The 56,382-nt window shown below is 57.8% G+C and carries 52 protein-coding genes and 1 tRNA gene (2 of these 53 only partly in view); 30 read left to right on the top strand and 23 right to left on the bottom strand.

From position 1 onward, the window contains the following. The 8 genes from ACYZUC_RS11410 to ACYZUC_RS11375 all read right to left on the bottom strand — a co-directional run. Window positions 1–799, bottom strand: partial view of a heparinase II/III family protein gene (locus tag ACYZUC_RS11410; RefSeq protein WP_461995770.1) — the beginning only. 848 nt of this gene lie to the left of the window's left edge; the window shows 799 of its 1,647 coding nt (coding positions 1–799); the start codon lies at window positions 797–799; its stop codon lies beyond the left edge, outside the window. A gap of 55 nt (window positions 800–854) precedes the next feature. Next, entirely contained in the window at window positions 855–2,693 is a 1,839-nt protein-coding gene (asnB, locus tag ACYZUC_RS11405) for an asparagine synthase (glutamine-hydrolyzing) (protein WP_461995768.1), read from the bottom strand. Next, complete coding sequence (locus tag ACYZUC_RS11400) at window positions 2,693–4,240, bottom strand: O-antigen ligase family protein (RefSeq protein ID WP_461995767.1); 1,548 nt, start codon at window positions 4,238–4,240, stop codon at window positions 2,693–2,695. Before ACYZUC_RS11400 ends, asnB begins: the two co-directional genes overlap by 1 nt. Window positions 4,241–4,261: 21 nt before the next feature. After that, window positions 4,262–4,723: a serine O-acetyltransferase gene (locus ACYZUC_RS11395; RefSeq protein WP_461995765.1), complete on the bottom strand. Its 462-nt coding sequence runs from the start codon at window positions 4,721–4,723 to the stop codon at window positions 4,262–4,264. Window positions 4,724–4,725: 2 nt separating this feature from the next. After that, a complete protein-coding gene (locus ACYZUC_RS11390) occupies window positions 4,726–5,970 on the bottom strand; it encodes a hypothetical protein (protein WP_461995763.1) in 1,245 nt (414 codons plus the stop codon). 144 nt (window positions 5,971–6,114) lie between these two features. Next, entirely contained in the window at window positions 6,115–7,380 is a 1,266-nt protein-coding gene (wecC, locus tag ACYZUC_RS11385) for a UDP-N-acetyl-D-mannosamine dehydrogenase (RefSeq protein WP_461995762.1), read from the bottom strand. 3 nt (window positions 7,381–7,383) lie between these two features. Beyond that, a complete protein-coding gene (wecB, locus tag ACYZUC_RS11380; RefSeq protein ID WP_461995760.1) occupies window positions 7,384–8,517 on the bottom strand; it encodes a non-hydrolyzing UDP-N-acetylglucosamine 2-epimerase in 1,134 nt (377 codons plus the stop codon). Window positions 8,518–8,566: 49 nt separating this feature from the next. Further along, window positions 8,567–8,800, bottom strand: coding sequence for a hypothetical protein (locus tag ACYZUC_RS11375; RefSeq protein WP_461995759.1), 234 nt, complete (start codon window positions 8,798–8,800; stop codon window positions 8,567–8,569). A gap of 897 nt (window positions 8,801–9,697) precedes the next feature. On the opposite strand from ACYZUC_RS11375, the gene ACYZUC_RS11370 reads away from it, so the two are divergent. The 4 genes from ACYZUC_RS11370 to fabF all read left to right on the top strand — a co-directional run bounded on the left by ACYZUC_RS11370 (window position 9,698) and on the right by fabF (window position 14,446). Beyond that, entirely contained in the window at window positions 9,698–11,692 is a 1,995-nt protein-coding gene (locus ACYZUC_RS11370) for a polysaccharide biosynthesis protein (RefSeq protein WP_461996703.1), read from the top strand. Window positions 11,693–11,804: 112 nt separating this feature from the next. After that, on the top strand, window positions 11,805–12,140 hold the full coding sequence (locus ACYZUC_RS11365) for a ComEA family DNA-binding protein (protein WP_461995757.1): 336 nt from the start codon (window positions 11,805–11,807) through the stop codon (window positions 12,138–12,140). Window positions 12,141–12,344: 204 nt separating this feature from the next. Next, window positions 12,345–13,139: an SDR family NAD(P)-dependent oxidoreductase gene (locus ACYZUC_RS11360; protein WP_461995755.1), complete on the top strand. Its 795-nt coding sequence runs from the start codon at window positions 12,345–12,347 to the stop codon at window positions 13,137–13,139. A gap of 32 nt (window positions 13,140–13,171) precedes the next feature. Beyond that, window positions 13,172–14,446, top strand: a complete 1,275-nt coding sequence (fabF, locus tag ACYZUC_RS11355; protein ID WP_461995753.1) for a beta-ketoacyl-ACP synthase II — start codon at window positions 13,172–13,174, stop codon at window positions 14,444–14,446. Here fabF and ACYZUC_RS11350 read toward each other — a convergent pair. After that, on the bottom strand, window positions 14,443–15,000 hold the full coding sequence (locus tag ACYZUC_RS11350; RefSeq protein WP_461995751.1) for a TetR/AcrR family transcriptional regulator: 558 nt from the start codon (window positions 14,998–15,000) through the stop codon (window positions 14,443–14,445). The two genes, fabF and ACYZUC_RS11350, sit on opposite strands and share 4 nt — an antisense overlap. Before the next feature lie 176 nt (window positions 15,001–15,176). Here ACYZUC_RS11350 and ACYZUC_RS11345 point away from each other — a divergent pair, with 176 nt between their 5' ends. Together ACYZUC_RS11345 and ACYZUC_RS11340 are read left to right on the top strand one after the other, a co-directional pair. Next, on the top strand, window positions 15,177–15,830 hold the full coding sequence (locus ACYZUC_RS11345) for a GntR family transcriptional regulator (protein ID WP_008042177.1): 654 nt from the start codon (window positions 15,177–15,179) through the stop codon (window positions 15,828–15,830). 15 nt (window positions 15,831–15,845) lie between these two features. Next, a complete protein-coding gene (locus ACYZUC_RS11340) occupies window positions 15,846–16,697 on the top strand; it encodes an urea carboxylase-associated family protein (protein ID WP_008042178.1) in 852 nt (283 codons plus the stop codon). Window positions 16,698–16,820: 123 nt separating this feature from the next. Here ACYZUC_RS11340 and ACYZUC_RS11335 read toward each other — a convergent pair whose 3' ends face one another. Together ACYZUC_RS11335 and eat are read right to left on the bottom strand one after the other, a co-directional pair. Then, entirely contained in the window at window positions 16,821–16,988 is a 168-nt protein-coding gene (locus ACYZUC_RS11335) for a DUF2897 family protein (protein ID WP_017337332.1), read from the bottom strand. 125 nt (window positions 16,989–17,113) lie between these two features. Then, window positions 17,114–18,478: an ethanolamine permease gene (gene eat / locus ACYZUC_RS11330; RefSeq protein WP_192226174.1), complete on the bottom strand. Its 1,365-nt coding sequence runs from the start codon at window positions 18,476–18,478 to the stop codon at window positions 17,114–17,116. Between the two features lie 394 nt (window positions 18,479–18,872). Here eat and kdpF point away from each other — a divergent pair, with 394 nt between their 5' ends. The 6 genes from kdpF (at window position 18,873) to ACYZUC_RS11300 (ending at window position 26,973) form a co-directional block, all read left to right on the top strand. After that, window positions 18,873–18,962 (top strand): K(+)-transporting ATPase subunit F, encoded by a 90-nt coding sequence (gene kdpF / locus ACYZUC_RS11325; RefSeq protein ID WP_007899818.1) that lies wholly within the window; start codon window positions 18,873–18,875, stop codon window positions 18,960–18,962. Between the two features lie 8 nt (window positions 18,963–18,970). Continuing rightward, window positions 18,971–20,665, top strand: coding sequence for a potassium-transporting ATPase subunit KdpA (gene kdpA, locus ACYZUC_RS11320; protein WP_461995748.1), 1,695 nt, complete (start codon window positions 18,971–18,973; stop codon window positions 20,663–20,665). Between the two features lie 10 nt (window positions 20,666–20,675). Further along, window positions 20,676–22,733, top strand: a complete 2,058-nt coding sequence (kdpB, locus tag ACYZUC_RS11315; protein ID WP_461995746.1) for a potassium-transporting ATPase subunit KdpB — start codon at window positions 20,676–20,678, stop codon at window positions 22,731–22,733. Window positions 22,734–22,882: 149 nt separating this feature from the next. Then, entirely contained in the window at window positions 22,883–23,428 is a 546-nt protein-coding gene (gene kdpC, locus ACYZUC_RS11310) for a potassium-transporting ATPase subunit KdpC (protein ID WP_008027289.1), read from the top strand. A gap of 132 nt (window positions 23,429–23,560) precedes the next feature. After that, window positions 23,561–26,218, top strand: a complete 2,658-nt coding sequence (locus tag ACYZUC_RS11305) for a DUF4118 domain-containing protein (protein WP_461995743.1) — start codon at window positions 23,561–23,563, stop codon at window positions 26,216–26,218. A 56-nt stretch (window positions 26,219–26,274) separates the two neighbouring features. Then, window positions 26,275–26,973: a response regulator gene (locus ACYZUC_RS11300; protein WP_032828669.1), complete on the top strand. Its 699-nt coding sequence runs from the start codon at window positions 26,275–26,277 to the stop codon at window positions 26,971–26,973. A gap of 116 nt (window positions 26,974–27,089) precedes the next feature. Here ACYZUC_RS11300 and ACYZUC_RS11295 read toward each other — a convergent pair whose 3' ends face one another. Further along, window positions 27,090–28,130, bottom strand: coding sequence for a patatin-like phospholipase family protein (locus tag ACYZUC_RS11295; RefSeq protein WP_461995741.1), 1,041 nt, complete (start codon window positions 28,128–28,130; stop codon window positions 27,090–27,092). Between the two features lie 222 nt (window positions 28,131–28,352). Here ACYZUC_RS11295 and ACYZUC_RS11290 point away from each other — a divergent pair, with 222 nt between their 5' ends. The 3 genes from ACYZUC_RS11290 to ACYZUC_RS11280 all read left to right on the top strand — a co-directional run bounded on the left by ACYZUC_RS11290 (window position 28,353) and on the right by ACYZUC_RS11280 (window position 30,505). Then, window positions 28,353–28,631: a hypothetical protein gene (locus ACYZUC_RS11290; RefSeq protein ID WP_461995740.1), complete on the top strand. Its 279-nt coding sequence runs from the start codon at window positions 28,353–28,355 to the stop codon at window positions 28,629–28,631. A 95-nt stretch (window positions 28,632–28,726) separates the two neighbouring features. Continuing rightward, on the top strand, window positions 28,727–29,485 hold the full coding sequence (locus ACYZUC_RS11285) for a CHAD domain-containing protein (RefSeq protein ID WP_461995738.1): 759 nt from the start codon (window positions 28,727–28,729) through the stop codon (window positions 29,483–29,485). A gap of 222 nt (window positions 29,486–29,707) precedes the next feature. Next, window positions 29,708–30,505 (top strand): acyl-CoA thioesterase, encoded by a 798-nt coding sequence (locus ACYZUC_RS11280; protein WP_461995736.1) that lies wholly within the window; start codon window positions 29,708–29,710, stop codon window positions 30,503–30,505. Here ACYZUC_RS11280 and ACYZUC_RS11275 read toward each other — a convergent pair whose 3' ends face one another. Further along, complete coding sequence (locus tag ACYZUC_RS11275; RefSeq protein WP_008027303.1) at window positions 30,506–30,871, bottom strand: Mpo1-like protein; 366 nt, start codon at window positions 30,869–30,871, stop codon at window positions 30,506–30,508. It abuts the gene before it with no gap. Window positions 30,872–31,090: 219 nt separating this feature from the next. Further along, window positions 31,091–32,572, bottom strand: a complete 1,482-nt coding sequence (locus tag ACYZUC_RS11270; protein WP_461995734.1) for a methyl-accepting chemotaxis protein — start codon at window positions 32,570–32,572, stop codon at window positions 31,091–31,093. A 179-nt stretch (window positions 32,573–32,751) separates the two neighbouring features. On the opposite strand from ACYZUC_RS11270, the gene ACYZUC_RS11265 reads away from it, so the two are divergent. The 8 genes from ACYZUC_RS11265 (at window position 32,752) to ACYZUC_RS11230 (ending at window position 39,458) form a co-directional block, all read left to right on the top strand. Further along, window positions 32,752–33,282 carry a hypothetical protein gene (locus ACYZUC_RS11265; RefSeq protein ID WP_461995732.1) on the top strand — a complete coding sequence of 177 codons (531 nt, stop codon included), beginning with the start codon at window positions 32,752–32,754 and terminating at the stop codon, window positions 33,280–33,282. A gap of 67 nt (window positions 33,283–33,349) precedes the next feature. After that, on the top strand, window positions 33,350–33,541 hold the full coding sequence (locus ACYZUC_RS11260) for a PLDc N-terminal domain-containing protein (protein WP_008027309.1): 192 nt from the start codon (window positions 33,350–33,352) through the stop codon (window positions 33,539–33,541). A gap of 246 nt (window positions 33,542–33,787) precedes the next feature. Then, the gene (speE, locus tag ACYZUC_RS11255) at window positions 33,788–34,663 is read left to right on the top strand and encodes a polyamine aminopropyltransferase (RefSeq protein WP_461995729.1); all 876 of its coding nucleotides are present in this window, start codon (window positions 33,788–33,790) and stop codon (window positions 34,661–34,663) included. Window positions 34,664–34,881: 218 nt separating this feature from the next. After that, window positions 34,882–35,115 (top strand): hypothetical protein, encoded by a 234-nt coding sequence (locus ACYZUC_RS11250; RefSeq protein WP_461995727.1) that lies wholly within the window; start codon window positions 34,882–34,884, stop codon window positions 35,113–35,115. A gap of 219 nt (window positions 35,116–35,334) precedes the next feature. After that, the gene (locus ACYZUC_RS11245) at window positions 35,335–35,676 is read left to right on the top strand and encodes a ribonuclease E inhibitor RraB (RefSeq protein WP_008027314.1); all 342 of its coding nucleotides are present in this window, start codon (window positions 35,335–35,337) and stop codon (window positions 35,674–35,676) included. 609 nt (window positions 35,677–36,285) lie between these two features. Next, a complete protein-coding gene (locus ACYZUC_RS11240; protein WP_008027316.1) occupies window positions 36,286–37,695 on the top strand; it encodes a circularly permuted type 2 ATP-grasp protein in 1,410 nt (469 codons plus the stop codon). A gap of 12 nt (window positions 37,696–37,707) precedes the next feature. Continuing rightward, on the top strand, window positions 37,708–38,658 hold the full coding sequence (locus ACYZUC_RS11235) for an alpha-E domain-containing protein (protein WP_008042189.1): 951 nt from the start codon (window positions 37,708–37,710) through the stop codon (window positions 38,656–38,658). Beyond that, window positions 38,655–39,458, top strand: coding sequence for a transglutaminase family protein (locus ACYZUC_RS11230; protein WP_461995724.1), 804 nt, complete (start codon window positions 38,655–38,657; stop codon window positions 39,456–39,458). The genes ACYZUC_RS11235 and ACYZUC_RS11230 overlap by 4 nt, the downstream gene beginning before the upstream one ends. A gap of 115 nt (window positions 39,459–39,573) precedes the next feature. On the opposite strand, the gene ACYZUC_RS11225 is transcribed toward ACYZUC_RS11230, so the two are convergent. Continuing rightward, entirely contained in the window at window positions 39,574–40,395 is an 822-nt protein-coding gene (locus ACYZUC_RS11225; RefSeq protein WP_461996702.1) for a c-type cytochrome, read from the bottom strand. Between the two features lie 591 nt (window positions 40,396–40,986). Between ACYZUC_RS11225 and ACYZUC_RS11220 the strand changes: the two genes are divergently transcribed. From ACYZUC_RS11220 to ACYZUC_RS11210, 3 genes are all read left to right on the top strand, one after another. After that, window positions 40,987–42,192, top strand: a complete 1,206-nt coding sequence (locus tag ACYZUC_RS11220) for an acetyl-CoA C-acetyltransferase (RefSeq protein WP_461995722.1) — start codon at window positions 40,987–40,989, stop codon at window positions 42,190–42,192. A gap of 25 nt (window positions 42,193–42,217) precedes the next feature. Beyond that, on the top strand, window positions 42,218–44,362 hold the full coding sequence (locus ACYZUC_RS11215) for a 3-hydroxyacyl-CoA dehydrogenase NAD-binding domain-containing protein (protein WP_461995721.1): 2,145 nt from the start codon (window positions 42,218–42,220) through the stop codon (window positions 44,360–44,362). Between the two features lie 95 nt (window positions 44,363–44,457). Then, complete coding sequence (locus tag ACYZUC_RS11210) at window positions 44,458–45,180, top strand: amidotransferase (protein ID WP_461995719.1); 723 nt, start codon at window positions 44,458–44,460, stop codon at window positions 45,178–45,180. Between the two features lie 68 nt (window positions 45,181–45,248). Here the strand turns inward: ACYZUC_RS11210 and ACYZUC_RS11205 are convergent, their stop codons facing one another. The 3 genes from ACYZUC_RS11205 to ACYZUC_RS11195 form a co-directional block, all read right to left on the bottom strand. Continuing rightward, window positions 45,249–46,220: a magnesium and cobalt transport protein CorA gene (locus ACYZUC_RS11205; protein WP_461995717.1), complete on the bottom strand. Its 972-nt coding sequence runs from the start codon at window positions 46,218–46,220 to the stop codon at window positions 45,249–45,251. Between the two features lie 137 nt (window positions 46,221–46,357). Continuing rightward, complete coding sequence (locus ACYZUC_RS11200; RefSeq protein ID WP_461995715.1) at window positions 46,358–47,080, bottom strand: 1-acylglycerol-3-phosphate O-acyltransferase; 723 nt, start codon at window positions 47,078–47,080, stop codon at window positions 46,358–46,360. Between the two features lie 215 nt (window positions 47,081–47,295). Beyond that, window positions 47,296–47,985, bottom strand: a complete 690-nt coding sequence (locus tag ACYZUC_RS11195; protein WP_461995714.1) for a crotonase/enoyl-CoA hydratase family protein — start codon at window positions 47,983–47,985, stop codon at window positions 47,296–47,298. 309 nt (window positions 47,986–48,294) lie between these two features. On the opposite strand from ACYZUC_RS11195, the gene ACYZUC_RS11190 reads away from it, so the two are divergent. From ACYZUC_RS11190 to ACYZUC_RS11175, 4 genes are all read left to right on the top strand, one after another. Next, window positions 48,295–48,384, top strand: a tRNA-Ser gene (locus ACYZUC_RS11190). Window positions 48,385–48,587: 203 nt separating this feature from the next. Next, entirely contained in the window at window positions 48,588–48,806 is a 219-nt protein-coding gene (locus ACYZUC_RS11185; protein ID WP_461995712.1) for a hypothetical protein, read from the top strand. A 213-nt stretch (window positions 48,807–49,019) separates the two neighbouring features. Beyond that, the gene (locus ACYZUC_RS11180; protein WP_461995711.1) at window positions 49,020–50,990 is read left to right on the top strand and encodes an NACHT domain-containing protein; all 1,971 of its coding nucleotides are present in this window, start codon (window positions 49,020–49,022) and stop codon (window positions 50,988–50,990) included. A gap of 283 nt (window positions 50,991–51,273) precedes the next feature. Next, on the top strand, window positions 51,274–51,543 hold the full coding sequence (locus ACYZUC_RS11175) for a hypothetical protein (protein ID WP_461995710.1): 270 nt from the start codon (window positions 51,274–51,276) through the stop codon (window positions 51,541–51,543). A gap of 28 nt (window positions 51,544–51,571) precedes the next feature. Here the strand turns inward: ACYZUC_RS11175 and ACYZUC_RS11170 are convergent, their stop codons facing one another. The 5 genes from ACYZUC_RS11170 to ACYZUC_RS11150 all read right to left on the bottom strand — a co-directional run. Then, a complete protein-coding gene (locus ACYZUC_RS11170) occupies window positions 51,572–52,756 on the bottom strand; it encodes an Arm DNA-binding domain-containing protein (RefSeq protein ID WP_280163359.1) in 1,185 nt (394 codons plus the stop codon). Between the two features lie 106 nt (window positions 52,757–52,862). Beyond that, on the bottom strand, window positions 52,863–53,033 hold the full coding sequence (locus ACYZUC_RS11165) for a hypothetical protein (protein WP_008042204.1): 171 nt from the start codon (window positions 53,031–53,033) through the stop codon (window positions 52,863–52,865). Continuing rightward, complete coding sequence (locus ACYZUC_RS11160) at window positions 53,026–53,265, bottom strand: hypothetical protein (RefSeq protein ID WP_280163360.1); 240 nt, start codon at window positions 53,263–53,265, stop codon at window positions 53,026–53,028. Before ACYZUC_RS11160 ends, ACYZUC_RS11165 begins: the two co-directional genes overlap by 8 nt. Before the next feature lie 66 nt (window positions 53,266–53,331). Further along, window positions 53,332–53,625, bottom strand: coding sequence for a hypothetical protein (locus tag ACYZUC_RS11155; protein ID WP_461995707.1), 294 nt, complete (start codon window positions 53,623–53,625; stop codon window positions 53,332–53,334). A 15-nt stretch (window positions 53,626–53,640) separates the two neighbouring features. Next, window positions 53,641–56,382, bottom strand: the 3' portion of a protein-coding gene (locus ACYZUC_RS11150) for a toprim domain-containing protein (protein ID WP_461995705.1). It continues 54 nt past the right edge of the window; the window shows 2,742 of its 2,796 coding nt (coding positions 55–2,796); its start codon lies beyond the right edge, outside the window — the gene reads right to left on this strand; it ends in the stop codon at window positions 53,641–53,643.

Genomic DNA, 56,382 nt, shown 5'->3' with positions numbered 1-56,382 from the left:
TGCCTCGTTCAACAACGCGCTTCCATTCGTCCAGTCGGTTTCTTAGTGGCGCAAGCTCGGTGTGGGTGGCCAGGTTCACCAGGTCACACATGTCCCACAACAGGGAGGCGTGGTACATGGGGGACAATTCAAAGTGCGCGCCGTCCGCCAGAAACTGCTCCTTGACCTCGCTATCCAGAATCTCCAGTCCCAGCGATTGCCAGCGTTCTGCATGAGCGCCTTCCAGGAAGGTGCCGGCAAACACGAGCGCCTTGCCGTTCACAAACAGATGGTTTGCCAGGATGTGATATTCCACCTGCTCGGACAAGGCATGGGTTTGCATGGCCAGGCTGTCCAGCCAAAGGCCTTCCAGGCTCGGCTGTCTCTGCAGCCACTTCACCAGGTTCACGATGCGCAGAGAAAGCGTATAGGGTTCCCATCCGCAACCGCGGAAGGGAGGGTTATCCACAATCCAGCTGTTGACCAGGCGGGTGTCGAATGCCGTGGATGCCTGGTCGGATGCTGCCAAATGGTCGAGGTAATGCAGGTTGTATTGCCAGATTTTCGGGAGTGTCGTGTTGCTCCACTCGATGGGCGCTTTCATGCCCATGAAGTCGAACTGCTCGTCCGTCGTAAAGCGGGACGCACTCCAGCGCGGGGCTTTTGCCAGATCAAAGGCCGATCGCTTGCCGAATCCGGTTGCCGTAAATGGTTTTACTTTGGCGAAACGGTAATAGATCCGGTAGAAAATCTGCTTCAACCGTAACATTTTGGCTGTGTGGTAGAGCTTGAAAAGCCGAGATGTCAGCGCATTGCCCATAAAAATCACTTAAATAATGAAAGATGTCGTCGTTTACAGGCGGACCTGAAAGCTTTTACGCAAAGTTCAGTTTCAACCAACGTTCAAAGTACAGCACCTGCCACAGCTTGTACGTGTTGTTGATTGCGCCCGAAAAATGATTCGTCACCAGTTTTTCCACTTCTTCGCGCTCGAGGTACTGATAAATCCGCTCGAACTCGCAGAGCAATCGCTCTGCCCCTATCCGACGGATAATGCCGTCGAGGGGAGGGTTGAAGCCGGTTTTCGGGCGATCCACAAGAGCGGCGGGAAGCAGGCTTTTCAATAGGCTCTTCAGAGGGGCCTTTGGCGCGCCATCCTTCAGCAGTTCTGCACTTGAGGTGGCGAAACCATTGGCAACGACTCGCTCATCCAGCAAAGGCACACGCAACTCGATACTGGCCAGCATGCTCGCTTTATCGGAAACACTGAGGTTGTGGCTTAGAAAGCCTGTCAGGTCAAAGTGTTGTGCACATTTTACTTTGTCTGCGGGATCGCCCTTGTAATTGACGAGCACGGACTCAAGGCGTTGCTTGTAATGCTGTTCCCGTTTCGAGTAATCGGGGAAAAAGCCTTTCAACTCCTGCCTGGAGAAATATCCCAGCATTCGTGAATACGCCAAAGGCCAGTAACTTTCCTGGGCATAGGAAACCAGTCGTTCGAATTTTTTGTCGAGCTGCTTGGGAAACAGCTTGAATTTCAGCAGAGCATTCAGCACTGGGTAGAGCCGCCGAATCAGCCCGTGATGTTTCAGGACCTTGTAGCGTGGATAACCGGCGAATGCCTCGTCCCCACCCATCCCGCTGAGCATTACTGTGTATCCGCTCTTTCTGGCTTCTGTTGATAACCGATAGGTAGCCCAGAATGTGTAATCGGAAACCAGTTCTTCCGTATTCGCTGCGACGAAATCGATCGACTCGAACACGTTGGTGTTCGAATCGAGAATCTCTGTCACCACAAGTTTTTTGCCCAGGTGTTCAGCGATATCAGCCGAGAACTTCATATCGACAGCAGAATCTTCCGTCGCTTCGTACTTGGCGAAAAACAGATCTGCCTCACCCGTGTAACTGGCCAGAATACTGGAGTCAGCGCCGCCACTGAAAAATACGCCAACCGGAACATCCGCCTCCAATTGCCGTGTCACCGCGCTGCGCACATCTGCTGCGAGGTTTTGCTCGGTCTTGAAGTTCATCACGGTCTGGTAGCGCTGGGTCTCGCAGTCGCCCGTGAGCAGATTGAACTCAAGGTAAGTCCCGGGCATCAATTTTTTGATGGCTTTGTAGCCGGTGTTCGGTTCGTAGAGGAAGCCGTTATTGAAGAATTCGAAAACGTCATCATGATCAATATCGGCGGTGACCTCCGAGTAACTCTTGAGGCCGCGTATTTCCGAGCAGGCATAGATGCCGTTCGCGCTGGAATAGCAGTACACCGGCTTGATCCCGATAACATCTCTTACCAGGAAAAACTTATTTCTGGCTTCATCCAGGATGACAAAAGTGAACATGCCTTCAAGAAGTTTGAAAGCGTGTTCCTTGTGTTCAACGTAAAGCTGAAGAATGACTTCTGTATCCGAGGTGCCCTTGAATGAGTAGCCTTTTTCGATCAGCTGATTACGCAGTTCATGATGGTTGAATACCTCACCATTGAATACGATGCTGACGCCATTGCCGGCGAACATTGGCTGACTGCCGGTCGGCGAAAGGTCCAGAATGCTGAGCCTGTTATGTCCAAGGCCTACCTGGTAATCCCCGACACTGGCGAAGTAAGTACCAGACGCATCCGGGCCGCGATGCTTGGTGACCGCCAGGCTTGATTCCAGCTGGCTCTGAACTCCGAGGACCTCGCGTTTAACAGCAAAAAAACTTAGGCCGCACATTATACAGATAGCTCCACATTTTTTTGATCGGCAGGCTCGTGCCCAACAGGCTTTTCTTTGGTTCGAGTCAAGGCCGTGTCTGAATGTACGGCATGGGCGCTAGACGCACTGTTCTCTCGGGACCACTTGTGCGCGAAGATCACTCCCCAGGCAGCGGCGAGCAACAGGTTGAACGAAATCAGACGGAATACGGCGAAAAACAAACCATAGACCGCCAGTGTCATGACGGCTGCACGAACAACTGTCAAATAGGCAGACTCAGATCTGAGGGACGTAAGACGATAGAGAACGGGGCCCGCAATGACCAACGAATAAACAAGAAAACCCAGCAGTCCGCCAACCATCAGCATGTAGAGCGGCCAGTTGTGTATGTACGCAACCATCTCGGTGAAGGAGACACCGTCAGAAGTTTCCCAGCGCATTCCATGCTTGATACCCATCCCGTTGCCCAGTACTGGATGGTTCAAAAACATTTCCCAGGCAATTTTGTATTCTTCAAGCCGGGACATTACGTTGAAGTCACCTTTTCGTCTCCAGGCGGCTCCCGATAACAAACTCAAGCGTCCGAGCCAAACCTGATCCATGCCAGTGGAAAAGATAAATGCAACGCCAAATACGCCCTGAGTGGCCAAATTGGCCGACAACTTCACGCGCAAGTTTTTATGGGCGAAAAATGCGTAGAGCGAAAAGAGCAGCATGACCAACAGGGCGCTGATCAGCATGCTTCTTGTGAAGGTGATCAGTACGGCTGCCATGCAAAGCATGGCAACCAAAGCGCCGACAACAGTAATCCGTCGGTCACGTGCCAACGTGCTCACAACGAACCCTACAACCATGCCGACAGGCAGCAACGCATCTGTTGCCTGTGCCAGCAGCATGGTAATCCGGTCGCGCATCGGCCCCATGGCGTTGACGTTGTTCAAGGCCGCTTCTTGAGAGATTTTGACTTCCTCTCCGTTTGTCAGGATGAGCCAGTACGGTTGCCACATGTCGTGGTAGAAGTAGTAGAAAACGATGTAGCCGGCGGTCAGGAAAATCAGGGTTCCCACTGAAGCGCCGACCCAGCGGATCTTGTTTTCTTCACCGCTGACCAGTGCGCAGACAGGTATCAGTGCATATATAAACAGAAAGGGAATGACGCCCCTGATCCAGTCCAGCATCGGCACATGATTGTGCATGGCCACGGCCAGGTTGATGCCCAGTATTCCTGCGCCTATAAGCAGCGGGATACCGAAAAGGCGCAGCACGGACCTGATTCCGCAAGAGCGAAGCAACTTGATCAGAGCAGCAATGAATATCACTGCCAGCAAGGCGGCGAACGATATTTCTTGAGCCCCTACTGACGGTGGGGCCGGGCGCAAGGCAAAGGCCAGCGGGAATAGCGCCAACAGGCCCAGCCAAGGCGAAATAATGGCCGTCAGCAGAAGCAGGGAAACACCAAGAATACCGGTGTAGAAAAGAACGCCAGGATCCTGCATAAGCAGAATGGAAATGCACGCGGCCGCTGCAATTGCCATGCTGTTTTTAATGCAGTCATTACTACTCATTGCGATACTCCGTTCGCCATTTCAGGGGCGTATAGCTTTATAGTCTACAGACGTCTGTCCAATCACTCGGGCTGGAATGCCGACAACGATTGAATTGTTGGGTATGTCCTTCAGTACTACGGCCGATGCTCCAATCTGGCAGTTATCCCCGATCTGAATATCGCCAATGATCTTTGCACCTGCGCCGATGTAGCAGTTGTCTCCAATCACAGGGCATTTGTTGATTTCGCTGGTGACATAGCCTTCCGCAGCACCAATCGTAATCCCTTGGCCTAATACACAGCCCGTCCCGACTTTAGCGTTCGCGTGAAGTACAACACCAATGGCGCCGTAAGCGAAAATGGTGCCTTTTCCAATATTGGCGGACACCGGAATGTATGAATTGAACAAAAGAAAAATCAGGTTGCGAATCAGGCCAGGTACGACGGGTACACGACGCTGATAAAACCAGTTTCCTACGCGATACAACTTAACTGCGTTCATTGTCAAAACCTCAAGGTGCGAAAGTCCGCCGGACGAAGCCGAAGTATCCCAACCGCAATGATCAAAAGAGAAAGCATATAAAGAACGCCCCAGATCAAATTGACGTCTTTCAAGACGATTGCGAAGGGGGAGAGTACAGAGACCCAGAATATGACCGGTAGACGAATTCCTGGTCGGCACAGCAAGTGCAAAAACAATAAATAGGCAGAGAACCCAAGTGCATAAAACAGTTCTGCCTGTTTCAGGCCTTGAACAAACAGAATCATCCCGGCCACAGCCAGTGCACCCAGGACGAGGTTGGCCACGATTACTCTGCGATGAAGCCCGGAAGCAACGAGATACCTTTCTGTCACTACGGCCCAGTACAGGACTGGTAGGCAAGGAAGCATCGCCAGATAAGCGGAGTATTGCGGGAACAGCCATCCCATCGCATATCCGGACAAGCCAACCAGTGCGAAGTAGAAAAGGGCGACGGACATGATGATTCTGTATTGCTCTTGACGCTGTCCCCCGGAGACAAACGCAACAAATACAGCCCTGACATTTATAGGGAACAGGCTCGTCGCTGACTGGATGATCGACACGATCACCCGGAAGAGTCCAAGGTCCCGAACGGGGAGACTCTTCGAAAGAATGTAGGGCAGAATATTGGTAAACAGATTGAAGACCAGAGTGATGGATACCATTCTAGGCAACAAAAACAGGACGTTCTTACAGGTGGACAATAGCTGCCTGCCCACTGGCAGTTTTGCGCCATGGCTAAACAGCACCGCCACGGCAAACAGGCACGGTATCAGATTCGTCAGCAGCAGTATGTCCACGATACTCAGTGGCAGGATCTGTTGATAACTGATGAACAAGAGGACGAAAAAAACACACAGGAAGAGTACGAGGTAGCCCACTATCCAGCGTTGCAAACGGAGCCCGAACAGGGAAAGCAGGCACGCTGAGCTGAGTAGCATGACACTCAGCAATAAAGGATTACCGATGTCGTCTACCAGGCTGACCACGCTGAACAGTAAAAAAATCAACGTCGCCATAAATAATGAGGTGACGAGGATGTACTCGGCTTCGACACTGGCAATAAGCTGCTCGTTAACGATGTCGAGAAGTTTTTGAAATAAAAATACCAGCACATTGGCCTTGATGAACGCGCCATACGCATCCAGTCCATACAGGCCAGGAATAACAAAGTTTACAACCAGGCCACTTATCAGCGTCAGCACCTGAATTAGTAGATTGACCATGCCGGAACCTCTTCAACCTCATCATGACAAATTCGAGCACACGATCATCTAGAGTAAAAATCGCTGTCGCTTTATAGCGCAAAAAAATCAGGTGAGCGTATGACCCACCTGATTCCTTTACGCAATCAAGTTACCCCTGATTTTTCAGGTCCAGACTCCGCGGGTATCGATAACTTTCAGCGATGACAAGCGGGTTTTCGGGATGGTTTTAAACGCACTGTGATCTACGAGCAGAACGATGACGTTGGCCGAAGACAGGGCCTGATCGACTGGGCTCAGGGTTGCGATGCCTTCCAGGCGCGCAGGGAGGCGCTCGATGTTCGGCTCAACGGCCAGAACGGTGCCCGGATGATTTTTTGCAATCTGCACCGTGATCTCAACGGATGGGCTTTCGCGCAGATCATCGATGTCCGGCTTAAACGCCAGGCCCAGACAGGCGACAGTGACGTCTTTCGCTGTTTTAGCCGGGTTTTCCTGCAGATACTTGCCGATTGCGAGCGCGACCTGATCGAGCACCCATTGTGGCTTGCTGTCATTGACCTCCCGCGCGGCGCGAATCAAGCGCGCTTGATCGGGTGTCTTGCTCACGATAAACCAAGGGTCGACAGCGATGCAGTGACCGCCTACACCAGGGCCTGGTTGCAGGATGTTGACTCGCGGGTGGTGATTTGCCAGGCGGATCAGTTCCCATACGCTGATGTCGAGCTTGTCGCAGATGATCGACAGTTCGTTGGCAAAAGCGATGTTGACGTCGCGGAAGCTGTTTTCGGTCAGCTTGCACATTTCTGCTGTGCGCGCGTCGGTGATGATGCATTCACCTTCCACGAACGTTTTATACAAACGCATCGCAGCATCCGAGCACTTGGCAGTCAGGCCGCCGATGATACGGTCGTTCTCGATCAGCTCGCGCAGCACGTGGCCCGGCAAGACGCGTTCAGGGCAGTGTGCGATACGAACGTCAGAGTCTTCGCCATGCGTTTGCGGGAAGCTCAAGTCCGGGCGCGCTTCAGCCAGCCATGCAGACATTTGCTCGGTTGCGCCGACCGGAGAAGTCGATTCAAGGATGACCAGATCGCCTTTCTTCAAGACAGGAGCGATGGCCTTGCTGGCTGACTCGATGTAAGACAGGTCCGGTTCATGGTCGCCCTTGAAAGGGGTCGGTACCGCAATAAGGAACGCATCGGCCGGTTCGGCAGTGGTGGTTGCGCGCAGATAACCTTCGGTTACCGCTGCCCGCACGACAATGTCCAGATCCGGTTCGATGATGTGAATTTCACCGCGATTGATCGTTGCAACAGCGTGAGGATTGACATCGACGCCTATGACTTTTTTCTTGCGTGCGGCAAAAACTGCGGCAGTGGGCAGTCCGATGTAGCCGAGGCCGACTACGGAAATGGTTTCAAAGCTCATAGGTTAGCCTCTTTTAAATTGGGAAAGAGTTTCAAGAATCCGCGCGCACGCCTTGCCATCACCGTAGGGGTTGTGAGCGAAGCTCATCTGGCTGTAAGCGTTGGAGTCCGTCAGCAGGCTGCGCAAGTTGCCCGTGATGACGTCTATGTCGGTACCGACCAGTTTGACCGTGCCCGCCTCGACGGCTTCCGGGCGTTCAGTGGTGTCACGCATGACCAGAACGGGTTTGCCCAGCGAAGGTGCTTCTTCCTGGATGCCGCCCGAATCACTGAGGATCAGGTAGGAGCGGTCCATCAGGTACACAAAAGGCAAATAATCCAGTGGTTCAATCAAGTGGACGTTGTCGATGCCGGCCAGGAGTCGATTGACGGGTTCGCGCACATTTGGATTCAGGTGGACGGGGTAGACGATTTCGACGTCAGGAAATTCTTTCGCTGTCGTGATCAGTGCCTGGCAGATTTTTTCAAATCCGTCACCGAAGCTTTCGCGGCGATGGCCGGTGACCAGGATGATTCGTTTCCCTTCACCCAGGAAAGAGAATTGTTGGTGAAACTGTTGCTGCAGGGTGGCGCTGTTTTTAATTCTCGCCACGACGTCCAGCAGGGCATCGATGACGGTGTTGCCCGTGACGTGAATGCTTTGAGCGGCTACCCCTTCCCGGAGCAGATTCTGACTGGAGGTGTCTGTCGGGGCAAAGTGCAGGGCTGCCAGAGCGCCGGTCAACTTGCGGTTGGCTTCTTCTGGCCAGGGCGAGTAGAGATTGCCCGTGCGCAGGCCGGCCTCGACATGAGCGACAGGGATTTGCTGGTAGTAGGCCGCCAGGGTAGTGGCGAAAGTGGTAGCAGTGTCGCCATGCACGAGGACGATGTCGGGCTTGAACTCGGCGAAGACCGATTTCATGCCTTGCAAAATAGTGGTGGTGACGTCCGTCAAGTCCTGGCCAGACTTCATGATGTTCAGATCGAAGTCAGGCGTGATCTCGAAAAGATTCAGTACCTGGTCCAGCATCTCGCGATGCTGGCCGGTTACACATACCTTGGCTTCGAAGCGTTCGTCCGCCGCGAGGCTTAACGCCAAAGGGGCCATTTTGATTGCTTCGGGGCGCGTGCCAAACACACACAAGGTTTTCAAAGTCATAGCTACACCGCTATTAAAAAATAAAAAATTTATTGCGTGCACAGGCCTATCACGCGAATGAGAGAAGGACGAATTCGATGGGTTTTTGCACTGTTTCTTTCCGCTGCACAGAACCGCTATTTGCCACTAACGGAATAGCAGCGTGGGCACGCAGGTTTTCGCCGGGAATCCGATCCACGGGCAGCCCGGTGTGCGGGCGCAGGATCATTGTCTGGCGCAGATCGTCTCTGGCTGCCAAGCGGCCATTGCCGAACCCTTCCAGTATCAGAGGAGCAAAAAACATGGGCGTCGGCGAGTGTAGGGGGCGGATATCATTGTCCTTTGGGGCGCGCTGTTCAATCGATCTAATCCACCCCTTCCTGGAGGCGACCTGATCCCTCTCGAGAAGGTACTCGCAGCAGGTCTGTTTACTTCCGCTGGCATGATCTCGATCGCGGAGTGACATCTTTGTCATCGGGGGTCAACCGTTCAGTTCGTGTAAGCCGGGTCTTTCGTCGGAGACAGAAGTTTCTTACAGCGTGTCCCTACTCGCTCTTCTTTATCGCTAAGAACTGCAAAGCTTTTTAGGCGTCGCGGATTATAGCCTTCTTTGTCCGGTGCTTTCCAAGGTTGCAGCTTGATGCGTCTTTGATGCAGCGAATTTCCTTCTCCGGATTGGTTGTCAGGGTGCCGACCGATTGCCATAGGCGAAATGTGTCTCGCCAAGCGTGAAAGGCCTGATGGCGAGTGACTATTCTTTGTGGTCATCTTGATCAGTTTTGATACAACACCGGAGGGGTGTAGCTGTGATTCTTAAAGGCTGCGGGCAGTTCGGGGCATTGTATCAGGTAGGAACCGCGATTCCGGCACGTTCGTCATTTTTTACCGGCACCTGCCGGGGTAACCGAGGCCGCCTGGGTTGCGCTTGCGTTTGATGGCAGTAATTTTGCCTGCAATCAGGGATTTCTGACACAACACAGGTATTATATCGGGATTGCCTTCGGTAGCCTGTCAGGCTCTGCCCCAGCTGTTTTGGTACAAGGGTGCCTGATTGAAGTTTATTTTTTGATGCAATCCTTACGCCGGTGCGGCATTTGCCCGTGCTGGTATTTCATCGTAAATCGGCCGGTTTTCTTTGCGGGTTCAAAGGCAATAGTTTATTTTTTGATTTCAGGAGCTTGGTGAGGTGTTCGATAGGGTTATGGATAAAATAAGAGCTTTTTTGTTGAGCCTTCCGCGCCGACACAAGCGGGTCCTGCAGGTAGTTGCCGATGTTGGTTTGGTTTGGGTCTCGTTATGGATGGCTTTTGTCGTTCGTCTAGGGATCGACGAAATGAACAGCCCTGTTCAACAGCACCTCTGGTTATTTCTTAGTGCTCCCGTTGTTGCCATTCCGTTGTTTATTCGTTTTGGCATGTATCGCGCCGTGATGCGTTATTTTGGTAATGACGCACTTATCGCGATCATTAAAGCCGTCAGCCTTTCTTCGCTTATTCTTGGCGTAATCGTCTACTTATATAGCAATCATCAAACGGTCGTGCCCCGCTCAATTATTTTCAACTACTGGTGGTTGAGCCTGATCATGATTGGTGGCTTGCGTTTGGCAATGCGCCAGTATTTTTTGGGTGATTGGTTCGCGGCGGCGCAACATGTGCCTTTCGCCAATCGTGATGATGGTTTGCCGAAAGTGGCCATTTACGGCGCCGGTGCCGCAGGCAACCAACTTGTTGCGGCGCTGCGCATGGGCAGGGTGATGCGCCCGGTCGCGTTCATCGATGATGACGGAAGTATTGCCGGTCGTGTCATTTCCGGGTTGCAGGTGTTCAAACCCAAGCATATCCAGCAATTGATTGACACGACAGGTGCTCAGGAAATCCTGCTTGCAGTCCCTTCGGCCAACCGTGGACGCCGCCGGGAAATTCTGGGCTACCTGGAGCGCTTCCCGCTTCATGTGCGCAGCGTGCCGGGATTCATGGATCTGGCCAGTGGGAGGGTCAAAGTCGACGATATCCAGGAAGTGGACATTGCCGACCTCCTTGGGCGTGATGCTGTACCGGCTCAAGAGGGCCTGCTGGAGCATTGCATCACCGGCCAGTCAGTGATGGTTACCGGTGCGGGTGGATCAATCGGTTCGGAATTGTGCCGGCAGATACTTGCTTTAAGGCCTACGACCCTGTTGTTGTTCGAACACAGCGAGTTCAATCTTTACAGCATCCTGTCCGAGCTTGAGCAGCGAATTGCGCGTGAATCGTTGTCCGTCAAACTGCTGCCGATCCTGGGTTCTGTCCGTAACGAGAACAAGTTGCTGGACGTCATGAAGACCTGGCATGTCGATACGGTTTACCACGCCGCAGCGTACAAACATGTACCTATGGTCGAGCACAATATTGCAGAAGGCGTGTTGAACAATGTCATTGGCACGTTAAATACGGCTCAGGCTGCACTTCAGGCCGGGGTTGCAAACTTTGTACTGATTTCCACCGACAAGGCTGTTCGCCCCACCAATGTAATGGGGAGTACCAAACGACTTGCAGAGTTGACATTGCAGGCGCTCAGCCGCGAAAAAGCGCCTGTGTTGTTTGGCGACAAGTCCAGCGTGTCTCGCGTCAACAAGACCCGTTTCACCATGGTCAGGTTCGGTAATGTGTTGGGCTCGTCAGGTTCCGTGATCCCGCTTTTCCACAAGCAGATCAAGGCTGGTGGACCGCTGACCGTCACACACCCGAAAATCACCCGGTATTTCATGACCATTCCCGAGGCCGCTCAGTTGGTGATCCAGGCCGGGTCGATGGGGCAGGGCGGGGACGTTTTCGTGCTGGACATGGGCGAACCGGTAAAAATCATCGAGTTGGCAGAGAAAATGATTCATCTGTCAGGGTTGAGTGTCCGGTCGGACAAAAATATCCACGGTGACATTTCGATCGAATTCACCGGCCTGCGCCCAGGCGAAAAGCTCTACGAGGAGTTGCTGATCGGCGACAACGTTGCGGCGACCTCGCATCCGATGATCATGACGGCCAGCGAAGATTACCTGGCCTGGGATGTGCTGAAGGCGCGGTTGGGCGAATTGCTGGCAGCGGTTGATCAGGATGATTATTCTAGAGTTCGCCAGCTTCTGCGCGAAACGGTCAGCGGCTATACCCCTGACGGCGAGATCGTCGACTGGATCTATCAGCAGCGTCGCCTCGAGCCCTGATTGTTTCACATCCTGTAACTGACACATTTTTGACAGGCTCCAGACATCGCCTAAGTTTGGAAGGCAGCTTCGGAAAAGCTGCTTTCTCAATTGATGTCATGGAGCTTCATTTATGCGTACTGGCTACTTCTACTCTCTGATTTTTGCCCTCCTGAGCACTGCGTCTGTTGCCGCTATTGCGGCGCCGGCGACCAAGCCGGAGGCGGGCAGTGCACCTCTGGTCATGGAGGTCGCTCCCAAGGTTCAGTCCGAAAAGGTTGATTTGAATCAGGCCGACGCGTCGACCCTGCAACGGGAGTTGTCCGGCATCGGGGAAGCCAAGGCCAAGGCGATTGTTACCTATCGTGAGAGTAATGGGCCGTTTGCGTCGGTGGACGAGCTGCTCGAAGTGAAGGGAATCGGCAAAGCCATTCTGGATAAGAACCGCGAAAAACTTGAGGTGAACTAAGCTTGTAATTCAGCGCCATGGGCCGGTCATTGACCGGCCTTTTTGCATTCTGGCGTACGTGGCGATTTAGCGCCTTCCGTCGGCAGGTAAAAAATTACGGCTATCATATTGTGATTAAATTATGCCTATAATAAATTCGTCATCCAGCTTGGCGCTCTGAAGCGCAGGCGCTTTTCTTTTCCTTACGCATTCCAGGAGCACGTCATGAATTCTGTCCAGACCCAAGGTACGGCTCTTGTCACCGGTGCTTCATCCGGGATTGGTGCCATTTACGCTGAGCGCTTGGCGGCGCGCGGTTTTGATTTGTTGCTGGTCGCACGTGACGAACAGCGTCTTCAGGCGGCGGCGAGCAAGCTGCGCGCTGAGCATGGCGTTCAGGTCGAGGTGCTGAAAGCGGATCTCACGCAAAAGGATGATGTGCTGAAACTTGAGCAGCGCCTTCGCAGCGATTCGAGTATCAGTCTGCTGCTGAATAACGCGGGTGTCGCGGCAGATGGCTTGCTGGCCAACGCTGATTTGGACCAGCTGGAACGTTTGATTCAATTGAACGTAACGACGGTCACGCGCCTGGCTTCGGCGGCGGCCGCCAGTTTTGCCAAAGCCGGCCGGGGTACGATCATCAACATCGCCTCGGTGGTGGCGTTGTTCCCCGAGCGCTTCAACGCCACTTACAGCGCCAGCAAGGCTTATGTGTTAAGCCTGACCCAGTCGTTGAATGCCGAGCTGGATGGCACCGGGGTCAAAGTGCAAGCTGTGTTGCCAGGCGTGACACGCACCGAAATCTGGGAGCGTTCCGGTATTGACGCAAGCCAGATCCCGGCGGACATGGTCATGGACGCGGGCGAGATGGTCGATGCTTCGTTGTCGGGGCTGGACCAGGGAGAACTGATCACCATTCCTTCGTTGCCGGATGCCTCCGACTGGGATGCGTTTGTCGCAGCGCGTCTGGTGATGGCGCCGAATCTTTCCAAAAGCAAGGCCGCTTCGCGTTACAAGTGAGGCACCCTCCATTGGCTTGAGGTAGTTGCGGTATGAGTGAACGTCGAGTGGTTGTAACGGGCATGGGTTTGGTGTCTCCGCTGGGTAGCGGGGTCGAAGCCGTCTGGGAGCGTCTGTTGGCCGGGCGTTCGGGGTTGCGCAACTTGCCGGACGAAGTCGTGGCTGATCTGCCGGCCAAGGTCGGTGGCACAGTGCCGACGCTGGCCGAAGATGCCGAGGCGGGTTTTGATCCGGATCGTGCGACGCCACCCAAAGAGCAGAAGAAGATGGACCGCTTCATTATGTTTGCCATGGAAGCGGCGCGTCAGGCGCTTGAGCAAGCCGGTTGGCAGGCACAGGATGCCAATGCCCAGGAGCGTACGGCGACCATTATCGGCTCGGGGGTCGGTGGTTTCGGCGCGATTGCCGATGCGGTACGCACTACCGACAGTCGAGGCCCGCGGCGTTTGTCGCCTTTTACCATTCCCTCCTTTCTGGTCAACCTGGCCGCGGGCCATGTGTCGATCCAGCACGGATTCAAAGGCCCCCTGGGTGCTCCGGTAACGGCGTGCGCGGCCGGGGTTCAGGCGATTGGCGATGCGGCGCGGCTGATTCGTTGCGGCGAGGCGGACATTGCGGTGTGTGGCGGTGCGGAGGCGTCGATTGATCGTGTCAGTCTCGCCGGGTTCGCTGCGGCTCGCGCGTTGTCCAGTGGTTACAACGAAACCCCGGAGCGTGCCTCGCGTCCGTTCGACAGTGACCGCGATGGTTTTGTCATGGGTGAGGGCGCAGGCCTTCTGGTGATCGAATCCCTGGAGCATGCACTCGCCCGTGGTGCGCAACCGCTGGCGGAACTGGTCGGTTACGGCACCAGCGCCGACGCCTATCACCTGACCGCTGGCCCCGAAGATGGCAGTGGTGCGCGACGGGCGATGTCACTGGCGCTGGCTCAGGCGGGTGTTGCTGCGGCACAGGTTCAGCACCTCAATGCTCATGCAACCTCGACGCCGGTTGGAGATCTGGGCGAGTTGGCGGCCATCAAATCGTTGTTTGGCACGGATAACAAGATTGCGGTCACGTCGACCAAGTCGGCCACAGGGCATTTGCTCGGCGCGGCGGGCGGGATCGAGGCGATTTTCACGCTGTTGGCGATCCGTGATCAGATTGTGCCGGCCACCCTCAACCTGGATAACCCGGATCCGGCAGCGCAAGGTGTGGACATCGTCCATGGTCAAGCGCGACCGATGGCCATCGAGTATGCGCTGTCCAACGGCTTCGGGTTTGGTGGGGTCAATGCCAGCGTGCTCTTCAAGCGCTGGCAGGGTTAATCCCGGGGCTTTTTGAGAAATTCGCGCGTGACGTCGAGAATCCGCTGGGCCAGTTCGGCGTTCTCGACACTGCGCGACAACAGCAGCGCCCCGACCATTGCGGACATGATGTAGATGCTCTGGTCGGCGGCATCATCACCTTCAAGGGTGCCTTGTATTTGTTCGAGCCGTGCATTGAGCACCACATCGGAGGTCGGACTTGGCTGTCCGCGCAGGCCGAGTTCCGATGACATGGTCGGCAGCGGGCAACCTTCATGGGGCGAAGTCTGGTGCCATTCGGACAAGTACGCGTCAATGAACGCCTCCAGTGGGCGTTCCTGAGCGAACAATTCGGCGCAGATGACTTCCACCTCGGCGCCTGCAGCCTGCAGGGCCTTTTCTACCAGCTCATCCTTGGACTTGAAATGCGAATAGAAGCCGCCGTGAGTCAAGCCCAGCGCTTTCATCAGGGGCTGCAAGCCGGTCGCGCCAATACCGTCGCGGCGAAATCTCGCTGAAGCTTCCTTGATGATGCGTTGGTGGGTCTGAGCTTTATGGTCCTGCGAGTAACGCATCTGGTATCTCCGCAACAATGCGCCATCTTAACCAATGGAAATGGGATGGTGACTGTACTTCTATTTCTAAAAAGCATGCAGATGCGTCCAACTCCTTCATGGTGTCCGGAATGAACTGGCACGGATAGTGATTACCCGTTAGCTGACGATTGTTGAACAATCATGAGGCGATAAGTATGAACAGCGGACTGTCCCTGGCCGACCACATCACCCTGGAGTTACGCGCCGACATCATTGGCGGTCGTTTGCTGCCCGGCATGGCGCTGGTGGAAAACGATCTGGTGTCAGCCTATAACGCTTCCCGCAACACCATCCGCGAAGCCTTGCACCGGCTGGGGCAGGAAGGTCTGACCCGTTATGTGCGCAACAAAGGCGTGATGGTGCGTCGCTTGGGCGTCGACGATGTGCGGGATCTGTTCAACGTTCGCCGCACGCTGGAGTTGCAGGCCATCAGTGCCAGTCAGCCGCTGCGCGATTATCAGTCCGACCGGATGCTCGAAGCCCTGGAAGCCACCGAACTGGCCCGGGAGCGCGAAGACTGGCGCGCCGTGGGCACACACAGCCTGGCGTTTCATCAACACATCGTCGGGTTGCTGCGCAGCCCGTTGTTCGATGAATTCTTCACCAATGTCGTCGCGCAACTGCGCCTGGTGTTTTGCGCCGCGCCCGATGAGTCACGGTTTCAGGCGCCCTGGCTGGCACGCGACCGGCAGATTCACGAGTTGCTGGCCGAAGGCGACAAACGCGCCGCCGAGGACGCCATGAGCCGTTATCTCGACGATTCCGAACACCTTCTGTTGCAAATGCTTGCCCCTTCTTCCCATCACTGATCGAGGATTCGTGCCATGTACAAAGACTATCCGGCGGCCTACCAAGTCAGCAAAGGTTCGGCCTTGCAGGTGGACAAAGCCTTCTATGAAAAGATCCGGGATACGAAGGAGGGGCGCACGCTGATCGAGCAGTTCGAAGTGCCGATCCGCACCGGTCGCGCCTGGAATGTCCCGGCCGGGCACGTGTTCCGCGTGACCACGCCGGTCGGCCCGCAAGTCGGGGATTTCAACGTCTGGAATGCCAACGATCCGCGTGAACGCTTGTGGGCTTCGCGCACGCGGCAGTTGCAAGGGGCGCATGTCAGCACTCACGACCGGCTCTGGTCGAACCTGCCATTCTTGCGGCCGCTGGTGACCATCACCGATGACAGCCTGGCCGACTACGGCATTGACGAACATGGTGGGCGCCTGCACGACTTGCTCGGCACCCGCTGCGATCCTTATGTGAACAAAATGCTCACCGGCGAAGACTTCCACCATCACTGCCACTCCAACCTGACCCGCGCAGTGTTGCCCCATGGCCTGACCGAGTTCGACGTGCATGACGTGCTGAACATTTTCCAGTGCACCGGCCTCAATCACGACGACATGTACTTCATGAAAGCCTGTCCGGCGCAGAAGGGCGATTACCTGGAGTTCTTTGCCGAGATCGATCTGTTGTGCGCGCTGTCGACCTGCCCGGGGGGCGATCTGTCGCTGGCCATGTGGGGGCCGGACGCGCAGGACCCGTTGAGCGTGTGCCGCCCGCTTGGGGTGGAGATCTACAAACTGGAGGATTCACTGCTTGAAGGCTGGAGCCAGCCGGAGCGTGCGGCGTACAAAGGGCTGCATGGCTTGCACATCGCCAAGGCCGATTGGGAAAAATAACCGTCACCTGTAGGAGCGAGCCTGCTCGCGATGGACGTTAACGATAACGCGTTTATTCTGAATAAACGCGTTGTTCTCAGGTGCATCGCGAGCAGGCTCGCTCCTACAGGGATCAGGTTTGTTTCAGCGGTCCTGCGCATCCTTGGCATCCGCTTGCGCGTTACGTTCAGCGACGCGCTTGCGTTGCTCATCGGTCAGTTCAACTTTGTTGGCGGTGTCGCGCAACATCATCAAACCACCCACGATCGAGCCGATTGCAACGACCAGAATCAACCAGGCATACCAGGGCATAGGGCTCTCCTTGAGGGCAGGCCGATTGGCGGGTTTCGCCAACCGATCGTGCATACCACTTTGAGCGATTCAATTTCGCAGTGGTTCCATTCTATGCCTGATCGACCCGCAACACCTGCTGCGATTCAGAGCCCGGTCAACATCGCGTCCGCCGGTGCATCGGCGCGCAATTGCGCGGTCAGCATGAAGTACACGAAACCCACGGCCATGAAGCCGAGGAAAATCGCGCCGATCAGCGCGTTGAACCACGCCATCGCCACCAGGCACACCACCGCCAGCACCAGTGCAATGGCCGGCACCAACGGGTAGCACGGCGCGCGGAAAGTGCGCTCCAGATTCGGCTCGGTTTTACGCAGCTTGAACAGGCTGAGCATGCTCATGATGTACATCACGATCGCGCCGAACACCGCCATGGTGATCATCGCGGCGGTCAGTGTCATGCCGCCGAGGTTGATCAAACCGTCGCTGTAGATCGCCGCGATCCCGATGACACCACCGGCGATGATTGCCCGGTGTGGCGTCTGGAAGCGCGAGAGTTTGGCCAGCGACGCCGGCAGGTAACCGGCACGAGCGAGGGCGAAGAACTGCCGCGAGTAACCGAGGATGATCCCGTGGAAACTCGCCACCAGACCGAACAGGCCAATCCACACCAGCATGTGCAACCAGCCGGAGCTTTCGCCGACCACGGTTTTCATCGCTTGCGGCAGCGGGTCGTTGATGTTCGACAAGGTGCGCCAGTCGCCGACGCCGCCGGCAAAGAACATCACGCCCATGGCCAACAACACCAAGGTCAAAATACCGCTGATGTAGGCCTTGGGAATCGTGCGTTTCGGGTCCTTGGCTTCTTCGGCGGCCATGGCGGCGCCTTCGATGGCGAGGAAGAACCAGATGGCAAACGGAATCGCCGCGAACATCCCGGCAATCGCCGGTGCGCCGAACACATCGGAGCCAGCCCAGCCGTTCAGCGCGAAGTTGCTGAAGCTGAACGCCGGCGCAACCACGCCCATGAACACCAGCAATTCAGCCACCGCGAGTACGCAGACCACCAGCTCGAAGGTGGCCGCCAGTTTCACCCCGAGGATGTTCAGGCCCATGAACACGATGTAGGCGCCGACCGCTGCGTGTTTCGGGTCCAGGGCGGGGAATTGCACGTTGAGGTAGGCGCCGATCGCCAGTGCGATGGCCGGTGGGGCGAAGACGAATTCGATCAGCGTCGCCAGCCCGGCGATCAATCCGCCTTTCTCACCAAAGGCGCGGCGGCTGTAGGCAAAGGGACCGCCGGCGTGAGGAATCGCCGTGGTCAGCTCGGTGAAGCTGAAGATGAAGCAGGTGTACATCGTGGCGACCATGAAGGACGTCACCAGGAAACCAAGTGTGCCCGCCACGCCCCAGCCGTAACTCCAGCCGAAATACTCACCGGAAATCACCAGCCCGACCGCGATACCCCACAGGTGCAGCGTGCCCAGCGTGGGTTTGAGTTGTGTGTTCATGCGTTTGCTCCCTGAACGGTTTGGACAGCTCGGGGGAGGGCGTGTGCAGCGGGCGTGCCAGTGTGGTGATGGCAGTCGTAAAGCGCAAAAAGGTGTCGTATTGGGGATGTTTGGCGCTGGATGGATGGGTTTTTTGCATCAGTTGGGGGCGTTGGTGTCTGTTATGCCGTCTTCGCGGGCAAGCCTCGCTCCTACAGTTTCGAATGCGCCGATCCCCTGTAGGAGCGAGGCTTGCCCGCGAAGGGGCCCGCGAAAACACCGCTGTAACGCCCGCATAAACCCACTCTTTACACTTTCTTTATGCACAGCCAGCACCCTCGATCTCGCTCCTTTACAGCCTTCCTTCCGACAATGACTCCACACGCGGCAATACGCCGTAACACGGAGAACTTCCATGAGCGTTCTGGACGGGGTGTCACTGCTGTTGGCAGTGGGGCTGTTCATTTATCTGTTGGTTGCGCTGTTGCGCGCGGACCGGAACTAGGAGCGGCTATGCACAGTTATGACTATTGGCTGATCCTGGCCTTCTTCGCCGTGGTGCTGATCCCGGCACCGTTTCTCGGGCGGTTCTACTACAAGGTCATGGAAGGCCAGCGCACCTGGCTGACACCGATCCTGGGACCTGTGGAGCGTGGCTGTTATCGGGTGGCCGGCGTTGATCCGCAAGCCGAACAGAGCTGGCAGAAATACACCCTGGCCTTGCTCGCCTTCAACCTTGCGGGCTTTTTGCTGTTGTTCGTGATCCTGCTGTTCCAGGACCACTTGCCGCTCAACCCGCAAAACCTGCCGGGGCAGGAGTGGACGCTGGCGTTCAACACCGCCGTCAGTTTCATGACCAATACTAACTGGCAGGCCTACAGCGGCGAAGCCTCGCTGAGTTACCTGAGCCAGATGGTCGGCCTCACCGTGCAGAACTTCGTCAGCGCCGCCACCGGCCTCGCTGTGCTGGTTGCGCTGTGTCGCGGCATCGGTCGCAAATCGACCAAAACCCTGGGCAATTTCTGGGTCGACATGACCCGCGCCACCCTTTACGGCTTGCTGCCGCTGTGCCTGCTGCTGGCGCTGTATCTGGTCTGGCAGGGCGTGCCACAAACCTTCGCGCAATACGTGAATGCGGTGACGATGCAAGGCGTCGATCAGGTGATCCCGCTCGGCCCGGCCGCCAGCCAGATTGCGATCAAGCAACTGGGCACCAACGGTGGTGGCTTCTTCGGTGTCAACTCGGCGCACCCGTTCGAGAACCCGACGGCGTGGACCAACCTGTTCGAGTTGGCTTCGATCATCCTGATCCCGGTCGCCCTGGTGTTCACCTTCGGTCACTACGTGAAGGACCTGCGTCAGAGCCGCGCGATCATCGCCTGCATGTTCGCACTGTTCCTGATCGGCGGCGCCACCTCGCTGTGGGCTGAATACCAGCCTAACCCTGCCTTGAACAACGTCGCCGTCGAACAGACCGCGCCGCTGGAAGGCAAGGAAGCGCGCTTCGGCACCACCGCCACGGTGTTGTGGTCGGTGACCACGACCGCAGCCTCCAACGGTTCGGTCAATGCCATGCACGACAGCCTCAACCCGCTGACCGGCATGGTCGCGATGGTCAACATGATGGTCGGCGAAGTGATCTTCGGCGGCGTCGGCGCCGGGCTCTACGGCATGTTGCTCAACGTGCTGATCGCGGTATTCCTCGCCGGCCTGATGATCGGCCGCACGCCGGAATACCTCGGCAAGAAACTGCAAGCCAAGGAAGTGCAACTGCTGGTGGTGACCTTGCTGGTGATGCCGGTCGGCGTGCTGGTGCTCGGTGCGATTGCCGCGAGCCTGCCGGGTCCGGTGGCCTCGGTGAGCAACCCCGGTGCCCACGGCTTCAGCCAATTGCTGTACGCCTACACATCGGCGAGTGCCAACAACGGTTCGGCGTTCGGCGGCTTCGGTGCCAACACCGCGTTCCATAACCTGATGCTCGGCCTTGGCATGTTGATCGGTCGCTTCGGTTACATCCTTCCGGTACTGGCTCTGGCCGGCAGCCTGGCGATGAAGAAAACCGCACCGATCGGCCAGAACAGTTTCCCGACCCACGGCCCGCTGTTCGTGACCTTGCTGACCGTGACCATTTTGCTGGTGGGTGGTTTGACCTTCCTGCCGACACTGGCGCTGGGTCCTATCGCTGAACATTTGAGCATGGGCTTCTGAGGACTATTTGATGAATATGCCCGTAGTTAAACCGGTTGCCGTGAAGGCCCCGGAACAACCGAAAACCGCGATCTCGGCCCTGTGGCGTCCGGCGCTGGTGCAAGCCTTCGTCAAGCTCGACCCACGGCAATTGCAGCGTGCGCCGGTGATGCTGGTGGTCGAACTGACCGCCGTCCTGACCACCGTGCTGTGCTTCATTCCCGACAGCGCCGTGCCGACCTTCGTCGCTGCGCAAATCGCCTTGTGGCTGTGGTTCACCGTGCTGTTCGCCAACTTCGCCGAAGCCTTGGCCGAAGGTCGCGGCAAGGCTCGCGCCGACAGCCTCAAGGCTGGCAGCGAAGGCTTGAGCGCACGCCGCAAAACCGGCAACGGCGCCTTTCAAGTGGTGCCGGCCACCAGTCTGCGCAAGGGCGATGTGGTGCGCGTCGAAGCCGGGGAAATGATCCCCGGTGACGGCGAGGTCATCGAAGGCATCGCGGCGGTCAACGAAGCGGCGATTACCGGTGAATCCGCACCGGTGATCCGTGAATCCGGCGGCGACCGTTCGGCCGTCACCGGCAACACCCGACTGGTCTCCGACTGGCTGCTGGTGCGCATCACCGCCAACCCGGGCGAGTCGACGCTGGACCGCATGATCGCTTTGGTCGAAGGCGCCAAACGCCAGAAAACCCCGAACGAAGTGGCGCTCGACATCCTGCTGATCGGCCTGACGCTGATCTTCCTGTTGGTGGTCGTGACCCTGCAACCGTTCGCCCACTTTGCCAACGGTAGCCTGCCGCTGGTGTTCCTGGTGGCGTTATTGGTCACGCTGATTCCGACCACCATCGGCGGTTTGCTCTCGGCGATTGGTATCGCCGGGATGGACCGTCTGGTGCGCCTGAACGTGATCGCCAAATCCGGGCGCGCCGTAGAAGCGGCGGGGGACGTGCACGTCCTGCTGCTGGACAAGACCGGCACCATCACCTTCGGTAACCGTCGCTGCACCGCGGTTTACCCGGCGCCCGGCGTGAACGCCAAGGAGCTGGCCGAGGGCGCGCTGTTCGCCTCGCTGGCCGATGACACGGCGGAAGGCAAGTCCATCGTTGAGTACCTGCGTGGCGTTCATCCACAACCTGAGCCTGCCACCGAAGTGCTGACGGCGGTGCCGTTCAGCGCCGAGACTCGCTTGTCCGGTGTCGACTATCAGGGCCGTGTGTATCGCAAGGGCGCGGTGGATTCGCTGCTGGCGTTCGTCGGCCTGAAACGCGCCGATCTCGCCCCGGCACTGTCCCGGGAAATCGACAAGATCGCCCAGAGCGGCGGCACGCCGTTGCTGGTGTGCGCCGACGGTAAATTGCTCGGCGCGATCCACCTCAAGGACGTGGTCAAGCCAGGCATCCGCGAGCGTTTCGCCGAGCTGCGCAAACTGGGGATTCGCACCGTCATGGTGACCGGCGACAACCCGCTGACCGCAGCGGCGATTGCGGCCGAAGCCGGTGTGGACGACGTGCTGGCTGAAGCTACGCCGGAGAAAAAACTGGCGCGCATTCGTCATGAACAGAATGACGGTCGTCTGGTCGCCATGTGCGGCGACGGCGCCAACGACGCCCCGGCCCTGGCCCAGGCCGACGTCGGCATGGCGATGAACGACGGCACGCAAGCGGCGCGCGAAGCGGCCAACATGGTCGACCTCGACAGCGACCCGACCAAGCTGCTGGACGTGGTGCAGATCGGCAAGGAATTGCTGGTGACTCGCGGTGCGCTGACGACGTTTTCGATCGCCAACGACGTCGCCAAATACTTCGCGATTCTGCCGGCGCTGTTTGCCTCGATCTACCCGCAACTGGGTGTGCTCAACGTCATGCATTTGAGCAGTCCGCAGAGCGCGATTCTGTCGGCGATCGTGTTCAACGCCTTGATCATTGTGGTGCTGATTCCACTGGCTTTGCGTGGCGTGCGCGTGCAAGCGGCGAGTGCGGCGGCGTTGCTGCGCCGCAACCTGTTGATCTACGGACTGGGTGGGATTCTGGTGCCGTTCGTGGGCATCAAGGCGATCGACATGCTGTTGACGGCGTTGCATCTGGTTTGACCCTTGGCGAGCGCTTGCGCTCGATCGCCGGCAAGCCGGCTCCTACAGGTGTGACACCGCCCTGTAGGAGCGAAGCTTGCTCGCGAAGATTGCACCACGGTTCATCTATATGAACACCGAATCTGTTCACCGAATTCGAGGATTTTGAAATGTCCACAATGATACGTCCGGCCCTGAGCCTGCTGGTCCTGATGACCCTGATCACCGGCGTCGCTTACCCGTTGGTGGTCACTGGCGTCGCGCAGGTCGCGTTCCCTGACCAGGCCAATGGCAGCCTCGTGCGTGACGCCGACGGCAAAGTCCGCGGCTCTTCGCTGATTGCCCAGGATTTCACCGGTGACGCGTGGTTCCATCCGCGCCCGTCAGCCGGTGCTTTCGCCACGGTATCGAGCAGCGCCAGCAACCTGTCGCCAAGCAACCCGGCCCTGGCCACTCGGGTGATCGATGATGCCAACAAACTGTTGGTGCCAGGCCAGGGGCCGGTGCCGTTGGCGCTGCTGACCACTTCTGGCAGCGGGCTTGATCCGCACTTGCCACCAGCGGCGATTGCCTATCAACTGGCGCGTGTTGCGGCGACGCGGAATCTGCCGGTGTCTACGCTTCAGAATCTGCTGGCCGCGCACATCGAACAGCCGTTGGTGGGGCCGCCGGTGGTGAATGTGTTGGCGCTGAATATGGCGCTGGAAAAACTCTAGATCGGTGGTGGCATCATTCGCGAGCAAGCCCGCTCCCACAGGGAAACGCATTACAAAATGTGGGAGCGGGCTTGCTCGCGAAAGCGGCCGAACAATCACCACATCAACATCTGAAATAAGAGATCCCCAAACATGAGTGACTCCGGCCGCGCCGACGCGCTGTTAGCAGACCTGCCCCGCGATGGCCGTGGCCGGCTCAAGGTTTTCCTCGGTGCCGCGCCCGGTGTGGGCAAGACCTACGCCATGCTGCAAGCTGCCCACACCCAACTGCGTCAAGGCGTGAAGCTCATCGCTGGCGTGGTCGAGACCCATGGCCGCGCCGAGACCGAGGCGCTGCTCGGCGGCTTGCCGCAGCAACCCTTGGTACGCTCGGAATACCGTGGAGTGATCCTTGAAGAAATGGACCTCGACGGCGTACTGGCCGCCAAACCTAAACTGGTGCTGGTGGACGAACTGGCCCACACCAATGCACCGGGCAGTCGTCACGCCAAACGCTGGCAAGACATTCAGGAACTGCTCGCCGCCGGCATCGACGTCTTCACCACGGTCAACGTCCAGCACCTGGAAAGCCTCAACGACCAGGTGCGCGGCATCACTGGCGTGCAGGTCCGCGAAACCTTGCCAGACTGGGTGCTGCAAGAAGCCTATGAACTGCTGCTGATCGACTTGCCGCCACGCGAGCTGCTCGAGCGACTGCGCGACGGCAAGGTCTACGTGCCGGAGCAGGCGCGGGCGGCCATCGATGCGTACTTCTCCCAGACCAACCTCACCGCCCTGCGCGAATTGGCGATGCAGACGGCGGCGGCCCAGGTCGATAACGATCTGGCGCAAGGCTATCGCCAGCTCGGCCAGGCGGCACCTGCAGTGCGCGGTCGGCTGCTGGTCGGTGTCGATGGCGATGCTCAGGCCGAGCGCTTGGTGCGTCACGCCAGTCGTGTCGCCCAGCGCCGGCATTTGCCGTGGAGCCTGGTGCACGTGGACAACGGCAGCGTGCGCGACGAGCAATCGCGCCTGCGTCTGCAAAGTGCCCAGCAATTGGCCGAACGTCTCGGTGGCGAAGTGGTGTTGCTGCGCGCCGGCGAAGTCGCGAAGACCCTGATCCAGCACGCCGCCGAACGCCGTGCCAGCCTGGTGTTGGTCGGTCAGTCCCGGCAGCGTTTGCGTCGACGCCTGTTCGGCGGTGGTCTGGCCTCACGCTTGTTGCGCGATGCACGCGGACTGGAAATCAACGTCCTCGACAGCGATCACGAACAGCATCAGCCGCGCCAGCGTTCGGCGCAGTCGCTGGTGTGGTTCGACTATGCGCTGGCGCTGGTCGCAACCGTGCTCGCCAGCGCACTGGCCTGGGCCGTGGCGAGTGTCTTGCCGCTGCCGAACATCTCGCTGGTGTTCCTCGCCGCCGTGTTGCTGGTGGCGGTGCGCAGCAGTCTCGGCCCGGCGCTGGCCTGTGCGGCGCTGTCGTTTCTGACCTACGACTTTCTGTTCATTCCGCCGAATTTTTCCTTCAGCATTCAGCGCGAAGAAGACGTGCTGACGCTGCTGTTTTTCCTGCTGATGGCAGCACTCACCGGCAACCTCGCGGCGCGCCAGCGTCGGCAATTGCAGGCGTTGCGCGATACGCAGGAAGAGACCACCGAACTGCTCGACCTGTCGCGCAAACTCACCGCCGCCACCGACCGCCAGGCCGTGGTCAGCGCCGCCGCGCAACACCTCAACGGCTGGAAAGACTTGCAGCTGTGCCTGCTTAATCGCGACGGTCAGGCGGGCTGGAAAGTCGAAACCGGTGGCCCGCTGGAATTCACCGAAGCCGAACGCGCCGCCGCCGATTGGGCTTGGCAACACGATCAACCGGCGGGCGCGGGCACCGGCACGTTGCCGTTCGGGCGTTGGTGGTGGTGGCCGCTTTCGGTGGAAGACGGGCCGCTGGCGTTGCTCGGCGTCTGTGCCAAAGAAGGGCAGACCTTGAGCGGTCAGCGCCGACGTTTGTTGACCGCGCTCAGTCAGCCGCTGGCTCAGGCGCTGGCACGCGCACAACTGGCCGAAGACCTGGAAGCGGCTCGGCTGCACGGCGAAACCGAGCAACTGCGCAGTGCCTTGCTGGCCTCGGTGTCTCACGATTTACGCACGCCGCTGACTTCCATGCGCGGCAGCATCGACAGCCTGTTGGCGCTCGGCGAAGCCATCCCGCTGGAGGATCGTCGCGAACTGCTCGAAGGCACGCGCGATGAAGCCGAGCGCCTCGATCGCTACATTCAAAACCTGCTGGACATGACCCGCCTCGGTCACGGTGCGCTGAAGCTCGCGCGGGACTGGGTGTCACCGGCCGACATCGTTGGCAGTTCGCTCAATCGTCTGCGCGCGGTGCTGGCGCCGTTGCAGGTCAGCACCGATGTGCCCGCGCAGCTGCCGCTGCTGTTCGTCCACGCCGCGCTGATCGAGCAGGCGCTGGTCAACGTGCTGGAAAACGCCGCACGGTTTTCACCGGTGCATGGGCGTTTGCAATTGCGCGCTGGCGTGGATCAAAACGAACTGTTCTTCTCGGTCAGCGATGAAGGCCCGGGCATTCCGGAAGAAGAGCGCGCGAAGATTTTCGACATGTTCTACACCGCCGCACGCGGTGATCGTGGCGGGCAGGGGACCGGGCTGGGGCTGGCGATCTGTCAGGGCATGGTCGGCGCACATGGCGGGCGCATCAGCGTCGGTGACGGCATCGACGGGCGCGGCACTTGCATCACGCTTCACTTGCCCTTGCAGGAACAACCTTCCTTTGAAATCGAGAACGGACAGTGAGCACTGAAAGTGAAGCCTGATACCCTTTGGACATCTCCATGCCGCGACCGGAAACCATGAGCCAGACCGCGACCATTTTGGTCATCGACGACGAACCGCAGATCCGCAAATTCCTGCGCATCAGCCTCGCCTCCCAAGGCTACAAAGTGCTGGAGGCCGGCACCGGCACCGAAGGCCTGGCGCAAGCCGCATTGAACAAACCCGATTTGCTGGTGCTCGACCTCGGCCTGCCGGACATGGACGGCCAGCAGGTGCTGCGCGAGTTCCGTGAATGGTCGACGGTGCCGGTGCTGGTGCTGTCGGTGCGCGCCGGTGAAGGGCAGAAGGTCGAAGCGCTGGATGGCGGTGCCAATGACTACGTGACCAAGCCGTTCGGCATCCAGGAATTTCTGGCGCGGGTTCGTGCTCTGTTGCGTCAGGCGCCGGTGGGCGAGGCGCAACAAGCGGCGTTGACGTTCGGCCCGTTGACCGTGGATCTGGCGTATCGCCGGGTGCTGCTCGAAGGCGTCGAAGTGGCGTTGACCCGCAAGGAATACGCGGTGCTGGCGCAACTGGCGCGGCATCCGGGAAGGGTCATCACCCAGCAGCAATTGCTCAAGGATATCTGGGGACCGACCCATACCGAAGACAGTCACTATCTGCGGATTGTGGTGGGGCATTTGCGGCAGAAGCTGGCGGATGATCCGACGCAGCCACGGTTTATCGTGACCGAGGCGGGGGTTGGGTATCGGTTGTTGAGTGAGGGTGGGCTTTAGTTTTGAGTTGGGTGGGCTGACGCTTTCGCGGGCAAGCCTCGCTCCTACAGGGGATCACATATCCCTGTAGGAGCGAGGCTTGCCCGCGAAGAGGCCGGATCATTCACCCGAGAACTTCAGGAATCCCGCTCACTCTCATACCGATCCATGGTATCCCGCGCAATCTCACGCCCCAGCGCGATCAACTCCGGCGCCTTGTAAAACTCGAAAAACCGGCACACCCGCTTCGGCACGTTGATCAGAACATCCGGTGGATAGCCGGCGATCTTGTACTGCGCCAACGACGTCTGCATCACCTCGAAACTCTGGTTGATCAAATCCAGCAAAGACGCCGGCCCCACGTTGTCGATGATGAATGAACCGGTGGCCGACTTCGGCGCGCCGTCGCGTTCAGGGGCGGCCGCCGGTTGCTGGGCTTCGGGTTCGGCAGACTCGATCCAGGGATTGATCTCGGCCGCCTCGGCCATCAACGCTTCCTTTTCCAGCAACAGCAATTGTTCTGCCTGTTTGCGGCGGAACGGCATTTTCGAACCCAGTGAGTTGATCAGGCTGTCGAACCGGGTCCTGAACGCGGCAGGGCGCTGAATCACCGGCAATTGATAGTGACGCTGGTTGGTGGAGTTGAGGTTGACCGCGATGATCAGGTCGCAATGGCTCGACACCACGGGCACGATCGGCAAAGGGTTGAGAATGCCGCCGTCCACCAGCATGCGATTGCCTTGCATCACCGGGGTGAACAGGCTCGGGATGGCCGCCGAGGCGCGCATCGCCTGGTGCAGGCAACCTTCCTGAAACCAGATTTCCTGCTGGTTGGTCAGGTCGGTGGCCACCGCCGTGTAGGGGATGCGCAAGTCTTCGATATTGATTTCGCCGACGATCTTGCGGATCTGCCCGAAGACCTTCTCGCCGCGAATCGCCCCCAGCCGAAAACTGACGTCCACCAGGCGCAACACGTCGAGGTAATCCAGGCTTTCGATCCAGTTACGGTATTCGTCCAGTTTGCCGGCGGCATAAATCCCGCCGACCACCGCGCCCATCGAGCAGCCGGCAATGCAGGAGATGTCGTAACCACGCCGCTCGATCTCTTCAATGACCCCGATATGGGCATATCCTCGGGCCCCACCTGAGCCCAGCACCAGTGCGACGCGCTTTTTCATGAATCGCCCTCGTCTGACAAGGTTCAACAATGCACCCATCGAGGGGCGCGCTTCAATCGTTAAGGTCGCTTGGCAGGGTGAAGGCGTCGTTTTTTCGACACTCCATGGCGGCAGATGGTTATTCTCCCGAGCGCTATAGTTTCGGCGGCGGGAGCAAGGCACTTTTCACGCGCCGGACCGTCTTACCTGCACGACTGTTTTCCTATTGTTGAGGTGTGAGTGATGAAAGCCTGGATTTGTGTGCCCTTGATTGCGCTGGCACTCGCCGGTTGTGCCGGCAAAACCGCTTACCGTGACAGCTGCGGCAGTGGGCTCGATGCGGCGTGGCGTGAGCTGGACCTGGCCAAGGCCGAAGGTTTCGCCGGCACCGTCAGCTACTCCAAGGCCCTGTCGTTGCTGACCGGCGCCAAAACCCAGCAGCAATTCGAAGCGTTCGAAGGCTGCGCCAAGAAAGCCGAGAAGGCGCGCTTTTATATTCGTGAGTCACGCGCTGGCCGTTAAACAAGGCGCTAATCTGTAGGAGCCGGCTTACTGGCGAAGGCGTCATTAAGACCTCCATCGTCAGCAAGCCGGCTCCTACAATTGGAGTCAATCACATGATTAATCGGTTGGTGGCTCATGTTTTGGGCCTGGAAGTCCGTTTGCTGGCCTGTCAGGCCCGATTGAATGCCCGCACCGACCCGGAAGCGTTGCACGATCTGCGCACCACGGTTCGCCGTCTGCGCAGCCTGCTGCGACCATTGCGTGGCTTGCCCGGTGTCGAGCAACTGGAAGCGGCGGCGTCGGCCGTGGGGCAGTTGACCACACCGTTGCGCGATCGCGAAGTGCTGGCGGCGTACTTGCTCGAGCACGATCAACCCGAGGCGGCGCAACGGCGCATGGCGCAGATGGCCGTGGCTTACCCGGCGGTTGCGGCGAGCCCTGAGCTGGCGCAGTTGCTGATGATCTTTGACGCTTTTCCGCGCTTTTTACGCGCCTCGCAGCGTCAGGGTTTACTCAAGGGCTTGCGTCAACGCATCGAGAAACGCCTGGCCAAACAATGGAAGAAACTCGATCAGGCCCTGCACGATCCCGCCCATGATCGCCATCGTCTGCGCTTGCTGATCAAGCGCGTGCGCTACGGTATCGAGGCGTATCCCGAGCTGGATCGCTTGCCGAAACCGGCGCTGCCCAGATTGAAGTCGGCCCAGGCCGCTTTGGGCGATTGGCACGACTGCTGGCAATGGCTGGCCCGGGCCGAACAGGAAGCCGATTTGCAGCCTTGCGTGGCGGTCTGGAAAACCACCATGGCCGAGGCCGAGGGCCGCGCGGACCGTGTGCTCGACAAACTCAGTGCCACCTGTTTCAAATCCTGAAACCCCCGCCGATCCAATGTGGGAGCGAGCCTGCTCGCGAAAGCGATTTCACATTCATCATGGATGTGCCTGAGAGGCCGCTTTCGCGAGCAGGCTCGCTCCCACATTTGTTGGTCTTGAATTCAACGGCCTATCTGTCAGTCTCTTTGGCCAGAATAGGCGCTGTGCCATCCTCGCAGGCTGGTTAACATCCCTTCATCCTTTTCTGCCCTTGAGGTTTTCATGCGCTTTTCCGATCTGCTCGACGCCGTCCGCAGCCAGCCGCTGGAGCTGTCTATTCCGGCCGAATGGGCGCAGGGACGCGCCAGTTTTGGTGGTCTGGTGGCCGCCTTGCAATACGAAGCCATGCGCGCGAAGGTGCCGGCGGATCGTCCTGTGCGTTCGCTGGCGATCACCTTTGTCGGGCCGGTCGAGCCTGAAGTGCCTGTCAGTTTTGAAGTCGACGTCCTGCGCGAAGGCAAAGCGGTCAGTCAGGTACTGGGCCGGGCGATGCAGAAGGGCCAGGTGGTGACACTCATCCAGGGCAGCTTCGGCGCCTCGCGACCGTCCGAAGTGGCGGTAACCGCCACGCCGGCCCCCGAAATGAAGCACTGGGACGATTGCCAGGAGCTGCCATTCATCAAAGGCGTGCTGCCGGAATTCATGCGTCATCTGGCGATGCGCTGGAGTGTTGGCGGCCTGCCGTTCACCGGCAATAAATCCCGCGAGATGGGCGGTTGGGTGCGCTTGCGTGGGGATGTGAAGGAAGAGGCGGTCAGTGAGGCGCATATCCTCGCACTGGTGGACGCCTGGCCCCCATCCTTGATGCCGCACCTGTCGAAACCGGCGATGGGCAGCACGCTGACCTGGACCATCGAATTCGTCCAGCCGGTGCTGGAACTGAGCACGCTGGACTGGTGCAAATACCTCGTTGAAATCGAACATGCCGCTGACGGCTACGGTCACGCGGCGGCGAAGCTGTGGAACGCAGAAGGTCAGTTGATTGCCATGAGCCGGCAGACGGTGACGGTTTTCGCCTGATCAGTGACGACGGTGGCGCTCACGCCAGGCGCGCCACCAGCCGCCGCTGAGGAAAAACCGCGGGAAAGTCAGGAACTGCTCGACCAGCAGGCGTGACACCGCGTCTTTGCGATCACTGAACGGCTCGGAGGCTTGCGCCTCCAGGCTGTGACCGTGGCGTTGCAGGCCCAATGCCGCGAGCAGGCCGATGACGCCAATCGCGAAGTTCGCAAAGCTCAGGCTGAACACCCCGCAAACCAGCAGCAGAAACGCCACGATAAACAGCGGCACTGCAATCAGGTGCAACACCAGATTGGCCGGGTGCTGGTGATTGTCCGGGTACGCGCGCCATTGCCAGGCGGGAAGGTTGGGGTGACGTTTGCCCATGATGCTGATCCTCGATCCATGTTGAACACATGATTGAAGAATAGGCGCGGCATGGGCGGGCGGCGAATCAAGGATGGCTATCGGCGTGATAGGTGTTCATGTTCGGAATTGATGTTGCTCACACGGGCGTCTTCGCGGGCAAGTCGGATCGCCGCACCGCTCGCTCCTACAAGTCGTGCGCAGTTCCTGTAGGAGCGAGGCTTGCCCGCGAAGAGGGCCTCAAAGTTTCAACTGCCCAATGGCCTTGCTCAACTCCCCGGCCAGCGCCGCCAACTCATTACTGGTCGTCGCCGAGTCCACGGTCTGCTGCACAGTTTTCTCGGTCACATCGCGAATACTCACCACCGCCCGATTCATCTCTTCCGCCACTTGGCTCTGCTGCTCGGCCGCCACGGCGATCTGGGTATTGCTTTCGCGCATCTGCGCCACTGCGCTGGTGATTTCGGCCAGTGCGGCGCCAGCCTCTTGCGCCTGTTGCACGCAATCGTCCGCCTTGAACGAGCTTTCCTGCATGAAATCCACAGCGTCCCGCGTTCCGGCCTGCAACGCCGAAACCATGAGGGTGATCTCGTCGGTCGAGGTCTGCACGCTTTTGGCCAGGTTGCGCACTTCATCGGCGACCACGGCAAAACCACGACCCATTTCCCCGGCCCGGGCTGCTTCAATCGCCGCATTCAGCGCCAGCAGATTGGTTTGCTCGGCAATGCTGTGGATTACGTTGACCACGCCGTTGATCTTCTGGCTGTCTTCGGCCAGACGCTGAATCATCTCGGCCGTCTGCTGGACGCCAGTGGACAACCCGGCAATCGATTTCTGCACGCGGCTGACCACTTCCTGGCCGCTGCCGGCCAGGGTGTCGGCGGTTTTCGAAAGGTCGCGGGTGGCACCGGCGTGCTGGGCGATGTGGTAGACGGTGGCGGTCATTTCGTTGATCGCCGTGGCGGCCTGATCGGTCTCACTTTGCTGGCCGAGCATGCCGTGGCGCACTTCGTTCATGCTCGATGCCAGCCGAGCGGCACCGTCATCCAGTTGTCGTGCGGTGCTGGCGACGGTGTTGACCACCCGCTGGTAACCGGCCTGCATCGCGTTGAACGCACCGGCCATCTGCCCGACTTCGTCCGTGCAGGCCAACGGCACACGGGCCGAGAGGTCACCGGTTTTTTCGACGTGGAGCATGACGTCTTTCAACGTATTGAGCTGGCTGAGCAGAAAGCGGATCAACAATTGCGACGCTCCGAGCATCGCCAGCATCAGGATGAACACCGCCACGGCGTAGTTGGCGAAACGTTCTTCGAACACCTGGCTCAGGCTCGGGCCATAGGCAATTACGGCGACGTGTTGGCCATCGGCACGGGTGAACACTTCGGCGCCCATCAACGGGTTTTCGCCGAACAGCGGCATCGAGTTGATTTCGACCCAGCCGTTGCTGTCCGTCAGTTCCAGCACGGGTTGGTCGTTGAGCAGCGGCGCGTGCCCGCGACTGAACGTCAGCAGGTTGTCGGCCTTGGGCAGCGCTTGCCCGGCCGGCCAGGCGCCGAGCAGGCGTGCCTGTGCCTGGGCGGACACTTTGGATGCGTGACTGCGGGCCTGTTGTTCGAGCTGTACGGCATACAGCACCAACAACAGGGTCGTGACGAAGGCGACAGCATTGACCGCCCAGAATTTATATTTCAGCGAGATGTTGCTAAGCCAGGCACCCATGGAGGTCTTCTCTGATAGCGGAAACAGCATTGGCAAGGTGCCAGCATTGTGCCGCTGCCCCGCGCGCCGGATCTTGATATGGGTCAACATTCCCGGTCACGCTCGCGCACAGGAACTGCAGGGCGTAATGCGCTATCCTTCGCGCCTTCAAAATTCCCTCGCTACAGGATTCCGCCCCCATGAAAGCCGCACTCGTCGAACTCATCAGCAAAATCAGCTCCGGGTGCATGAGCGAAGACGAAATCCTCAAAGTCGCCGACGAAGCGGCCCAGGCTTACGCCGATCCAGAAGCTTTTCTGACAGCCAATCCGGACGTTAACTACGACGACACCTTCCCGATTCCGTTGGGCGAGTGGGTCGTCGTCGGCAGCCTGCCGGAAACCGTGCTGTTCCAGGCGGACACCTATGTGGACCTGTTCGCGCAGATCGTCGCTTCGTTTGGTCCGGGCGTTGATTTCAACATCAAACCCAAGCAACTGGCCAAGACCGAAGCGCTGACCGCGCTCAATCGCATCCAGGTGCAGATGGGCAGCATGAACAAGGAAAACGGCGGTTATACGCTGATGAATTTCAGCCAGTTGCTCGACGACGAACTGCAAGTGGTGCTGGTCTTCGGCAACGACGTACCGCGTGTGCTCGAACTGTGCGCCGAGGTCGGCATCGCTGCCGCGCCTTCCCTGGAAGCCCTGAAAGTAGCCATCCACGTTTGATGGCATGAAACGAAACCCCTGGGGCCGACTATCCTGAGAGGGCACACAACGCTTAGGGAGCGACACCATGGGTTCCACGTTCAACGGCCTGGTGGGCCTGATCATCCTTGTCCTGGACATCTGGGCAATCATCAACGTGCTGAAAAGTGGCGCCGACACCGTGATGAAAATCATCTGGGTCTTGCTGATCCTGCTGCTGCCGGTCCTGGGCCTGATCATCTGGGCCATCGCCGGGCCACGGGGCAACGTGCGTATCTGACCCAACGAACACCGTCCCCTGTAGGAGCGAGGCTTGCCCGCGAAGCTTTTGGCGACCTCACGGACGCTTTCGCGGGCAAGTCGGATCGCCGCACCGCTCGCTCCTACAGGTACTTGGCGTCAGAAGGTTCGACCTGTCATCTTCCGCGACGTAGAATGCGCGCCTTTCCCGGGCAATCGAGCTGATCGATTGGCCATCATGGGCGGGTAACCGTCCGTTGCCACCGCATTCATCGGAGCACTTCCCATGAGCAACACTCCAACCAGCGATTACCTGGAAACCCTCTACGAAGGCTACGGCCAGCGTTTTCGCATGGGAAAACTGCTGCACGAAGTGCGCACCGAACACCAGCACCTGGTGATTTTCGAGAACCCGCGCATGGGCCGCGTCATGGCACTGGACGGCGTGATCCAGACCACCGAAGCCGACGAATTCATCTACCACGAGATGCTCACCCACGTGCCGATCCTGGCGCACGGCAGTGCCAAGCGCGTGCTGATCATCGGCGGTGGCGACGGCGGCATGCTGCGTGAAGTGGCCAAACACCGTAGCGTCGAGCACATCACCATGGTCGAGATCGACGGCACCGTGGTCGACATGTGCAAGGAGTTCCTGCCGAACCACTCCAAGGGTGCATTCGATGATCCGCGCCTGAACCTGGTGATCGACGATGGCATGCGTTTCGTCGCCACCACCACTGAAAAGTTCGACGTGATCATTTCCGACTCCACCGACCCGATCGGTCCGGGCGAAGTGCTGTTCTCGGAAAACTTCTACCAGGCCTGTCGTCGTTGCCTCAACGAAGGCGGCATCCTGGTGACTCAGAACGGCACGCCGTTCATGCAGATCGAAGAAGTCAAAACCACCGCCGGCCGCCTGCGCAGCCTGTTCCCGGACTGGCACTTCTACCAGGCCGCCGTGCCGACCTACATCGGTGGTTCGATGACTTTTGCCTGGGGCGCGACCAACACCGCTTATCGCAAATTGTCCCGCGAAACCCTGCAACAGCGCTTTGCTGGCAGCGGCATCATCACCCGCTACTACAATCCGGAAATCCACATCGGCGCGTTCGCCTTGCCGCAATACGTGTTGCAGGCCGTGAACAAGCCAAGCAACGACTGAAGAAATACGCAAAACCCCTGTAGGAGCGAAGCTTGCTCGCGAAAGCGGTGTTTCAGTCGACATGTTTATTGACTGGTATGCCGCCTTCGCGAGCAAGCTTCGCTCCTACAGGGACCGTGTTTTTCATGCTTGCACGGCGTAATCTGTTTGAACGATCGGTCAGGGTAAAAGTCCAGATGGATGTAAGCCCATCTACGGGTTTGTTCGAGGAGGCAGTGATGCAAAAGTGGAAAATCACTTTCGTGGATGATCACGGTGAAACAGTCGACGAAGTTTTTGAGTGCGACGAATGCCCGGACAACGAGCACGCCGCCAAACTGATCAAGGCACGTCTCCTTCCTGTCGCCGCCGAACTGGATCTGAACGATCTGGAAGGGCGAACTGCTGATGCAAGCGTTAAAAATCTCAAAGCCCAGAACAGCATCGAAATCCTCGGCATTACTCCCGTCTGATACCCCCTCTGGAACACTCGTGAAACAACCAGGCCTTGGCAGCGGCTCCGACTTGGGGCTACTCTGCAAGCGAGATCAGCGAATGGATCGCTAAGGTCTGGTCTTGTCAGCTACATGCTTGTTTCCCATCGGCAATTTGCTTGCCGCAGCGCTCGCACCCTTCGGTTGCCGGCGTCGGGAGTACGGAAAGTCTATCCATCGGTATCAGGAGGACGTTTCATGAGCACAGCCTATCAAGAAGACATCAGCAGCTCGGTTCTGCGCCGCATGAAAGAAGGCGGTTTCGACTTTTCACGATTCCATCCCATCGAGTTCTACGCCATTTTCCCGGACGAGGAGCGGGCACGCAGGGCGGCAGGGCATTACTGCGGTGAATCCATGAATGCACAAATCAGCGTGCGCGACGACGGCGCCTGGTCCCTGGAACTGAGTAAAGTGATGTACGCCACCTATGACGGCATCGGCGACTTTGAGCAGGACTTCGAGGCGGTGGTCGAGCCTTTGGGTGGCATCATCGAAGGATGGGGCGTCAAGCAGGAGGTACGAGGGCTACTCGCATAACACTATGAACAGCGACAACATCCACTAACGGCTGACCTTCGGGTTGGCCGTTTTCGTTTGTGCAGAATTCGAGGGCCGATCGCCAGCAAGCCGGCTCCTACAGAAAACCGGCATGCCATAAATCACCACCGCCCTGTAGGAGCCAGCTTGCTGGCGATGGCGCCCTCCAAATCACCGCAGAGTTTCAGGCCCCATCGCCGGCAAGCCGGCTCCTACAGAAATCCAGCGTGCCACAAATCACCGCCCCCTGTAGGAGCCAGCTTGCTGGCGATGACGTCCTCTCAATCACCGCCAAACCATCAGCCACAAATCCCGAAACAAAAAAAAGCCGCCTGAACAGGCGGCTAAAAGGGAAGTTCGGTGAGCATTTCCAGCGAATGCGCGAATTATCCGCATCACCCCCCGGGCAGTGAAATCAACTCTGACTATGCTGGTGATAGGCGACAGCATTGCTTCGCAATGAAGCGGGGGCGATCAGGTTGGGGCATTTGCCGCACAGGATTGGTGCGGTGTTAATGATGTGATTATCCAACCGATTGATATCAAAGCGTTTCTGCCGATGGCACGGGCCTTGCGAAGCCTAGATGTCCGGGTGACAAGGAGTACGGCATGATCCGCACCTATTTTGATGAGATGTACGATGCCGGCGGCCAGGTCCGCCCGCATTATCGGGAGTTTGCCCGTTGGCTGGCCGAAACGCCTGACGAGCTTTTGGCACAACGGCGACGCGAGGCCGATCTGCTGTTTCATCGCGCCGGGATTACTTTCACGCTCTACGGGGACGAGCAGGGGACAGAGCGCCTGATTCCTTTCGACACCATTCCGCGCAGCATCCCCGCCAGTGAATGGCGGATCGTCGAACGCGGCTGCATCCAGCGGGTCAAGGCGCTGAACATGTTCCTCGCCGACCTCTATCACGAGCAGCGCATCATCAAGGCCGGCATCATCCCGGCCGAACAAGTGCTGGCCAACGAGCAATACCAGTTGGCGATGCAGGGGCTGGATCTGCACCGGGATATCTATTCCCACATTTCCGGCGTCGACCTGGTGCGCGATGGCGACGGCACGTACTACGTGCTTGAAGACAACCTTCGTACACCCAGCGGCGTGAGCTACATGCTCGAAGACCGCAAGATGATGATGCGCCTGTTCCCCGAGTTGTTCTCGGCCCAGCGCATCGCCCCGATCGATCATTATCCGAACCTGTTGCTCGACACCCTGAAAAGCTCCAGCCACCTCGATAACCCGAGCGTGGTGGTACTGACGCCGGGTCGCTTCAACAGCGCGTTTTTCGAGCATGCGTTTCTCGCTCGGGAAATGGGCGTGGAGCTGGTGGAAGGCGCGGACCTGTTCGTGCGTGACGACAAGGTGTTCATGCGCACCACGGACGGGCCGAAAGCCGTCGACGTGATCTACCGCCGTCTCGACGATGCATTCCTCGATCCGCTGGCGTTCAATCCGGACTCGATGCTTGGCGTTCCCGGGCTGTTGTCGTCGTACCGCTCGGGCAATGTGGTGCTGGCGAATGCCATCGGCACCGGGGTGGCGGACGACAAGTCGGTGTACCCGTTTGTCACCGACATGATCCGTTTCTACCTCGACGAAGAGCCGATCCTGAAGAACGTTCCGACGTTCCAATGTCGTAATCCCTCCGAACTGTCCCACGTGCTGGCCAATCTTCCAGAACTGGTGGTCAAGGAAACCCAGGGCTCCGGCGGTTACGGAATGCTGGTGGGGCCGGCGGCGACGGCGGCGGAAATCGAATCCTTCCGCGAGCGGATCAAGGCCAAGCCCCACGCGTACATCGCGCAACCGACGTTGTCCCTGTCGACCTGCCCGACCTTTGTCGAAAACGGCATCGCACCACGCCATATCGACCTGCGTCCGTTTGTATTGTCTGGCCGCGAAACCCGGGTTGTGCCCGGCGGTTTGACCCGTGTCGCCCTGCGTGAAGGCTCCCTGGTGGTGAATTCCTCCCAGGGCGGCGGAACCAAGGACACCTGGGTGGTCGAGGATTGAAGGAAGCCTGCCATGTTAAGTAGAACTGCCTCGGATTTGTATTGGATGTCGCGTTACCTGGAGCGGGCGGAAAACCTCGCACGGATGCTCGACATCAGTTATTCGCTGTCGCTGATGCCGCAGGATGGCCGCGGTGACGGTCTGCACGAACTCGCCATGCCGCTGCTGATAACCGGCACCCTGGACGATTACCTCGAACGCCACGGCGAGTTGCATGCCGAACGGCTGCTGCACTTTTTTGCCCTGGACGCGGCCAACCCGGCGAGCATTTACAGCTGCCTCGGTTCGGCGCGGGCCAGTGCCCATGCCGTGCGGGGGCGAATCACCGCGGACATGTGGGAAAACATCAACGCCACCTGGCTGGAAATTCGCGGCATCGCCGATCAGGGCTTGAGTCGCTACGGCATGAGTCGTTTCTGCGAGTGGATCAAGGAACGTTCCCACCTGTTTCGCGGCGCGTCCTACGGCACGATCATGCGTAACGATGCGTTCCGTTTTATTCGTCTGGGCACTTTCATCGAAAGGGCGGACAACACCTTGCGCCTGCTCGATGCACGCTACGAAATGGCTGGCGATCAGGCCGAAGCGGTCAGCGACGGCACGGCTCACGCCTATTACCAGTGGAGTGCCTTGTTGCGGGCGTTGTCGTCGTTCGAGGCCTACACCGAAATCTACCGCGACGCGCCCGGCGCCCGGCATGTGGCCGAGCTGCTGTTGCTGCGCGCCGATGTCCCGCGATCCTTGCGCGCGTGCACCGAAGAAATCGACCAGATCCTCGCTCAACTGCCGGGGGCCAATGGCCGTCCTGCGCAACGTCTGGCCGCCGAGATGGACGCCCGCCTGCGCTATACCGGCATCAACGAAATTCTCGACGAAGGCCTGCACGCCTGGCTGACCGAGTTCATCCCGCTGGTGCGCCAGTTGGGTAACGCCATACACAGTTCCTACCTGGAGGCTGCATGAGACTTTCCATTAGCCACGAGACCACCTATCACTACGAAGATCAGGTGCGGGCGAGCATCCAGTACCTGCGACTGACCCCTCACGACAGCGAGCGCCAACACGTGCTCAGCTGGCAGCTCGACCTGCCGCGCCCGGTGCGCGCACAGCTCGATCCGTTCGGCAACATCCTGCACGTGCTGACCATGGATGAGCCGCATGAAGCGATCATCATTGGCGCCCGTGGCCAGGTCGACATCGACGAATTGCGTGAAGCCGAGCACGAGAGCCAGTCGGCGCTGCCGTTCCTGCGCTTCACGCGCCTGACCGAGGCTGACGAAGCCTTGCGTGCGTTCGCCGAGAAGGCGTGCAAAAAGCGCCGGGATCGCGCGGCATTGATCGACTTGATGCATGGCCTGAATTCGCACATGACCTACACGCCGGGCTCCACCGAAGTGGACACCAGCGCCGCGCAAGCCTTCGCCGGGCGTTCGGGTGTCTGTCAGGACCACACCCACGCGTTTCTCGCCTGCGCCCGCAGCCTGGGCATTCCGTCGCGTTATGTGTCGGGCTATTTGTACAGCGAGAACAGCGAGCATCTGGCCAGCCACGCGTGGGCGGAAGCCTGGCTGGATGACGCGTGGTACAGCTTTGACGTGACCAATGAACTGGCGCGACCGGAGCGGCATTTGAAACTGGCGGTGGGCCTGGATTACCTGGATGCCTGCCCGGTGCGCGGGATGCGTCGGGGCGGCGGGTGCGAGCAGATGCACGCGAAGGTATTTGTGTCGCCGACGCCGGTGATCTCAGTGCAACAACAATAATCCGCAACACCACGTCCCTGTGTAGGAGCTGGCTTGCCAGCGATGGTGTGTCAGCCAAGCAGATGTCGACTGACACTCCATCGCCGGCAAGCCAGCTCCAACAAAGGGGCTTGCGTCAGGGTTTGGTTTTGCGCCCGGCCATATGCTTCAAATACCCCACCAACATGTCCAGATCCCCATCCGGCAAAACCGCCGCCGAAAACCCCGGCATCTTTGCCTGCGGCCACTGCCGCAAACTCTGCGGATCGCGGATGTAGCGCTTCAAAAAGTCCGCCCCGAAATACTCGGTCGGGTTAAACGGAATGTTCAGATCCGGCCCGAATTGCGCATCCCCGGCACCGTTCAATCGATGACATGCCAGACAGTTCTTCTGAAACAGCGCAAACCCCACATTCACCGGGTCGTCCGCCTTCAGCGCCGGATCCGGCAGCAGGGCAGGGAAGCGCTCGGCCACCGGCGCCATACGTTTGATGTCAGCCACTTGAAAGGGCCATTGCTCGGGACTGATATTGCCCGCCTGCGGATCCGTCCACACCAGATAAAACGGCCCGGCACTCGGCTTGTCTGCCGACAGCGCCGGCCACGGTTTTGCCGGGTCTTCAATCGCCAGCCACGCTCGCGCACCTTTGCTGTTGAGTAATGGCGCGGCAGCCAGTTCGGCGGCGAAACCATCCAGTGCCACAGCTTGCAGGTGATCGTCCGGCTTGATGCCGGTCAACAACGCCGCCAGGGGCACGGCGCGATAGCTCATGTCCCGTTTGTAGGAAACGTCGTTGGTAATGGTGATGGTCTGAACCAGAGGATGCTTGAGCAATTCCTCGGTCTGCCAGGTGCGGCTGTGTGCGCCCAGCTCCAGGTTCAGCTGTGCGGCATAAAGGGGCGAGCCGAACAGCAAGGCCCCGAGCAGAATGAGCGTTTTCAACAGATCGCCGTCCATGTCGTGGAAGTGCCGCAAAGGTTGGCACACCCACGCTGGCCCGGGTAGCGAGCCAGTCACATTTTTAAAAGGCGATAGAAATCTTGCGCCGATTTATTAATAAAGACTCAGCCGATCACCTTCGTCAGGTTCGGCAAAATCAACAGCAATGTAGTGGCGAAAAGAATGAGCCCGGCTTGACGTACTTTCGAATGTTTGAACATGGCTTGACCGCCTTTTTTGTTATTTCCTGATGCCTGCCTGCATATCTCCATGACGGCAGAGCGTTGCACTTCCTGTAAGGCGAGCGCCTCGGCAAAACCCGACGACAACTTCGCATATGTTCACCTTAGGGCCCGCGTCACCCGTGGTTTAGATCCCTTTCGTATGGAGCGCGCACTTATTGCTTTAAAAAAGGCATGAGGCCTATTGCCAGCTTCTTTGCCGCCCTTTTGCTAGACATGTCGGTGTCCTGAAACGATCAATCCGGTAGCACACTACCGTCCGTCTGAGCGTGTCCGTCAACGTCAGTGAGCATTGCGGTCATTGAATCGGCGGTGGCTCGGCATAAGGTGAGGGCTCAGTATTTTCACCGTCAGGTTCGAGGACGTCATGACCCAAGCTTTGATTTTCGACGCGTTACGCACGCCCCGTGGCAAGGGCAAGTCCGATGGTGCCTTGCACAGTGTCAAACCGGTGAACCTGGTGGCGGGGTTGCTCAAGGCGCTGCAACAGCGCACGGCGCTGGACACCAGTCAGGTCGACGACGTGGTGTTGGGCTGTGTGACGCCGGTCGGCGATCAAGGTGCGGACATCGCCAAAACGGCCGCACAGGTGGCCGATTGGGATGTCAGCGTCGCGGGCGTGCAGATCAACCGCTTCTGCGCGTCAGGGCTGGAGGCCGTCAACCTCGGGGCGATGAAAGTGCGTTCCGGCTTCGAAGACCTGGTGGTGGTCGGTGGCGTCGAGTCGATGTCACGGGTGCCGATGGGCAGCGATGGCGGCGCCTGGGCGCTGGACCCGGAAACCAATTTGCACAGCCATTTCACCCCGCAAGGCGTCGGCGCCGATCTGATCGCCACCCTCGAAGGCTTCAGCCGCCAGGACGTCGATGCCTACGCGTTGCACTCCCAGCAAAAAGCAGCGCGGGCCCGTGCCGACGGTTCGTTCAGCAAGTCGCTGGTGCCGGTACAGGATCAGAACGGCATCATTTTGCTCGATCACGATGAGTTCATCCGTGCCGATTCCACCCTGGAAGGCCTGGGCAAGCTCAAGCCGAGCTTCGAGATGATGGGGCAAATGGGTTTCGACGCCACGGCATTGCGGGTCTACAGCCACGTGGAGCGGATCAACCACGTGCACACGCCGGGCAACAGTTCCGGGATCGTCGATGGCGCGGCGTTGATGCTGATCGGCTCCGAAGCCAAGGGACGTGCACTGGGCTTGCAGCCACGGGCGCGAATCGTCGCCACGGCGGTCACCAGCACCGACCCGACCATCATGCTCACCGGCCCGGCGCCGGCCACCCGTAAAGCGCTGGCCAAGGCCGGGCTGCGGGTCGAAGACATCGACCTGTTCGAGGTCAACGAGGCGTTTGCCTCCGTCGTGTTGAAATTCATCAAGGACATGGCCATCGACCCGGACAAGGTCAACGTCAACGGCGGCTCAATCGCCATGGGCCATCCGCTGGGCGCTACAGGCTGCGCAATCCTCGGTACGCTGCTCGATGAACTGGAAACCCGGCGCTTGCGCTATGGCCTCGCGACCCTGTGTGTCGGCGGCGGCATGGGCATTGCCACCATCATCGAACGCCTCTGAGCCACGATTTCAAGGAATTCTCTTCATGACTGAAGCCATTCGTTACGAAAAAGGGCAGGACCAGATCGTCGTCCTGACCATCGACATGCCGGGCCAGAGCGCCAACACCATGAACGCGGTCTACCGTGAGGCCATGGCCGCTTGCGTCGCCCGACTGGTTGCCGAGAAAGACAGCATCGCCGGCGTGATCATCACCTCGGCGAAGAAGACCTTCTTCGCCGGCGGCGACCTCAATGAACTGATCAAGGTCGGCAAGCCTGAAGCCAAAGCGTTCTACGACATGGTGCTGACGCTGAAGGGCCAATTACGCACCCTGGAAACCCTGGGTAAACCGGTGGTCGCCGCAATCAACGGCGCGGCGCTGGGAGGTGGTTGGGAAATCTGCCTGGCCTGTCATCACCGCGTGGCACTGGACAATTCATCGGTGCAGCTCGGCCTGCCGGAAGTCACCCTCGGCCTGTTGCCGGGTGGTGGCGGGGTAGTGCGCATGGTGCGTATGCTCGGTCTGGAAAAGGCCCTGCCGTATCTGCTTGAAGGCAAGAAAGTCCGTCCACAACAAGCCTTGCAGGCAGGTTTGATCGATGAACTGGCGCTGGATCACGATGAGCTGCTGAGCAAGGCGCGCGCCTGGATTCTGGCCAATCCGACCGCGGTGCAGCGTTGGGATGTGAAGGGCTATCAGATTCCGGGCGGTACGCCGTCGAACCCGAAAGTCGCACAGATGCTGGCGATTGCTCCGTCGATTCTGCGCACTAAAACCCAGGGCTGCATGCCCGCACCAGAGAAGATTCTTTGCGCCGCTGTGGAAGGCGCTCAGGTGGATTTCGACACGGCTCACCTGATCGAAACCCGCTACTTCACCGAGCTGACCACCGGCCAGATCTCGAAGAACCTGATCGGTACGTTCTGGTTCCAGCTCAACGAAATCAATGCCGGCGGTTCGCGACCTCAAGGTTTTGCACCTTACGTGACGCGTCGCGTGGGGGTTCTGGGCGCGGGGATGATGGGAGCCGGCATTGCCTTTGTCAGCGCCTCGGCCGGTATCGACGTGGTGCTCAAAGACATCAACCTCGCTGCGGCGGAAAAGGGCAAGGCTCATTCGGCGGCGTTGCTGGACAAGAAGATTGCCCGGGGACAGTTGAGCATCGAACAGCGGGATGCAGTGCTGGCGCGCATCAAAACCACTGAAAATGACGCCGATCTGGCCGGTTGCGACCTGATCATTGAAGCCGTGTTTGAAGACCGTGAGTTGAAAGCCAGGGTCTCTGCAGCCGCACAGCAGGTCGTCGGCCCTGACGCGGTGATCGCTTCCAACACCTCGACTCTGCCGATCAGCGGGCTCGCTACCGCCGTACCGGATCAAAGCAAATTCATCGGCCTGCATTTCTTCAGCCCCGTGGAAAAAATGCCACTGGTGGAAATCATCAAGGGCGCCCACACCAGCGACGAAACCCTGGCTCGCGGTTTCGATTTCGTCCTGCAAATCAAGAAAACCCCGATTGTGGTCAACGACAGCCGCGGCTTCTTCACCTCACGGGTGTTCGGCACCTTCACCAACGAAGGCATTGCCATGCTCGGCGAAGGCGTGAGCGCCGCGATGATCGAGACCGAAGCGCGCAAGGCGGGCATGCCCATCGGGCCTCTGGCGATCTCCGACGAAGTTTCCCTCAGCCTCATGAGCCATATCCGTCAACAAACGGCCAAAGACCTGCAAGCGGAAGGGAAACCACTGATTGAGCACCCGGCGTTTGCCGTGATTGACTTGCTGCTCAACGAATACAAGCGTCCGGGCAAAGCGGCAGGCGGTGGTTTCTACGAATACCCGGCCGGCGGCCAGAAGCACTTGTGGCCAGGGCTGAAAAGCCGTTTCGAGCAGGCTGACGGGCAGATTTCACCGAAGGACGTGCGTGATCGCCTGCTGTTCGTGCAAGCCATCGAAACCGTGCGTTGCGTGGAGGAGGGCGTGCTGACCTCGACTGCGGATGCCAACGTCGGCTCGATCTTCGGCATTGGTTTCGCGGCCTGGACCGGAGGCGCGCTGCAGTTCATCAACCAATATGGCGTGAAGGACTTCGTCGCGCGCGCGCAATACCTGGCCGAGCAGTACGGCGAACGGTTCGCGCCACCCGCGCTGCTGCTGGAGAAAGCGGCTAAAGGGGAGGTGTTTTAAGGGACCGATGACGACTCGTGGGGCTTGCCTTGGAACGGTGTTTCGAGGCAGGCTCTGGGGTGTGCATTATTCCCATCACGTGTCAGGTATTTTTTATGTCGTTACGCATCTGCATTCTGGAAACCGACATCCTGCGTCCGGAACTGGTCGATCAATATCAGGGTTACGGGCAGATGTTCCAGCGTCTGTTTTCGCAACAACCCATCGCGGCCGAGTTCACTGTCTACAACGTGATGCAGGGCGAATACCCCAGCGATGACGAGGCCTTCGACGCCTATCTCGTCACCGGCAGCAAGGCCGATTCCTTCGGCTCCGACCCGTGGATTCAAACCCTCAAGGCTTACCTGCTGACCCGCTACGAACGCGGCGACAAACTGTTGGGCGTGTGCTTCGGCCATCAGTTGCTGGCGCTGCTGCTGGGCGGCAAGAGCGAGCGTGCGACCCAGGGCTGGGGCGTCGGCACCCACAGTTACAAACTCGCCGCCAAGGCACCGTGGATGAGCCCGGTGCGCGAAGAGTTGACGTTGTTGATCAGCCACCAGGATCAGGTGACGTCGTTGCCGGAAAACGCCACGGTCATCGCTTCCAGCGATTTCTGCCCGTTTGCCGCGTACCACATCAACGATCAGGTGTTGTGCTTCCAGGGGCACCCGGAATTCATTCACGATTACTCGCGAGCCTTGCTGGATATTCGTCAGGAAGCGTTGGGCGAGCAGGTGTATACCAAGGGCATGGCGAGCCTTGAGCATGAGCATCATGGCGCAACCGTTGCGGAGTGGATGATGCGGTTTGTGGCGCATAAACCAGAAACTGTTTGAAGCTGAAGAGCCTCGCTCCTTGTAGGAGCGAGGCTTGCCCGCGAATGTCACTGACAACTCGGTGTTGGCTACAACCACCCCGACTTCTTGAAGCTCGCCCACAAACTCACACACCCCACCGCAATAAACCCCAACACCGCGAAATACCCGTAATGCCAGTTCAGCTCAGGCATGTTCTGGAAGTTCATCCCGTAGATCCCGGCCACCGCCGTCGGGAACGCCAGAATCGCCGCCCACGCCGCAAACTTGCGCTGCACCACGCTCTGCCGTGACGCCTCCAGCAACACCCCGACTTCAATGGTCTGGCTGGCAATGTCCGCCAGGGTCGTCAGGTCTTCCATCTGCCGTGTCACATGGATCTGCACGTCGCGGAAGTACGGGCGCATGTTCTTGTCGATGAACGGAAAGTTCAGCTTCTGCAGCTCCTCACCGATTTCCACCATCGGCGCCGCATACCGACGCAAACGCAGAACGTCCCGACGCAGACCATGAAGCTTCTGGATGTCATGCTCATTCAGGGCGCTACACAACACGTTGCGCTCCAGTTCATCGATCTCGGCATGAATGGCTTCGCCCACCGGCTGGTAGTTTTCAATCACAAAGTCGAGGATGGCATAGAGTACGAAATCTTCCCCATGCTCCAGCAACAGTGGACGCGCCTCACAACGCTGTCGGACATGGGCGTAGGACGCCGAGTGACCGTTACGCGCGGTAATGATGTAACCGTTGCCGGCAAAGATATGAGTCTCGATGAACTCAAGCTTTCCTTCATGGCGGATCGGCGAATACGTGACGATAAACAGCGCATCGCCAAAGGTTTCCAGCTTCGGTCGACTGTGTTTTTCCAGAGCGTCTTCAATGGCCAGTTCGTGCAGGTTGAACTGGCGTTGCAGATTGAACAGCTCCTGGGCATTCGGCTCTTCGAGGCCGATCCAGACAAAGTGACCAGGCTTGGCGGCCCAGGCAGCGCCTTCGTCGAGGGTGATATTGGTGACCTTCTTACCAGCGCTGTAAACCGCAGCAGCAACAACTCTACCCATGATTCAGCTTCACTTCTTATTAGTAGCAGGCAGTGTTCAGCTTATCCTTCTCTGCTGCTTGAGAGTCAGTGAAATATGCAGAGCTCGAAGGCAATAGTTCGCAGGCAAAAGAAAACCCGCACAGGGCGGGTTTTGTTTCATGCGGCTTGCAGTTGCCGATCCATCGAGGCGATGCACTCGCGCATCTGCTCGCGGCACTGGGCGATCAGCAGCGGCATGTCGTCCAGGCTCAGCCCGGCAGTTGGAATGGCCGGCAAAGAACGGATCAGAATTTTCCCACTGTGCCAGCGGTTCAATCGCATGTGCTTGACGTAACTGCTGACACACACCGGGACGATCGGCACGCCCGCCGCGATCGCCATCTGGAACGCGCCTTTCTTGAAGGGCAGCAGGTCTTCGCCGAGATTGCGCGTGCCTTCCGGGAACACCCAGATCGAGGTGTCTTCATGTTGCAAGGTGTGCGTGGTGGTCAGCATCGACTGGCGTGCCTTGTGCGCATTGCCACGGTCGATCAACACATTACCGGCCAACCAGAACAATTGGCCGAACAACGGCACCCACTTCAGGCTCTTCTTGCCGATGCACACGGTGCGGCGGGGCACCACGTTGCCGAAAACAAACAAGTCATAGTTGGACTGGTGGTTGGCGATGATCACGCAGCTCTCGGGTTTGTCCATCAATGGCCCGACGTCGGCCTTCACTCGCAAACGCAAAATGCACATTGCCGGCCACGCATACAGGCGCGCGCACAAACGGCTGTTGTCCGGGTTGAACGGGCGAAACAGCCCCAGAATCACCCCCAGCACACCTGCGAGAATAAAGTGCAGTCCCATCAATAACATACGAAACACGAACAGCATTTACAGGCCCCACCGGGACAAAAGGTGGCGCAGTGTACGGATGTGCACTGTTTTCGGCAATTGCCGCTATAGAGGTAGGAGATAGCCGATGTTTGAGCGCATGTTTCCGACTAGTTGGTCAGATGTGTTCTAGAGGGGTTGTAGACTTTTCCACAGAGCGCGTATGAAAAAGCCCGACACGACGGTCGGGCTTTTCGGTGGCGCGCGTTCGGGGGTTAACCCATATGTTCCTGATCCAGGATGATTGCGTTGTCCAGGGTGTCCAGCAGCGCCTTGCGCACTTTCAGCTTGGTGTTCTTGTGCGCGGTCATGTTGATCTTCTTCAACTGACGAGCCGCTGCCAGCGCCGCGCCTTGCAGCTCTTCGGGCGACACCACCAAGTCGAGGAAACCGGCATCCACGGCACTCTTCGGGTTGAACATCTCACCATTGATCACCGAACGATGCAGCGCTGCCTTGCTCAGGCGATCACGGGCGATCTCAATGCCGGCGTGGTGCATGGTCATGCCGATCTGCACTTCGTTCAGGCCAATGCTGAACGGGCCGTCGACGCCAATGCGGTAATCCGCCGACAACAACAGGAACGCGCCCTTGGCCACTGCATGCCCAGGGCACGCGACAATCACCGGAAACGGGTGCGACAGCAGACGACGGGACAATGTCGAACCAGCCGTCACCAGCGATACGGCTTCTTTAGGGCCTGCTGTCATCACCTTCAGGTCATAACCGCCCGACAGAATCCCCGGCGTGCCAGTGATGATCACCACTGCACGATCAGTCACTGCCTGATCCAGCGCAGCATTAAACGCAGCAATCACGTCCGGAGAGATGGCATTGACCTTGCCGTTGCTCAAGGTCAGGGTCGCGATACCGTCTTCGAGGTGGTAGGAAATCAACTCACTCATGACGCTATTCCTTGTATGAAAGTTGGGGCAGACGTTACCCACCGCCGCAGGCCAGGTAAAGCGCCGTGACTGACCCGCCAGTCACCCTTTCCCCGCCGGGCAAGCGTAGCCCGCCGCTCCCGCCGTGCATTCCCCTCTCTATATAGGAGAGCGCGAAGCCAGAGATTGGCAGGTTTGCCATGGCCCGGAATGCTCCCGGAACCTCCAAACCGCTAAGCACATGAAAATTCTGCAAAAAAAGTTTGCCATCAGAAAAGCTTTCGACTACATTAGCGCGCCTCGACAGACAGAACATGTTTGACGAGATACGGTGAAGTGTCCGAGTGGCTTAAGGAGCACGCCTGGAAAGTGTGTATACAAGAAATTGTATCGAGAGTTCGAATCTCTCCTTCACCGCCACATTAAGTAAACACAAACCCCTGATTTTCCTAGAGAAAATCGGGGGTTTGTGGTTTTTGACGTCCAAAAAATGGCCATATGGGACAGATCTGGGACAGATGCGCTTTTTTGGTGCGAAAAAACGCTAAGGAAAGATGTCTGGGCTAATCTGATCTGGTAAGCACGAATTAGCCTTCCGGACCTTTTATTCAAGGACGATCCAAATGCCAAGTAACTCGGATCCCAATATCGCTACTGCCGATGCGCTGACGCTGCTGCTGCACAACCAGCATGCGCTGGCTGCGGCGATCGAAGAGATCACCCATTGGATTTCAGGGGATGGCGCAGACATTGTCGCCGATAACGCCGTTGCGGCTTTGGGAACACTGGATACAAACGCAAAAGCGATTACAGAGGCGATCATGCGATTACGGCTGCGCTAGGAATCGCTGTGACTGGCATCAAACGACCAGAAGCAGACATGAGCTTGGGAAATGAATCCTCCGTCACAATACCAATGATGTTAAAAAGACAACTGCATCGTGCGCAGTAAACAGAAGCTCGACAACCACTAGGTAAACAACGATTTCATCATTTACACCGGCGAAGCGAATACGAATTAACAGAATACTTAAATCGAGCATAAGGAGATCACGATGTCATCAATAGATCAAAAAATAGTTAGTGAAGCAGTAAAGCCGGGGCTGGAACTTATAAATGCAGCATTATCTCCGACTATCGAGAAAGTCAGGAAATGGGCTGTAGAAAAAGAATTAAAAGGAAAACTTGATAGCGATGCGCTTTCTCTAATAATCGAGCGCTACCTAATAAAACTTTCAGAACGTGTAAAAGAGATAACGTCCATTACGTTTCCTCAGCTAAAACTTAATATATATGAAGCGTACGAACCTCTTTACATGGTACGAAGTACCCACTTCGACACACCCAAGAATTTAATCACCGCTGACGAACTCGTTTCTTCCCCGTCAAGGCCTATTATCATCGTCGACGGCGCTGGAATGGGAAAGAGTACTTTTTCAAAGTTTATCGTTGCAAGGCTATTATTTAAGTCCGACCGAATCCCAATTCTATTCGATCTTAGAAAATTAGATCCGAAGCTAGACATTACAGATAACGTCGCGACTGAGCTTGACTTTCCTGACGAAAAATTTGACAGGAAACTTTTTTATCGGCTTTTGAAATTAGGTAAATTTTTCGTAATACTCGACGGTTTTGACGAGACACCAATTGATCACCAGCACTTGCTGGCAAATCAACTCCACGAAATATCAGTAAAAGGTGGGGAAAACGCAATACTTATCACAACTCGCCCTCAAGAAGTAACCCCAGACCTAATCAATGCAACCTCCTTGAGGTTTGCGCCTTTTACTCTAGAGCAAGCATTATCCTTACTAAACAGATACGATAAAATCTCCGGATTAGATGTCGGAGAGAAACTCAGCAAAGAAATATCTAACGTTCCTTCTAAGTTTATCGAAAGTCCACTTTTAGTATCGTTACTATATAGGACCTACGGAGTAAACAATTCAATCGCGGATAAAATATCGACATTTTATGACGAAATATATCACGCTCTTTATAAAGGGCACGACTTAATTAATAAAAACGGATACGCCAGGCAAAAAAAATCGGGCCTTGGATTCGAAGATTTTAGAAAGCTGCTTCGAGCTCTTTGTCACTACATGATGCTCAGGATGAAGACCTCATTTAAAAGCCTCAGCGAGGCTGACAGCTTCATCAATAATGCGGCCAAGATAAGCCTAGCTATACCTAGTTCCACATCAAACTTCTTGGATGATTTGCTTGTCGCCGTCCCTCTTATGCAACGAGATGGTACTGAATATAAATTCTTCCATAAAACACTATTAGAATACTTTGCTGCGGAATACATCATATTTAACGAATCCAGCCTATCTTTGCTGAAAAAAATATTTGAAAGCCCACTGGCTCCATCTTTTGTTAAAGTATTTGAATTTTTAAATGATATGAATCCGGTGCTTTTTGAGTCCGTAATAACTCAAAAATTTGCACTGGAGGCGAAAAATTTTCACCCCAGTGAGAACGAGCAAATCAATGCCATCAATACCTGCCGATTTTTTTATAATTTCAAAATCGGACTTTGGGCTGTCGAAGGGAACTCACAACCGATAGAGCAGGAAGGCGAAACCATTGATATCATTTCCGGCGAGATACATGATCGCGGTAAGCTGAGTACTACTCTCTGGAAAAACGGTACGCTTAATGGTGTTCGATTTTTTCTTGCTTTTGCATATTCTCACAAGCATGAAAACTTACATAAATTGGCTTGGGAGGCTATAACTTCAGAATTACCTGCTCAACTCAAGCCTTATAGGGACGATTATATTTTTGATGGATTAGAAAAAATAATACCAATAGGAAAGTGGATTAATCCAACGACCAAAATAGTCAAAGATCTATACTCTGAAAACATCGCTATAAAAGAGATTTTTTTATCGGCTCTAGATGATGAATCTATTAGCGAAACAGCAGGGGCTCGCATGTTAGATGTTGAAAAAATTGATGGTCTTCTCTCAAAGATAAAGTCAAGAGCTAGCTTGGATATCGAAATGAAAGATTTCCTATAATAAACTACTGCTGTGTTGCAACCCGATAAGAGGAGTTTTGCGACTGGAATAACCGCCTATCGGGTTAGTATATGGCAGATCTTCGGACACTGCTCATGGCTGATTACGGCTTTGACGACCAATGAATAGAACGCCGTTTATGTTCAACAGGCCCCCACACCTTGCCCAGGTATGGGGGCCTTTTTTTTGACCATGTATGCCGGAACCCCCTAGACTGGATAGCCAGAATACCGCCGCTTGGTTTACGAACAGAGCTCCAATCATTCGAAAGGAATCGTCCTCAATGTCCAACCCCCCGCAGATCCCTCCATACGTCACGATCATCACGGACGCACTAGCTACGGATCTCTTGCGTCATCACTGGGATCGCTCCCTGTTTGGCATTACCCAGTCGATCGACCTGCCGTCGATTACCTATCATGTGGCGATCGCCAAGGGCTTCGCCTTGGGCCTACTAGCGGGGAAGTTGATCGACAAAAAGGTCCATGAAGCCATGGACTTGGCCATCAGCTTGACCCAAGACGAAGCGTGGCGCCGGGGTGGGCATATCTGATGTAGGCACCCGGACTTGCTTAAGCTGCTCAGTGCGGAGCTGCGACGGGTGACAGTTTCAAGGCCATTTGCAACATTCCGACCACGTCTGGTCCGTCTTCATTGATCCACGTTCCATAGTGCTGGCGGATCATGTTGCCGTTGGTGTGGCCCATCTGCTCGGCGATCCAGTCGATCGACGCCACACCGGTGGTCAGCAGCTGACTGGCGTAGGTGTGCCGGCACTGGCCTGGTCCGCGATAACGCACCCCCGCCGCGAGTAAATGCGCCTTGAAGAACCGGTCGCGCACCACGAAATCGTTGGCGTGCGGCAGGCCGCTTTTGGTGTTCAGAAAGACAAAGTGCAGCTTGTGTTGGCGCACTGTCTTGTTGTCCCTCTCGACGATCTCCACCGTTTCCGCTTTCTTTTTCCGATTCAGCGCATCGATCTTCCGCAGGGCGTCCCACGCCGGAGCGAGCAGACGAACCCGGCGCGTGGAACGCCGGGTTTTCGTCACACGGTAAGCCCCGCGCACCTTTGATCGGCGGAAGGTCACCGTGCCTTGCGCCAGGTCGACATCTTCCCAGGCCAGTGCGATCGTCTCCGAGACGCGAGGCCCCGCCCATAACATGAACTGAATCATCAACAGCTCTTGCGTGCGCGTGGTGGGCGTCTCGAGGATCTGTTTGATCTCTGCCCGGGTGAATGGGTCCGGCGCCTCGGGATCGGGCAGACGCACCATCAAGCCTTCGGTGGGGTCGTGCGCCACTTTCATGCGGGTGCGGTACAAGCGGAACACCTGCCGCACGTTGCTGATGATGTCGCGGATGGTCTTGTTCTTCAGGGTTTTGGACAGGGTGCCCTGAATCCATTCCTGCAGGTCCAGGTGATCGATCTGGTTGATTTGGACTTTGCCCCAGCGCGGCCGCACATGGACTTCTGCCTTATTGGCGTAGCCTCGATAGCTTGAAGCCGCGACGCTGTTGGCCTTGATCTTGAGCCACAGGTCCAGGTAGTGGCCAAAGGTGTTTTCGACCAGCTTGGCCGAGTTGGGGAAGTGCCGTGCGTAATCAAATGTACCGGTCTGGATCTCATATTCGATGATATCGATCACGCGCTTGGCCTGGGCCACGGTGGCCGGTGTGTTGCCTCCCGGGATGGTTTCCCGGCACTTTTCCCCATTGTGTTGAAAATAGATTCTCACGGAATTACCGCGAGCTTCGACCCCACTCATGTAAACCCCTAACGCTGTGCTGGTGTATCGACAGTCTGACGATCGGAAACAAAAAGGCCCGTTTCCGGGCCAAGTATCGAGAAGCGTGTCTTCTGGTGGACGCGGCTTACGGTTTGGGCGTGTGGTTACGCAGATGGGCGTTCTGTCGCTGGCGGCGCCGGCTGCAGATTTGATGGTTGCCCTGGGCGCGCCACTTGCCGCACTGGTCACACACGCTGGTGTGATCGAGGTTCCAGGGAAAGCGCCGTACGGGCGTGACTGCCGGGCACTCAGACATGGCGCGATTCTCCCCGGGTGGCGAGCAATCGGGTGACCAGAGCGGCATCCCGTTCACTCAGTTCGCCCAACGTACGGGCCATCTGGCTGAGGCTTTCCAGGCGGGTGCGTGACTCAGGGGTTTTGTGCACCAGGAAGCCGATCATGGCCGCGCCGATGAGCGCGGTGGCCACCAGGTGCCGTGCCGGTGTGGTAGCCTTGGTGCCGCTGCTGCTTTGGTTCTGTGCTTGCATGGTATAGCCCTCGGTGGTGGTTAGGTGTCGGGGAGCTGCAACTCCTCGGCACTGTTTCTTTCAAGCTCAGTCCTTACGAGCTAGGTGGATCACCAGGCCGTCAAAGTCCGGCTCATGTTCAACACATGATTGCCACTCCAATACCCTCAAGATCTGTTGCCGGCTGCAGTCGTCGACCAGAATTTCGTGCTGACCACCGGCTGCCCGGACTTCCAGGATCTGCAACAAGCCATCCTCCCCATAAGCACCGGCCTGGATGATCGGCGCGCTTTGTCCTGTGAAGTCCAGACGGTCCTGCACTGCTTGCAGCTTGCTGGTTTGGCCGTCGCCGGCACTGCCCATAAACACTTGGATTTGCATCGGTCTTGCTCTCCTTTACGCCTTGAATGTCCAGCACTTAACGGTTGTCGGCCGGGGTTGTAAACAGGGATTGCGGTGGTTGAATGCGGCGCGCACGGCGCTGTGCACGGCCTTGTTGCTGTCCAGAAACTTGCGAGAACGGGACTCTTTGAGCAGGTCGCGCAACGTGGCCACGTCGGCCAACTTCTGTTTGTGTTCGGCGGCGCGCTCGCAGAATTCGTTGAGGTTGATGGCGATCACGGTGGGGTCGCTGCTGTGGTCGACCACTGGGTCTTCGCTCAAGGATTCGAGGTAGTCGTAGACCTCCCAAAACTCGGCCACGGCGGCGTGGTCGGAACTGATCGACGCCTGGCGCTCGATGGCCATCCGCACAATCTGGCGCTGGGTGGCGGCGACCTGCGGATCACTCAGTTTCAGGACCAGGCGCAGGCCATCCAGCAGCGAAAGCAGTTGCGCGTGGTTCTTGCTGATGCGCTCGACACGGATGTAGCCGCGCAGGTCATAGCCACAGTTGTTGCAGTTGCCCTGGTCGCTGGCATAGGCGGTGCTACAGGCAAAGCAATGCGTGTGTAAGCGGCGCAGCTTCGCCTCGTGGTCGGGCATCCGCTGGGCGAACAGCTCGAGCACCGCGGACTCCTTGCCCACTGCGCGCAACAGGAAGTGGCTGAGGGTGCCGCCCTCCAATGCATTGAGTTGATCAGCTGCAGCCCGGCTTTCCGGCGTCACGGTCGGGCGCACAAAATGCAGTTTTACGATGCGCGTCATGATCGCTTCATGCGCGACCACGGCCGCGTTCTGGCTGATCGCGATCGTTCCTCTAAAGGGCGGCTCGTACGTTTCGTTACCGGCAGTCTTCACGCCCTTTGTGGCGAGGGTGCCGCCACCGTAGAAGTCTTTCAGCTCGTCCCATTCAAAGGTTTTAGCGTGGGCCCGATCATCGCCGTGGCGATCGGCTTCCAGGAACACAACCGGCATGCCGGAGACCTGACCCATCAGGCGAGAACGCCCGGCCTTGGTGGACTTCATCGGGTCGAAGCCTTCATAGCCTTCGCGGCCGAGCAGTTTCCACAGAAGGTTCAGTAGGGTGGTTTTGCCGGCGCCGGCTTCACCGGTCGCTTCCAGGAAAGGGAAGGACTGGTAGCGGGCGCGGATCTGTTCGCAGAACAGCGAGCCGAAGAAGAACACCAGGGCGACAAGGCCTTGGGCGCCGAAGCAGGTCCACAGCAATTGCACCCACTTTTCGTCAAAACCCTTGGCTTCGCGCTGCAGCCTGATGGGCACACCCTTCTGCAGCGTTTTCAGGCGCAGCTTGCCGAACTCGAAATAATCTTCGCTGTTGACCTTGTAGGTGATGCCGTCCTTGATCGCGATGTCACCGTAGACATAGCAGCTGTACTCCTTGCTGTAGCCCACGTAGTCGATCGTCGACACGGTTTTGATGCCGAACAGCTGGTCCTTCATCAGCTTGTCGAGTTGCTGGCCACTGCCGGTGAACATGGCGCCTGCCGCCATCCCCAGTAGGCGCTTTTTGAATTCGCTCGCGGCCGACAGCTGGCCACTGGTGAAGGTGTTTTTCACGCTCTCGGAGTCGTGTGGGAAGTCGACGCGCAGGTAGTACCAGGACTCGTCCGTGACTTCGTTACGCTGGAAATACAGAGCTTGTGGGTAGCAGTTGGCGATCTCTACCACACTGCCGGATTGCTGCAGGGCTTTCTCGCGCTGTTGCGATTGGTTGAGTAGCTGGTCGTCATGATTCTCACTGTCTTCGATGTCCTGCATCGCCCGGTTGAATTTCTCCATGTCCAACTTGAACCAGTAGAGGCGGCAGCCAAAACCCAGGTGAAATTCACCGCGCTTGTTCCAGTCGTACATCAGCAGCGCCTTTTCGGCGGCGCTCTCGGCCAGCAGCAATGCGCCCTGGTGGCGTGCTTGCTTGAGATCGGCCGCGATCTGATCGGCTCGGAGGCCTTCGTCGTCGATGAATCCCCAGCGTTGGTGCAGGTCGTTCCAGTCCGTCTTGCGGCCGTCACGGAGCGGGATCTGCGCTGCTTCGCAGACGAAGCCCAAGGCACGGGCCTGGCGCACCCAACGCTTGGTGTACACGTGAGCCCCAGGCTCGTTATCGAGGGCCCAAACCAGCTTGGGGAGATTGCCCTCTCGACTGCGGGCCAGTGCCCGCAACGATTCCTCAGGGAATGCGTTCGAAGACATGGCAGACACAGCGGCACGATCGTTGTGCACCAGCGCGATCGCGTCAAAGATGCCTTCCACGATCCAGATTTCTTTGACCTCGAGCAGGTCCACGCACGGTGGACACCACCAGACCCCGCGATAACTTTCCCCCGGTTTAAATCTGGCCTTCATTTTTCCGAAGCGGTGTGGCTGATCAATCAGGCGTTCCCACCAACCGCCCTTGTCCAAGGCGAAGCGCACGGTGGCGCTGCCGGCATTAAACTCGCCTGAGTAAAACGTTTCCTGAGTGAACCACCCTTGAATCAATTCGAGGCGAAAACCCCGGGCAAATTCCAGGTAGGCGCGGGCTGTCGCCGTAGGGTGTTGATCCGTGGCCGGGGCGCGTTTGCTCCAGTCCTCAAACAGGTCGTCGTAAAGCTCTTTTACATGCAGCGTATGGCCGCACTTTTCCGGCCGACCGCAGATAATCATCCACGGTGTATCGAATCGTGAGTACAGCTCTTTCTTCCTGCATTTGGGGCAGGTGCCACCGCGCATGTAGTCCGTGCCGATACGGTGTTTCAA

Source organism: Pseudomonas sp. GT1P32 (genome assembly GCF_054897805.1).
Note: the sequence above shows the minus strand (reverse complement) of the source record. Positions and strands in the feature narration are given on the sequence as shown.

What these genes read in the sequence shown, in the direction of transcription:
- ACYZUC_RS11170 (WP_280163359.1), bottom strand. Translation starts at nt 52,756, where the DNA reads ATGAGTGGGGTCGAAGCTCGCGGTAATTCCGTGAGAATCTATTTTCAA.
- ACYZUC_RS11165 (WP_008042204.1), bottom strand. Translation starts at nt 53,033, where the DNA reads ATGTCTGAGTGCCCGGCAGTCACGCCCGTACGGCGCTTTCCCTGGAAC.
- ACYZUC_RS11155 (WP_461995707.1), bottom strand. Translation starts at nt 53,625, where the DNA reads ATGCAAATCCAAGTGTTTATGGGCAGTGCCGGCGACGGCCAAACCAGC.
- ACYZUC_RS11210 (WP_461995719.1), top strand. Translation starts at nt 44,458, where the DNA reads ATGTCGTTACGCATCTGCATTCTGGAAACCGACATCCTGCGTCCGGAA.
- ACYZUC_RS11375 (WP_461995759.1), bottom strand. Translation starts at nt 8,800, where the DNA reads ATGTTTTTTGCTCCTCTGATACTGGAAGGGTTCGGCAATGGCCGCTTG.
- ACYZUC_RS11260 (WP_008027309.1), top strand. Translation starts at nt 33,350, where the DNA reads ATGGGTTCCACGTTCAACGGCCTGGTGGGCCTGATCATCCTTGTCCTG.
- fabF (WP_461995753.1), top strand. Translation starts at nt 13,172, where the DNA reads ATGAGTGAACGTCGAGTGGTTGTAACGGGCATGGGTTTGGTGTCTCCG.
- ACYZUC_RS11300 (WP_032828669.1), top strand. Translation starts at nt 26,275, where the DNA reads ATGAGCCAGACCGCGACCATTTTGGTCATCGACGACGAACCGCAGATC.
- ACYZUC_RS11240 (WP_008027316.1), top strand. Translation starts at nt 36,286, where the DNA reads ATGATCCGCACCTATTTTGATGAGATGTACGATGCCGGCGGCCAGGTC.
- speE (WP_461995729.1), top strand. Translation starts at nt 33,788, where the DNA reads ATGAGCAACACTCCAACCAGCGATTACCTGGAAACCCTCTACGAAGGC.
- ACYZUC_RS11360 (WP_461995755.1), top strand. Translation starts at nt 12,345, where the DNA reads ATGAATTCTGTCCAGACCCAAGGTACGGCTCTTGTCACCGGTGCTTCA.
- ACYZUC_RS11225 (WP_461996702.1), bottom strand. Translation starts at nt 40,395, where the DNA reads ATGGACGGCGATCTGTTGAAAACGCTCATTCTGCTCGGGGCCTTGCTG.
- ACYZUC_RS11265 (WP_461995732.1), top strand. Translation starts at nt 32,752, where the DNA reads ATGAAAGCCGCACTCGTCGAACTCATCAGCAAAATCAGCTCCGGGTGC.
- ACYZUC_RS11250 (WP_461995727.1), top strand. Translation starts at nt 34,882, where the DNA reads ATGCAAAAGTGGAAAATCACTTTCGTGGATGATCACGGTGAAACAGTC.
- ACYZUC_RS11235 (WP_008042189.1), top strand. Translation starts at nt 37,708, where the DNA reads ATGTTAAGTAGAACTGCCTCGGATTTGTATTGGATGTCGCGTTACCTG.
- ACYZUC_RS11305 (WP_461995743.1), top strand. Translation starts at nt 23,561, where the DNA reads ATGAGTGACTCCGGCCGCGCCGACGCGCTGTTAGCAGACCTGCCCCGC.
- asnB (WP_461995768.1), bottom strand. Translation starts at nt 2,693, where the DNA reads ATGTGCGGCCTAAGTTTTTTTGCTGTTAAACGCGAGGTCCTCGGAGTT.
- ACYZUC_RS11245 (WP_008027314.1), top strand. Translation starts at nt 35,335, where the DNA reads ATGAGCACAGCCTATCAAGAAGACATCAGCAGCTCGGTTCTGCGCCGC.
- ACYZUC_RS11280 (WP_461995736.1), top strand. Translation starts at nt 29,708, where the DNA reads ATGCGCTTTTCCGATCTGCTCGACGCCGTCCGCAGCCAGCCGCTGGAG.
- wecC (WP_461995762.1), bottom strand. Translation starts at nt 7,380, where the DNA reads ATGAGCTTTGAAACCATTTCCGTAGTCGGCCTCGGCTACATCGGACTG.
- wecB (WP_461995760.1), bottom strand. Translation starts at nt 8,517, where the DNA reads ATGACTTTGAAAACCTTGTGTGTGTTTGGCACGCGCCCCGAAGCAATC.
- ACYZUC_RS11195 (WP_461995714.1), bottom strand. Translation starts at nt 47,985, where the DNA reads ATGAGTGAGTTGATTTCCTACCACCTCGAAGACGGTATCGCGACCCTG.
- eat (WP_192226174.1), bottom strand. Translation starts at nt 18,478, where the DNA reads ATGAACACACAACTCAAACCCACGCTGGGCACGCTGCACCTGTGGGGT.
- ACYZUC_RS11270 (WP_461995734.1), bottom strand. Translation starts at nt 32,572, where the DNA reads ATGGGTGCCTGGCTTAGCAACATCTCGCTGAAATATAAATTCTGGGCG.
- ACYZUC_RS11230 (WP_461995724.1), top strand. Translation starts at nt 38,655, where the DNA reads ATGAGACTTTCCATTAGCCACGAGACCACCTATCACTACGAAGATCAG.
- ACYZUC_RS11345 (WP_008042177.1), top strand. Translation starts at nt 15,177, where the DNA reads ATGAACAGCGGACTGTCCCTGGCCGACCACATCACCCTGGAGTTACGC.
- ACYZUC_RS11365 (WP_461995757.1), top strand. Translation starts at nt 11,805, where the DNA reads ATGCGTACTGGCTACTTCTACTCTCTGATTTTTGCCCTCCTGAGCACT.
- ACYZUC_RS11285 (WP_461995738.1), top strand. Translation starts at nt 28,727, where the DNA reads ATGATTAATCGGTTGGTGGCTCATGTTTTGGGCCTGGAAGTCCGTTTG.
- ACYZUC_RS11200 (WP_461995715.1), bottom strand. Translation starts at nt 47,080, where the DNA reads ATGCTGTTCGTGTTTCGTATGTTATTGATGGGACTGCACTTTATTCTC.
- ACYZUC_RS11395 (WP_461995765.1), bottom strand. Translation starts at nt 4,723, where the DNA reads ATGAACGCAGTTAAGTTGTATCGCGTAGGAAACTGGTTTTATCAGCGT.
- ACYZUC_RS11295 (WP_461995741.1), bottom strand. Translation starts at nt 28,130, where the DNA reads ATGAAAAAGCGCGTCGCACTGGTGCTGGGCTCAGGTGGGGCCCGAGGA.
- ACYZUC_RS11370 (WP_461996703.1), top strand. Translation starts at nt 9,698, where the DNA reads ATGGATAAAATAAGAGCTTTTTTGTTGAGCCTTCCGCGCCGACACAAG.
- ACYZUC_RS11350 (WP_461995751.1), bottom strand. Translation starts at nt 15,000, where the DNA reads ATGCGTTACTCGCAGGACCATAAAGCTCAGACCCACCAACGCATCATC.
- ACYZUC_RS11390 (WP_461995763.1), bottom strand. Translation starts at nt 5,970, where the DNA reads ATGGTCAATCTACTAATTCAGGTGCTGACGCTGATAAGTGGCCTGGTT.
- ACYZUC_RS11205 (WP_461995717.1), bottom strand. Translation starts at nt 46,220, where the DNA reads ATGGGTAGAGTTGTTGCTGCTGCGGTTTACAGCGCTGGTAAGAAGGTC.
- ACYZUC_RS11290 (WP_461995740.1), top strand. Translation starts at nt 28,353, where the DNA reads ATGAAAGCCTGGATTTGTGTGCCCTTGATTGCGCTGGCACTCGCCGGT.
- ACYZUC_RS11175 (WP_461995710.1), top strand. Translation starts at nt 51,274, where the DNA reads ATGTCCAACCCCCCGCAGATCCCTCCATACGTCACGATCATCACGGAC.
- ACYZUC_RS11400 (WP_461995767.1), bottom strand. Translation starts at nt 4,240, where the DNA reads ATGAGTAGTAATGACTGCATTAAAAACAGCATGGCAATTGCAGCGGCC.
- ACYZUC_RS11215 (WP_461995721.1), top strand. Translation starts at nt 42,218, where the DNA reads ATGACTGAAGCCATTCGTTACGAAAAAGGGCAGGACCAGATCGTCGTC.
- ACYZUC_RS11160 (WP_280163360.1), bottom strand. Translation starts at nt 53,265, where the DNA reads ATGCAAGCACAGAACCAAAGCAGCAGCGGCACCAAGGCTACCACACCG.
- ACYZUC_RS11220 (WP_461995722.1), top strand. Translation starts at nt 40,987, where the DNA reads ATGACCCAAGCTTTGATTTTCGACGCGTTACGCACGCCCCGTGGCAAG.
- ACYZUC_RS11335 (WP_017337332.1), bottom strand. Translation starts at nt 16,988, where the DNA reads ATGCCCTGGTATGCCTGGTTGATTCTGGTCGTTGCAATCGGCTCGATC.
- kdpA (WP_461995748.1), top strand. Translation starts at nt 18,971, where the DNA reads ATGCACAGTTATGACTATTGGCTGATCCTGGCCTTCTTCGCCGTGGTG.
- ACYZUC_RS11340 (WP_008042178.1), top strand. Translation starts at nt 15,846, where the DNA reads ATGTACAAAGACTATCCGGCGGCCTACCAAGTCAGCAAAGGTTCGGCC.
- ACYZUC_RS11180 (WP_461995711.1), top strand. Translation starts at nt 49,020, where the DNA reads ATGTCATCAATAGATCAAAAAATAGTTAGTGAAGCAGTAAAGCCGGGG.
- kdpB (WP_461995746.1), top strand. Translation starts at nt 20,676, where the DNA reads ATGAATATGCCCGTAGTTAAACCGGTTGCCGTGAAGGCCCCGGAACAA.
- kdpF (WP_007899818.1), top strand. Translation starts at nt 18,873, where the DNA reads ATGAGCGTTCTGGACGGGGTGTCACTGCTGTTGGCAGTGGGGCTGTTC.
- kdpC (WP_008027289.1), top strand. Translation starts at nt 22,883, where the DNA reads ATGTCCACAATGATACGTCCGGCCCTGAGCCTGCTGGTCCTGATGACC.
- ACYZUC_RS11275 (WP_008027303.1), bottom strand. Translation starts at nt 30,871, where the DNA reads ATGGGCAAACGTCACCCCAACCTTCCCGCCTGGCAATGGCGCGCGTAC.
- ACYZUC_RS11185 (WP_461995712.1), top strand. Translation starts at nt 48,588, where the DNA reads ATGCCAAGTAACTCGGATCCCAATATCGCTACTGCCGATGCGCTGACG.